General features: G+C 67.9%; 54 protein-coding genes and 10 tRNA genes (1 of these 64 running past the window's edge). 37 read left to right on the top strand and 27 right to left on the bottom strand.

Features of this window, described 5'->3' with window-relative positions:
* The 6 genes from ACFPJ1_RS10180 to ACFPJ1_RS10155 form a co-directional block, all read left to right on the top strand.
* On the top strand, window positions 1–240 hold the 3' end of the coding sequence (locus ACFPJ1_RS10180; RefSeq protein ID WP_380103220.1) for a hypothetical protein. Its footprint begins 3,600 nt before the window's first position; 240 of the gene's 3,840 nt are visible here — the last part of the coding sequence; its start codon lies off the left edge, out of view; the stop codon is at window positions 238–240.
* A gap of 73 nt (window positions 241–313) precedes the next feature.
* Window positions 314–1,945, top strand: coding sequence for an alkaline phosphatase D family protein (locus ACFPJ1_RS10175; protein ID WP_380103218.1), 1,632 nt, complete (start codon window positions 314–316; stop codon window positions 1,943–1,945).
* Window positions 1,942–2,805, top strand: a complete 864-nt coding sequence (locus ACFPJ1_RS10170) for a discoidin domain-containing protein (protein ID WP_380103216.1) — start codon at window positions 1,942–1,944, stop codon at window positions 2,803–2,805. The genes ACFPJ1_RS10175 and ACFPJ1_RS10170 overlap by 4 nt, the downstream gene beginning before the upstream one ends.
* Before the next feature lie 40 nt (window positions 2,806–2,845).
* Window positions 2,846–3,391: a GNAT family N-acetyltransferase gene (locus ACFPJ1_RS10165; protein WP_380103215.1), complete on the top strand. Its 546-nt coding sequence runs from the start codon at window positions 2,846–2,848 to the stop codon at window positions 3,389–3,391.
* 105 nt (window positions 3,392–3,496) lie between these two features.
* Complete coding sequence (locus ACFPJ1_RS10160) at window positions 3,497–4,420, top strand: NAD-dependent epimerase/dehydratase family protein (RefSeq protein WP_380103214.1); 924 nt, start codon at window positions 3,497–3,499, stop codon at window positions 4,418–4,420.
* A gap of 188 nt (window positions 4,421–4,608) precedes the next feature.
* A complete protein-coding gene (locus ACFPJ1_RS10155) occupies window positions 4,609–4,788 on the top strand; it encodes a hypothetical protein (RefSeq protein WP_380103212.1) in 180 nt (59 codons plus the stop codon).
* Window positions 4,789–4,797: 9 nt separating this feature from the next.
* Here ACFPJ1_RS10155 and ACFPJ1_RS10150 read toward each other — a convergent pair whose 3' ends face one another.
* The 4 genes from ACFPJ1_RS10150 to ACFPJ1_RS10135 form a co-directional block, all read right to left on the bottom strand.
* Window positions 4,798–5,118: an NIPSNAP family protein gene (locus ACFPJ1_RS10150; protein WP_380103211.1), complete on the bottom strand. Its 321-nt coding sequence runs from the start codon at window positions 5,116–5,118 to the stop codon at window positions 4,798–4,800.
* A gap of 37 nt (window positions 5,119–5,155) precedes the next feature.
* On the bottom strand, window positions 5,156–5,833 hold the full coding sequence (locus ACFPJ1_RS10145) for a hypothetical protein (protein WP_380103210.1): 678 nt from the start codon (window positions 5,831–5,833) through the stop codon (window positions 5,156–5,158).
* Window positions 5,834–5,897: 64 nt separating this feature from the next.
* Window positions 5,898–6,599 carry a phosphatase PAP2 family protein gene (locus ACFPJ1_RS10140; protein WP_380103209.1) on the bottom strand — a complete coding sequence of 234 codons (702 nt, stop codon included), beginning with the start codon at window positions 6,597–6,599 and terminating at the stop codon, window positions 5,898–5,900.
* Window positions 6,536–7,240, bottom strand: a complete 705-nt coding sequence (locus tag ACFPJ1_RS10135; protein WP_380103208.1) for a phosphatase PAP2 family protein — start codon at window positions 7,238–7,240, stop codon at window positions 6,536–6,538. The genes ACFPJ1_RS10140 and ACFPJ1_RS10135 overlap by 64 nt, the downstream gene beginning before the upstream one ends.
* A gap of 114 nt (window positions 7,241–7,354) precedes the next feature.
* Between ACFPJ1_RS10135 and ACFPJ1_RS10130 the strand changes: the two genes are divergently transcribed.
* The 15 genes from ACFPJ1_RS10130 to ACFPJ1_RS10060 all read left to right on the top strand — a co-directional run bounded on the left by ACFPJ1_RS10130 (window position 7,355) and on the right by ACFPJ1_RS10060 (window position 22,436).
* Window positions 7,355–7,972, top strand: coding sequence for an excalibur calcium-binding domain-containing protein (locus ACFPJ1_RS10130; RefSeq protein ID WP_380103207.1), 618 nt, complete (start codon window positions 7,355–7,357; stop codon window positions 7,970–7,972).
* A gap of 579 nt (window positions 7,973–8,551) precedes the next feature.
* The gene (locus ACFPJ1_RS10125) at window positions 8,552–9,973 is read left to right on the top strand and encodes an FGGY-family carbohydrate kinase (RefSeq protein WP_380103205.1); all 1,422 of its coding nucleotides are present in this window, start codon (window positions 8,552–8,554) and stop codon (window positions 9,971–9,973) included.
* Complete coding sequence (locus ACFPJ1_RS10120) at window positions 9,970–10,587, top strand: histidine phosphatase family protein (protein ID WP_380103203.1); 618 nt, start codon at window positions 9,970–9,972, stop codon at window positions 10,585–10,587. Before ACFPJ1_RS10125 ends, ACFPJ1_RS10120 begins: the two co-directional genes overlap by 4 nt.
* Entirely contained in the window at window positions 10,584–11,423 is an 840-nt protein-coding gene (locus ACFPJ1_RS10115) for a DeoR/GlpR family DNA-binding transcription regulator (protein ID WP_380103202.1), read from the top strand. The genes ACFPJ1_RS10120 and ACFPJ1_RS10115 overlap by 4 nt, the downstream gene beginning before the upstream one ends.
* Window positions 11,424–11,446: 23 nt before the next feature.
* On the top strand, window positions 11,447–12,919 hold the full coding sequence (locus ACFPJ1_RS10110; RefSeq protein WP_380103201.1) for an FGGY family carbohydrate kinase: 1,473 nt from the start codon (window positions 11,447–11,449) through the stop codon (window positions 12,917–12,919).
* Window positions 12,916–13,938: a 2-hydroxyacid dehydrogenase gene (locus ACFPJ1_RS10105; RefSeq protein ID WP_380103200.1), complete on the top strand. Its 1,023-nt coding sequence runs from the start codon at window positions 12,916–12,918 to the stop codon at window positions 13,936–13,938. Before ACFPJ1_RS10110 ends, ACFPJ1_RS10105 begins: the two co-directional genes overlap by 4 nt.
* 19 nt (window positions 13,939–13,957) lie before the next feature.
* Window positions 13,958–14,656: an MgtC/SapB family protein gene (locus ACFPJ1_RS10100; RefSeq protein WP_380103199.1), complete on the top strand. Its 699-nt coding sequence runs from the start codon at window positions 13,958–13,960 to the stop codon at window positions 14,654–14,656.
* A 23-nt stretch (window positions 14,657–14,679) separates the two neighbouring features.
* Window positions 14,680–15,108, top strand: coding sequence for a MarR family winged helix-turn-helix transcriptional regulator (locus ACFPJ1_RS10095; RefSeq protein WP_380103198.1), 429 nt, complete (start codon window positions 14,680–14,682; stop codon window positions 15,106–15,108).
* Window positions 15,105–16,514, top strand: a complete 1,410-nt coding sequence (locus tag ACFPJ1_RS10090; protein WP_380103196.1) for an MFS transporter — start codon at window positions 15,105–15,107, stop codon at window positions 16,512–16,514. Before ACFPJ1_RS10095 ends, ACFPJ1_RS10090 begins: the two co-directional genes overlap by 4 nt.
* A 50-nt stretch (window positions 16,515–16,564) precedes the next feature.
* Window positions 16,565–17,407: an inositol monophosphatase family protein gene (locus ACFPJ1_RS10085; protein WP_380103195.1), complete on the top strand. Its 843-nt coding sequence runs from the start codon at window positions 16,565–16,567 to the stop codon at window positions 17,405–17,407.
* On the top strand, window positions 17,404–17,568 hold the full coding sequence (locus ACFPJ1_RS10080) for a hypothetical protein (RefSeq protein ID WP_380103194.1): 165 nt from the start codon (window positions 17,404–17,406) through the stop codon (window positions 17,566–17,568). The genes ACFPJ1_RS10085 and ACFPJ1_RS10080 overlap by 4 nt, the downstream gene beginning before the upstream one ends.
* Complete coding sequence (locus ACFPJ1_RS10075) at window positions 17,565–18,251, top strand: glycerophosphodiester phosphodiesterase (protein WP_380103193.1); 687 nt, start codon at window positions 17,565–17,567, stop codon at window positions 18,249–18,251. Before ACFPJ1_RS10080 ends, ACFPJ1_RS10075 begins: the two co-directional genes overlap by 4 nt.
* A 193-nt stretch (window positions 18,252–18,444) precedes the next feature.
* Window positions 18,445–19,641, top strand: coding sequence for a Gfo/Idh/MocA family protein (locus ACFPJ1_RS10070; RefSeq protein ID WP_380103191.1), 1,197 nt, complete (start codon window positions 18,445–18,447; stop codon window positions 19,639–19,641).
* A 119-nt stretch (window positions 19,642–19,760) separates the two neighbouring features.
* Window positions 19,761–21,416 carry a phosphodiester glycosidase family protein gene (locus ACFPJ1_RS10065; protein ID WP_380103190.1) on the top strand — a complete coding sequence of 552 codons (1,656 nt, stop codon included), beginning with the start codon at window positions 19,761–19,763 and terminating at the stop codon, window positions 21,414–21,416.
* Window positions 21,417–21,578: 162 nt separating this feature from the next.
* Window positions 21,579–22,436, top strand: a complete 858-nt coding sequence (locus tag ACFPJ1_RS10060) for a DUF559 domain-containing protein (protein WP_380103188.1) — start codon at window positions 21,579–21,581, stop codon at window positions 22,434–22,436.
* 132 nt (window positions 22,437–22,568) lie between these two features.
* Here the strand turns inward: ACFPJ1_RS10060 and ACFPJ1_RS10055 are convergent, their stop codons facing one another.
* Window positions 22,569–23,249 (bottom strand): GntR family transcriptional regulator, encoded by a 681-nt coding sequence (locus tag ACFPJ1_RS10055; RefSeq protein ID WP_380103187.1) that lies wholly within the window; start codon window positions 23,247–23,249, stop codon window positions 22,569–22,571.
* Between the two features lie 125 nt (window positions 23,250–23,374).
* Between ACFPJ1_RS10055 and ACFPJ1_RS10050 the strand changes: the two genes are divergently transcribed.
* The 9 genes from ACFPJ1_RS10050 to ACFPJ1_RS10010 are packed head-to-tail and all read left to right on the top strand — an operon-like array spanning window position 23,375 to window position 35,350.
* Window positions 23,375–26,110 (top strand): UxaA family hydrolase, encoded by a 2,736-nt coding sequence (locus tag ACFPJ1_RS10050; protein WP_380103186.1) that lies wholly within the window; start codon window positions 23,375–23,377, stop codon window positions 26,108–26,110.
* Window positions 26,111–26,155: 45 nt separating this feature from the next.
* A complete protein-coding gene (locus ACFPJ1_RS10045) occupies window positions 26,156–27,046 on the top strand; it encodes a fumarylacetoacetate hydrolase family protein (RefSeq protein WP_380103185.1) in 891 nt (296 codons plus the stop codon).
* Window positions 27,043–28,497 carry an aldehyde dehydrogenase (NADP(+)) gene (locus tag ACFPJ1_RS10040; RefSeq protein WP_380103184.1) on the top strand — a complete coding sequence of 485 codons (1,455 nt, stop codon included), beginning with the start codon at window positions 27,043–27,045 and terminating at the stop codon, window positions 28,495–28,497. The genes ACFPJ1_RS10045 and ACFPJ1_RS10040 overlap by 4 nt, the downstream gene beginning before the upstream one ends.
* Complete coding sequence (locus tag ACFPJ1_RS10035) at window positions 28,494–30,353, top strand: IlvD/Edd family dehydratase (protein ID WP_380103183.1); 1,860 nt, start codon at window positions 28,494–28,496, stop codon at window positions 30,351–30,353. Before ACFPJ1_RS10040 ends, ACFPJ1_RS10035 begins: the two co-directional genes overlap by 4 nt.
* Window positions 30,353–31,696: a nickel pincer cofactor-dependent isomerase, group 22 gene (locus ACFPJ1_RS10030; protein WP_380103181.1), complete on the top strand. Its 1,344-nt coding sequence runs from the start codon at window positions 30,353–30,355 to the stop codon at window positions 31,694–31,696. Before ACFPJ1_RS10035 ends, ACFPJ1_RS10030 begins: the two co-directional genes overlap by 1 nt.
* On the top strand, window positions 31,693–32,568 hold the full coding sequence (locus tag ACFPJ1_RS10025; protein WP_380103180.1) for a hypothetical protein: 876 nt from the start codon (window positions 31,693–31,695) through the stop codon (window positions 32,566–32,568). Before ACFPJ1_RS10030 ends, ACFPJ1_RS10025 begins: the two co-directional genes overlap by 4 nt.
* Entirely contained in the window at window positions 32,565–33,953 is a 1,389-nt protein-coding gene (locus ACFPJ1_RS10020; RefSeq protein WP_380103178.1) for an FAD-binding oxidoreductase, read from the top strand. The genes ACFPJ1_RS10025 and ACFPJ1_RS10020 overlap by 4 nt, the downstream gene beginning before the upstream one ends.
* 3 nt (window positions 33,954–33,956) lie before the next feature.
* Entirely contained in the window at window positions 33,957–34,532 is a 576-nt protein-coding gene (locus ACFPJ1_RS10015; protein WP_380103177.1) for an alpha-L-fucosidase, read from the top strand.
* A complete protein-coding gene (locus ACFPJ1_RS10010) occupies window positions 34,529–35,350 on the top strand; it encodes an alpha-L-fucosidase (protein WP_380103176.1) in 822 nt (273 codons plus the stop codon). The genes ACFPJ1_RS10015 and ACFPJ1_RS10010 overlap by 4 nt, the downstream gene beginning before the upstream one ends.
* 360 nt (window positions 35,351–35,710) lie before the next feature.
* On the opposite strand, the gene ACFPJ1_RS10005 is transcribed toward ACFPJ1_RS10010, so the two are convergent.
* From ACFPJ1_RS10005 to ACFPJ1_RS09950, 12 genes are all read right to left on the bottom strand, one after another.
* Window positions 35,711–35,781, bottom strand: a tRNA-Cys gene (locus tag ACFPJ1_RS10005).
* Window positions 35,782–35,786: 5 nt separating this feature from the next.
* Window positions 35,787–35,869 (bottom strand) — tRNA-Tyr (locus ACFPJ1_RS10000).
* 13 nt (window positions 35,870–35,882) lie between these two features.
* Window positions 35,883–35,972, bottom strand: a tRNA-Ser gene (locus ACFPJ1_RS09995).
* Window positions 35,973–36,085: 113 nt separating this feature from the next.
* Window positions 36,086–37,279 carry an RtcB family protein gene (locus tag ACFPJ1_RS09990; protein ID WP_380103175.1) on the bottom strand — a complete coding sequence of 398 codons (1,194 nt, stop codon included), beginning with the start codon at window positions 37,277–37,279 and terminating at the stop codon, window positions 36,086–36,088.
* 28 nt (window positions 37,280–37,307) lie between these two features.
* A tRNA-Ser gene (locus tag ACFPJ1_RS09985) sits at window positions 37,308–37,399 on the bottom strand.
* 219 nt (window positions 37,400–37,618) lie between these two features.
* Window positions 37,619–38,065 (bottom strand): HNH endonuclease, encoded by a 447-nt coding sequence (locus ACFPJ1_RS09980; RefSeq protein WP_132191862.1) that lies wholly within the window; start codon window positions 38,063–38,065, stop codon window positions 37,619–37,621.
* Between the two features lie 60 nt (window positions 38,066–38,125).
* A tRNA-Leu gene (locus ACFPJ1_RS09975) sits at window positions 38,126–38,199 on the bottom strand.
* Between the two features lie 49 nt (window positions 38,200–38,248).
* A tRNA-His gene (locus ACFPJ1_RS09970) sits at window positions 38,249–38,325 on the bottom strand.
* 2 nt (window positions 38,326–38,327) lie between these two features.
* A tRNA-Arg gene (locus ACFPJ1_RS09965) sits at window positions 38,328–38,401 on the bottom strand.
* A gap of 174 nt (window positions 38,402–38,575) precedes the next feature.
* Window positions 38,576–38,651 (bottom strand) — tRNA-Pro (locus tag ACFPJ1_RS09960).
* Between the two features lie 93 nt (window positions 38,652–38,744).
* A tRNA-Trp gene (locus ACFPJ1_RS09955) sits at window positions 38,745–38,813 on the bottom strand.
* A gap of 76 nt (window positions 38,814–38,889) precedes the next feature.
* Window positions 38,890–39,033, bottom strand: coding sequence for a hypothetical protein (locus ACFPJ1_RS09950; RefSeq protein WP_158292939.1), 144 nt, complete (start codon window positions 39,031–39,033; stop codon window positions 38,890–38,892).
* A 181-nt stretch (window positions 39,034–39,214) separates the two neighbouring features.
* On the opposite strand from ACFPJ1_RS09950, the gene ACFPJ1_RS09945 reads away from it, so the two are divergent.
* Both ACFPJ1_RS09945 and ACFPJ1_RS09940 read left to right on the top strand, forming a co-directional pair.
* A complete protein-coding gene (locus ACFPJ1_RS09945) occupies window positions 39,215–39,475 on the top strand; it encodes a hypothetical protein (protein WP_380103174.1) in 261 nt (86 codons plus the stop codon).
* 276 nt (window positions 39,476–39,751) lie between these two features.
* Window positions 39,752–39,827, top strand: a tRNA-Thr gene (locus tag ACFPJ1_RS09940).
* A gap of 45 nt (window positions 39,828–39,872) precedes the next feature.
* Here the strand turns inward: ACFPJ1_RS09940 and ACFPJ1_RS09935 are convergent.
* Window positions 39,873–40,064 (bottom strand): tyrosine-type recombinase/integrase, encoded by a 192-nt coding sequence (locus tag ACFPJ1_RS09935; RefSeq protein WP_380103429.1) that lies wholly within the window; start codon window positions 40,062–40,064, stop codon window positions 39,873–39,875.
* Window positions 40,065–40,092: 28 nt separating this feature from the next.
* Between ACFPJ1_RS09935 and ACFPJ1_RS09930 the strand changes: the two genes are divergently transcribed.
* Both ACFPJ1_RS09930 and ACFPJ1_RS09925 read left to right on the top strand, forming a co-directional pair.
* Window positions 40,093–40,314 carry a hypothetical protein gene (locus ACFPJ1_RS09930; RefSeq protein ID WP_380103173.1) on the top strand — a complete coding sequence of 74 codons (222 nt, stop codon included), beginning with the start codon at window positions 40,093–40,095 and terminating at the stop codon, window positions 40,312–40,314.
* Window positions 40,315–40,652: 338 nt separating this feature from the next.
* A complete protein-coding gene (locus ACFPJ1_RS09925; protein ID WP_380103172.1) occupies window positions 40,653–41,810 on the top strand; it encodes a GAF domain-containing sensor histidine kinase in 1,158 nt (385 codons plus the stop codon).
* A gap of 307 nt (window positions 41,811–42,117) precedes the next feature.
* Here ACFPJ1_RS09925 and ACFPJ1_RS09920 read toward each other — a convergent pair whose 3' ends face one another.
* The 3 genes from ACFPJ1_RS09920 to ACFPJ1_RS09910 form a co-directional block, all read right to left on the bottom strand.
* Complete coding sequence (locus tag ACFPJ1_RS09920; protein ID WP_380103171.1) at window positions 42,118–43,041, bottom strand: alpha/beta fold hydrolase; 924 nt, start codon at window positions 43,039–43,041, stop codon at window positions 42,118–42,120.
* A 976-nt stretch (window positions 43,042–44,017) separates the two neighbouring features.
* Window positions 44,018–45,073, bottom strand: coding sequence for an alpha/beta fold hydrolase (locus ACFPJ1_RS09915; RefSeq protein ID WP_380103170.1), 1,056 nt, complete (start codon window positions 45,071–45,073; stop codon window positions 44,018–44,020).
* Window positions 45,074–45,482: 409 nt separating this feature from the next.
* Window positions 45,483–46,949 (bottom strand): MFS transporter, encoded by a 1,467-nt coding sequence (locus tag ACFPJ1_RS09910; RefSeq protein ID WP_380103169.1) that lies wholly within the window; start codon window positions 46,947–46,949, stop codon window positions 45,483–45,485.
* 86 nt (window positions 46,950–47,035) lie between these two features.
* Here ACFPJ1_RS09910 and ACFPJ1_RS09905 point away from each other — a divergent pair, with 86 nt between their 5' ends.
* Entirely contained in the window at window positions 47,036–47,551 is a 516-nt protein-coding gene (locus tag ACFPJ1_RS09905) for a MarR family winged helix-turn-helix transcriptional regulator (RefSeq protein ID WP_380103168.1), read from the top strand.
* 730 nt (window positions 47,552–48,281) lie between these two features.
* Here ACFPJ1_RS09905 and ACFPJ1_RS09900 read toward each other — a convergent pair.
* From ACFPJ1_RS09900 to ACFPJ1_RS09890, 3 genes are all read right to left on the bottom strand, one after another.
* Entirely contained in the window at window positions 48,282–49,886 is a 1,605-nt protein-coding gene (locus ACFPJ1_RS09900; RefSeq protein ID WP_380103167.1) for an FAD-dependent oxidoreductase, read from the bottom strand.
* A 319-nt stretch (window positions 49,887–50,205) separates the two neighbouring features.
* A complete protein-coding gene (locus ACFPJ1_RS09895; protein WP_380103165.1) occupies window positions 50,206–50,820 on the bottom strand; it encodes a TetR/AcrR family transcriptional regulator in 615 nt (204 codons plus the stop codon).
* Complete coding sequence (locus ACFPJ1_RS09890) at window positions 50,821–51,525, bottom strand: SDR family oxidoreductase (protein WP_380103164.1); 705 nt, start codon at window positions 51,523–51,525, stop codon at window positions 50,821–50,823.
* Window positions 51,526–51,640: 115 nt separating this feature from the next.
* Here ACFPJ1_RS09890 and ACFPJ1_RS09885 point away from each other — a divergent pair, with 115 nt between their 5' ends.
* Window positions 51,641–52,255, top strand: coding sequence for a CGNR zinc finger domain-containing protein (locus ACFPJ1_RS09885; protein ID WP_380103163.1), 615 nt, complete (start codon window positions 51,641–51,643; stop codon window positions 52,253–52,255).
* A gap of 141 nt (window positions 52,256–52,396) precedes the next feature.
* Here the strand turns inward: ACFPJ1_RS09885 and ACFPJ1_RS09880 are convergent, their stop codons facing one another.
* The 3 genes from ACFPJ1_RS09880 to ACFPJ1_RS09870 all read right to left on the bottom strand — a co-directional run bounded on the left by ACFPJ1_RS09880 (window position 52,397) and on the right by ACFPJ1_RS09870 (window position 54,584).
* Entirely contained in the window at window positions 52,397–52,978 is a 582-nt protein-coding gene (locus ACFPJ1_RS09880) for a TetR/AcrR family transcriptional regulator (protein WP_380103162.1), read from the bottom strand.
* A 97-nt stretch (window positions 52,979–53,075) separates the two neighbouring features.
* Window positions 53,076–53,591 carry a cupin domain-containing protein gene (locus tag ACFPJ1_RS09875; RefSeq protein ID WP_380103161.1) on the bottom strand — a complete coding sequence of 172 codons (516 nt, stop codon included), beginning with the start codon at window positions 53,589–53,591 and terminating at the stop codon, window positions 53,076–53,078.
* A gap of 150 nt (window positions 53,592–53,741) precedes the next feature.
* Window positions 53,742–54,584 carry an alpha/beta fold hydrolase gene (locus ACFPJ1_RS09870; protein WP_380103160.1) on the bottom strand — a complete coding sequence of 281 codons (843 nt, stop codon included), beginning with the start codon at window positions 54,582–54,584 and terminating at the stop codon, window positions 53,742–53,744.
* 127 nt (window positions 54,585–54,711) lie between these two features.
* Between ACFPJ1_RS09870 and ACFPJ1_RS09865 the strand changes: the two genes are divergently transcribed.
* A complete protein-coding gene (locus tag ACFPJ1_RS09865) occupies window positions 54,712–55,140 on the top strand; it encodes a TetR/AcrR family transcriptional regulator (RefSeq protein WP_380103158.1) in 429 nt (142 codons plus the stop codon).
* The last annotated feature ends 482 nt before the right edge of the window (window positions 55,141–55,622 follow it).

The following is a 55,622-nucleotide window of genomic DNA, read 5'->3' as shown; positions in this document are numbered from 1 at the left end:
GGTACTGCGGAGGTGCTGGTGGACGGGCGGAGCGCGGGGGTCCGGTTCTGTTCGCCGTACGTCTTCGAGCTCACCGGGTCAGTGGGTGAGGTCACTGTCGACGTCGAGGTCTTCGGCACGGCCGCGCCCTACCTGGACGCGGTGAGCCCGACCCATTTCGTGTTCGGGGGACAGCGGACGTCAGGCCTGTTCGGGCCGGTCCGGCTGCGGTCCCTGGCAAGCCCGCCCAAGCACCAGTGATCCAAGCCCCAGTGATCCAAGCCCCAGTGATCCAAGCCTCTGTGATTCGAGCCCTAGTGAGGAGCCTGATCAAGTGACCGAAGATCTCAGACCAGCGGTGAGGATGGCCCGGCGCCGATTCCTCACCCTCACGGGCGCCGCGACCGCGGTGGCGTTCGGTACCAACCTGCCGGGCAGCGCGCTCGGTACCGGCGGGACCGGCGGTCTCACCAGCAACCCGTTCAATCTCGGAGTCGCCTCAGGTGATCCGTTGCCCGACGGCGTGGTGATCTGGACTCGCCTGGCGCCCAAGCCGTTCGAGCCGCTCGGCGGTGCTCCCTACAAGGAGGTCCGCGTCGACTGGCAGGTGGCGACCGACGAGCGCTTCCACCGGGTGATCCGCTCAGGCCGGGCCACCGCCCGGCCGGAGTACGCGCACAGCGTGCACGTCGACGTACGAGGGCTACAGCCCGGCCGCCACTACTGGTACCGCTTCCGCTGCGACGGTTACCTCAGCCAGACGGGCCGCACCCGTACCGCGCCCGCGCCCGGTGCTCGTGGCGGTCAGTTGACGCTTGGCGTGAGTTCCTGCCAGTCGTGGCCAGACGGGTACTACACCGCACAGCGGCACCTGGCGTCCGAGGACGTGGACGCGGTGGTCTTCCTCGGCGACTACATCTACGAGTACGGCATCGCTGCTGCCGGTGGACTGCGCAACGTGGCCGACCCGGTACCCAGCCAGTTCCGTACCGAGGCGGACACGCTGGACCGGTACCGGCTGCAGTACGCGCTCTACAAGGCGGACCCGGATCTCCAGGCGGCTCACCTCAACGCGCCCTGGATCACCACCTGGGACGACCACGAGGTCCAGGACAACTACGCAGGCACGGTCTCCAGGACCAACGCTCCCGTCGAAGACTTCCTGGTACGCCGTGCCAACGCGTACCGCGCGTACTGGGAGCACCTGCCGCTGCGGGGTCTTGCTCCGCAGGGGCCGAACTACCAGCTCTACAGGCGATTCGGCTTCGGGCGGCTGGCCGAGTTGAGTGTGCTCGACACCCGTCAGTACAGGTCCGACCAGGCGGCAGGCGACGGCTGGAAGGCCGACTCGGAAGCACGACGCGACCCGGCGCGCGTACTGGCCGGGCAGCAGCAGACGCAGTGGTACTTGAACGGCCTGAACCGCTCACGGGCCACCTGGAACGTGCTGGCCAACCAGGTGATCCTGAGCCGGATGGACCTCGACCCGACCGCGGCAGACCTCTACAACATGGACGCGTGGGACGGATACGGCGCCGAGCAGAAGGTGATGCTCGACGGCATCGCCGCGAACCGCCACCGCAACCCGGTGGTGCTGACCGGTGACGTGCACGCCGGCTACGCGATGGAGCTGAAGCGCGACTTCGCCGATCCGTCTTCGCAGACGTACGGAGTGGAGATCGTGCCCACCTCGTTCAGCAGCGGCGGCAACGGCGTCGACGTGTCGGCGAACGGCCAGAAGTTCCTGGACGGCAACCCGCACCTGAAGCTGGTCAACGAGAAGCGCGGTTACTCCGTACTCCGGTTCGACGAGCGCGAGCTCCGGGTCGACTTCCGCGCGGTGCCGTACATCGACAAGCCGGGCGCCCCGATCTCCACGATCCACTCGTTCGTGGTCGAGGCCGGCAACCCGGGTCTGAACTCCGTTGCAGGCAGCACTGTCGAAGACGAAAGGGCGGTCCGATGAGAATCCGTGGCTGGAAACCGTTGGTGCTGCTGGGTGCGGTCCTGATCGGGGTAGTTGCCGCAGGCATCACCGGGCCGGCCGTTGCCGACCGCCCCACTCAACGCGGCCTGACGCTCGCGGCCGACGTGGCGGAGGTCTCCGCCGTACCGGTGCCGTGCGCCAAGCAGGGCTTCGAGCTGCGCTTCGGCAACACCGGCAAGACCGCCGTGTACGCCGACGCGTTCCTGGAGGCGGGTGCACCACTGACCCTGTCGCGCAAGCTGGTCTCGAGCTACCTGCCGCCTGGCTACACGCTGAAGGTGCCGATCGACGTAGGCGCGCCCCGCGGTACAGCGCCTGGCACTTACGCGATCGAGGTCAAGGCCGGTGACCAGAAGCTCAGCGTGCCGGTGAAGGTCGGGGAGCCGCCTGTTGACAACAGTGGCAACCTCGCGCGCTTCGTGCCGGTGACGGCGTCCAGCGAGCACCTGCCGGTCTACCCGGCCTGCGGCGCGGTGGACGGCGACCGGGACTCGGAGCACTGGGGGAAGACCACCGGGTGGAACGACGCCACCAAGGGCAACTTCCCCGACTGGCTGCAGGTCACCTTCGACAAGCCGGAGACCGTGGGCCGGGTCGACCTGTACACGCTGAACTCGAAGCAGTACCCCGCCGCGGGGTACGGCCTGAAGGACTGGGATGTGCTTGCTCAGGTCAACGGAGCTTGGCAGACGGTCGCGTCGGTCCGCGACAACACCGCCGGGCTGAACAGTTCTACCTTCACCCCCGTCACCGCCACCGCGGTACGGGTCCTCGCCCTGGCTTCCAACGAAGGGCCTACCTACTCGCGGATCGTCGAGCTGGAGGTCTTCGCGGAATAATCGCGAGCGGCGTGCGGGGTGGCGCGACTACAGTTCCAGCGTGTTCGCGATCGAGCTGGATGAAGCTGCCGAGTTGCGCTTGCTGGAGCCGTGGCAGGCCGAGGAGTTCCTCGCCCACATGGACCGGGCTCGTGAGGTGGTGGACCCTTGGATCCCGTGGGCGAAACGCAGTACGGACCTGGACTCGGCTCGCGCCACCCTGCAACGCTACGCGGACCTCGCGGCCCGCGACGCCGGCCGCCTCTACGGCATCTGGCTCGACGGCACCCTGGTCGGTGGCACCATGTTCGTCTCCTTCGACGCCACCGCGGGCAACTGCGAGATCGGCTGCTGGCTGGAGCCGGCCGGCCAGGGGCGCGGCCTGATCACCAAGGCCGCAACGCACCTGATCGACTGGGCGGTGCGCGTCCGGGGTCTCCACCGGATCGAGTGGATCACCCGCCCCGACAACACCGCCAGCAGCAACGTCGCCCGCCGCCTCGGCATGCAGCTGGACGGCACCCTCCGAGCCGACTACCTCCACGATGGCGTGCGCCACGATTCCCAGGTCTGGTCGCTCCTAGCCCCCGAATGGCTCGCCCGCTAGCCCAATGTGATCCCGGCCTCGTCTGGCGTCTGCATGTCACAGACGGTTGGGGAGCCGTGTCCCTGGTCTCAGAAACAGTTTTCTGGAATCAGGAAGGTGATGGTCATGCGGGTGTTCGTGGCAGGCGGTACCGGGGTGGTGGGGCGGCGGCTGGTGCCGCAGCTCGTGGCTCGGGGCCACCAAGTGACGGCTACGACGACGGCCTCGGGCAAGCTGGGCTTTCTGCGGGATCTGGGCGCGCAGGCGGTCGTGATGGACGGGCTCGATGCGAGGTCGGTCCGTGAGGCGGTGGCCGCGGCTCGGCCGGACGCGGTCGTGCACCAGATGACCGCAATCTCTGAGGGCAAACCGGACATGAAACACATGGACCGGTGGTTCGCCACCACCAACCGGCTGCGCACCGAGGGCACGGATCACCTGCTCGCTGCTGTCGAGGCGACCGGCGTACCCCACTTCGTCGCGCAGAGCTACGCGAGCTGGAACGGGATCCGTGAGGGCGGCTGGGTGAAGACCGAGGAGGACCCGCTGGATCTGCTCGAGGGAACGGTGGCGAACCCCGGGATGAAGGCGATCCGCCACGTCGAGGAGGCGGTCGCCAAGGTTGGCGGCGCGGCTCTCCGGTACGGCGGGCTCTACGGACCCGGCGCCACCGACGACCAGGTCGAGCTCGTGCGCAAACGACAGTTCCCGGTCGTCGGGGACGGCGCCGGCTATTCCTCGTGGGTCCACTTGGACGACGCGGCGAGCGCCACCGTCCTGGCGGTGGAGCAGAAGGCAACAGGCGTCTTCAACATCGTCGACGACGAACCTGCGCCGGCTGGCGACTGGCTGCCCTACCTGGCAGCATGCGCGGGCGCGAAGCCCCCGATGCGAGTCCCCAAGTGGCTGGCCCGCCTGCTGGCCGGCGAAGTGGCCGTCACGATGATGACCGAAGGCCGCGGTTTCTCCAACGCCAAAGCCAAACGAGAACTCGGCTGGCAACTCCGCTACCCCTCGTGGCGCCAGGGATTCAAGGAAGCATTGTCCTGAAGTACTGCGGTACTGCCGCACCCCTCACCCGCATCGTCAAGACACACCGAGCCCACGAACTACCGACCGATAGTCGGAGAACTCTGAAAGTGGAGGCGAATGCCCGGCAGTTGCTGAGGACGGGTGAGTGGCGTACGCAACGACAGGTAGTACCGCGTTCTCTGTGCGCCTCAACCGCCTCGGTAGGTGTGGAGGTTGACGTCCCGAGCGACGTCTTCCTGTCGTTCGGTACAGCCGCGCCGGAGCAGTGCCGCACGCAGGCGGAAGCCCTCACCGCCGCTTGCACCCGACTCGCCACCCTCGACCAGTCCGTCAGTGCAGGCGCGCACCCCACCCGCGTCAGCGGGACCACGTCGTACGCCGCCTAGCGCCTCGCACTAGTCCGGCAGGTCGCTCGGCAGCATCGGTCGCATGAAGGTGCGGTCATACCGCAGCACGCACCCGCTCTCCTCGCGGATCTGGTCGGCCTCGATGAACTCGGGATCGACCCCGAACCCCTGCCGGTACTGCTCGTAGGCGGCCAGGCTCTCGAAACTGAACAACGCCAACGCACGGTCACTCGCCCCCTCCGACGGCAGGAAATAGCCGTGATGCGTCCCACCGTGCCGCTCCACCAGTTCCATCCAGCGCCGGCCGAACCTTTCGAATGCCTCGATCTTCGCCGGATCGATGACGTAATCCACCACGCAAGTAATCACCGCACCACCTTGTCATCCCCGGGTGGCAGCGGCGGGATCAACCGGTCAGCAACCGGTCCGGCTGGAATCTGTTGCGCAGGGCAAGGAATGACTCGATCAGCGCACCGACCCGCGGGCTGACCAACTCGTCGTCGAGCAAGCAGGTGTCGCCGGACAGCTCGAACTCGCGGGCGCTGTCGGACACAAGGTTCAGCAGCTCGGTGTTGCTCCGCAAGGTCAACCTCTGCAGGGCGATCCGATGCGCAGCCACGCCGGTCATGCCGAGCAACATCCGTTCGCCCATCATCACCTCCAGCCATGCCTCGGCCAGCGGCGCGGACAACCTGCTCAGCCACGGCTGTACTGCGGGTGCCACCCGTTCGCGGAACGACGCCACCCAGGGCGAGCACTCACCGACCAAGGGGTTGACGGTGAACCTCGCCGTGGTGGTCCCGTCGGCCACGATCGCGCGCAGCATTGCGACGTTGTCCCGCACGGTCGCGAATCTCGGCGAGCCGCCGAACAGGTCGAGGTCGTACTCCACCATGCAGCCCTTGCGTCGCAGCAGTTGTACCGCGACCAGGAGTTCGCTCAGGCGTGTGGCATCACCGGCGATCCCCGACAACTCCAAGCGGACAAGGGAAACTCCGTCGCCGCGCGATCCGTCGTACGCCCCCGACAGCACGTCGCGAGGCGTCCAGGAGGCGCCCGCCACCATGCTCTGATCAGTATCCATGGTCCCCCCACGACGCCGATCGAATAGTTCAAGGTCCGCCCGCGCCGGGCCTATGTCAAGGGGGTCACCCGGTGTGGCCGGCCGACCTCGCGCTGGCAGCGCGGGCTCCTCGTCGCCGGCGGGTGCAGTGTTGGTACCAGCCGTACGCGAGCAGGGCGCAGATGGCGCCGTTGATCACCGCCGCGCCGATGTCCGTGAGGTGATGCATCCCGCGGTACAGCCGCGCGAATGCCACGAGCAGCGGCATCGCGAGGCAGAGGATCACTGTCGTCCACCGCAGCCACGCGCGTTCGATGCCCAGCGCGAGCAGTGTGAACGCGAGGTAGAGGCCGGTCGACGCACCCACGTGCCCACTGGGGAAACTCGCTGTCGGTGGTGACGCGTCGAGTTTCTCGACCGGTGGGCGGTCGCGGTCCACGACCCTGGCGGCGATGAGGAAGATCAAACCCTGCATGGCGATCGCGATCGGTGGGACGAGCGCCAGGCGCAGGTCCCGGGTCCGCCACAGGAGCAAGGAGGAGACGATGATGCAGACACCGATCACGGCCGCGGTGTTGCCGATCTGCGACCACACCGCCGTGATCGTGTTCCAGGTGCCGGTCCGGTCCGCGGCGAGATCCTTGTTGACCGCCTCTTCGGCGTGGAACCCGTCGAGTGGTCCTTTCAGTGTGAGCCCGATGCCGATGATGAGGCCACCGAGCGCTATGCCGGGTGCGACGGCCCTGGTGAGGAGGTCGCTGCCGTCTTGCCGATGAATCCGATCCATGAAGCGAACATAATGCCCAGACCGAGTACGTGCCCGGCGAGAATGTCGGACGGGAAGTGCGCACCGATGAAAAGCCGGTCCAGGCCGACGATGACAGGCACCACGATCGCGAGCGCGACCGCGATGCGGCGTTGGGTGGCGGAGAGCAGCGGCCAGAGCAGGAAGACCATGACGCCGGCCGCCAGGGTGATGTTCAGGGCGTGGCCGGAGGGGAAGGAGTAGCCCTGCGCGTGCGGCACCGACTCGTCGTCGACGATCGGCCGGGAGCGCTGGGCGATGAGCTTGGAGACGACCCCGATCACCCAGCCGACCATCATCGTGACGAACGCCCACAGCGCCCGCCCCTTGAGGTTCTTCGACCTCCAGACCCAGACCACGACTGCGGTCGCGATCAGGTACACGAAGATCGGCTGGCTGACGAGCTGGATCACGGTCAGGGCCGGCACCAATCCATGACGAACGCTGAACCCGGTGGCAGCCCGGATGGCCGCTTCATCGGCCCTGATCAACGGATCGAACTGCTGCCGCACCGCAAACCCCAGCAGCACCACGGGCAGCGCGAACACCGTCATCGCCAGGACAGCCCGGAGCAACCGCCAACGCCGCGCCCGGACGACAGCAGTCGCACCTACCCGCCGCATCGCCATAACCAACCTGTACCCATCCACCCACCTACCGGACGCTCAACACTTCTCCGGGGATTCCGTTGTAACGCAGAGTCATCATCCGCGATGTAGTCCCCGAGGGGGACTCACATGCATCACTTCAACTCGCCACCAACCTGGCCCGCACCACCATCATCCGACTGGCAACCACCACCCGGCTGGCGCCCAGACCCGACCTGGCCACCCGCGCCACCCGGCTGGCGCTTCTGGCTGAACGAACGAGGCGGCCGCAGCATCGGCCCTCGCGGTCTGTACGGCTCGGTCGGCCGAGGTCGCCTGGCAGCGGCGGGTATTGGTGGCGGTCTCATTCTCCTGTTCGTGTTGGGAGCGATCGGCGGCGGCAACACCGGACAAGCGGCGCAGGCGGGTCGGCCTGGTCCAGCGCCGACCGTCACCGCGACCGCCACGGCGACGGCGACTGTGACGGTTCGCGAGACTGTGCCGGGGCCGACCGCAACGGTTACTCAGCCGCCACTTCCTGCACGGACGGTGACCGTCAAAGCGCCCACGGCAACCACTACTGTGACGAAGCCCGTCCCGCTGGCGCAGTCGAGCAAGAGTGTCCAGCCGCGGAAGACGACGGCGCCGCAGGTGTACTACGCGAACTGCACGGAAGCGCGGGCCGCCGGGGACACGCCTTTGTATGTAGGGGATCCGGGATACGCCTCGCACCTGGACCGCGATCACGACGGAGTCGCGTGCGAGTAAGCCGGCAGAAATTGCCTCTGTGTAATTAGTTGCTTACTGTCCGTCGAGCTGGTCAACGCGCCGAGAGGGCCCATATTCTTTACCAAGATTTAGGCGTGACGTTCGAGGTTGCCGGTCGTTGAGCTGTCAGACAGTTACTGATCATCGGGGTCCTGGGGGACCCGGGAGGGCCACCCGTGCATCGATTCAATCCACCGCCCAGCTGGCCTGAGCCGCCGACCGCCACGTGGCGTCCGCCGCCCGGGTGGGAACCCGACCCCGCGTGGCCTGACGCACCCGCGGGCTGGGGATTCTGGATCAACCGTCATGGCCGCAAGGCCAGTGGTCCGATCGGGGCGTACGGCGCCCTCGACGCGGGCCGCCTCGAGCTAGCCATCGCCGATCCTTCGCTTCTCCTCATGCACAGCTGACGGAGTTTGCGCAGACTGCCACCTAGCGTGAAACGGGTCCGGCCTCGATGGCCGGGCCTGTTGCTGTTCTACCGGGGGACTGTTTCAGCGGACGAGACCAGCGCTTCTTATCGCGATCTGATGTTATGTTATCAATGTGGCTAACATCCGCGGGAGGGGAGAGCGGCCAGTGCGCGAACCGGCCTGGATCGGCGTGGACCTGGGAACGCAGAGCGTCCGGTCCGTCCTCGTCGACGCGACCGGGACGGTACTCGCCCGCGCGGCCCGCCCACTCACCAGCCGCCGCGACGGCAGCCGGCATGAACAGGACCCGCGCGAGTGGTTCGACACCGTCGAAGCCACCCTTGCCGAGGTCAGTACCCCGGACGTCCAGGGCCTCACCATCTGTTCCACCTCCGGTACCGTCCTCCTCACCGACGCCGACGGCAACCCCACCACCGCAGCGCTTATGTACGACGACGCGCGCGCGGCCGGGTACCTCGAGCGCATCGTGGCGGCGGATCCCGCTCGCTGGGCTGGAGCGATGCAGCCGACCTGGGCACTCCCCAAGATCCTCTGGCTCCTCGAACAGCAGGACACCGAGCGGACCAGCACCCACGTAAGCGGCAGCCTGCGGATCGCGCACAGTGCCGACGTGGTCGCGAGCCGCCTGGCAGGTCATCCCGTCGCCACCGACACCAGCCACGCGCTCAAGACCGGCTACGACCTGGTCGCAGACCGCTGGCCACTCGAAGCCTTCGACGCCCTCAACCTCGAGCCCGGCCTCTTCCCCGAAGTAGTCCTGCCCGGCAATGAGCTCGGCCAGGTCTCCAAGGCAAAAGCCCAGGTCACCGGGGTCCCCGAAGGCACTCCCATTTACGCCGGCATGACCGACGGCTGCGCGGCCCAGATTGCGGCCGGCGCCCTCGCTCCAGGCGCTTGGAACTCCGTCCTCGGGACCACCCTCGTCCTCAAAGGCGTCAGCAAGGAGCTCCTCCAAGACCCGACCGGCGCCGTCTACAGCCACCGCTACCCGGATGGCGGGTGGCTCCCCGGCGGCGCGTCCAACACCGGAGCCGGCGCACTCACAGCGATGCTCCCCGGCGCCGACCTGGACGCCCTCGGCCGGCAAGCCCGCGAGCTCGGCCCGATCAACGCCGCGATCTACCCGATCACCGGCAGAGGCGAGCGATTTCCCTTCGTCGCCCCGAAGGCCGAACGCTTCCAGCTAGGCGATCTACCGGATGACCTGCACTCGTATGCCGCAGTACTGCAGGGTGTCGCGTTCATCGAGAAGCTCGCGTTCGAGCATCTGGCGAGCCTCGGCGCCGAGCCGGTCCGATCCGTCTCGCTCACCGGTGGCGCCGTCCGCAGCGGCTACTGGAACCAGCTCCGCGCCGACGTCCTCGGCGTACCGGTGGAGCTGCCCGCCTCGCCCGACCCGGCGTACGGGATGGCGGTGCTCGCGGCGTCGGCCGGTACGTCGGTGACGCGGACCGCCGAGCGGATGGTCCGGATCGACCGGGTGCTCGAACCGCGACCGCAGGAACGGCTGACCACCTTGTACGGCCAGTTCGTGGCCGAGCTGGATCGACGGGGGTACCGGGGATGAGGACGACCGTCGTACTGGCGCGGCACGGGCGGACCGAGTGGCACCACGGCAACAGGTACACCGGTTCCACGGATCTGCCGATCGACGAGGTCGGTCACCGGCAGGCGGAGCAGCTGAAGGAGTGGGCGGCGGACTTCGCGCCGGACGCACTCTGGTCGTCGCCGATGCTGCGAGCCCGGCAGACCGTCCAGCCGATAGCGGATGCGCTCGGGCTCCCACTGACGCTGGACGATCGCCTGCGCGAGGTCGACTTCGGTTCGGCCGAGGGGCGCATGCTGAGCGAATTGCCGCCCGCCGTGGCCAAGGCGTTCGAGCTGGATCCGGTCGGCTGGCACTTCCCGGGCGGTGAGGATCCAGCGGAGGCGGCGGATCGGGTGCACGAGGCGTTCCACCAGATCGGACGACAGCACCAGGGCAAGAAGGTGCTCGTGGTCGCGCACAACACGTTGCTCCGGCTGCTGGTCTGCCGGGTGCTGGGACTGGAGCTGAAGGAGTACCGCAGACTTCTACCGGCCCTCGGTCCCGCGGCGCTGGTGCGTTTGCGCTGGGAGGACGGCACAGTGGGTCTCGAGGCGTTCAACACCCCGGCTGTCCGAATGGAGACCCTGGCATGAGTTCTGACACCGTCGACGGCGACACCCGGCCGGCACCCGCTGATCCTGGCCGCCCCGACACGGCCGAGCTCAGTCGCCCGGCCCGCCGCCAGGCCGAGATCGCCGCGTACGTCGTCGAGCACGGTTCGGTGTCCGCGAACGACCTGGTCGAGGCGTTCGGGGTCAGCGTGATGACGGTCCACCGCGACCTGGACGAGCTCGAGCGGCAGGGTGTCGTCCGCAAGTACCGCGGCGGCGTGACCGCTCAGCCGACCAGCGTGTTCGAGAGCAACGTCGCGTACCGGCTGAACACCGCGCAGGCGGAGAAGTCGGCGCTGGCCCGGCACGCCCGGGCGATGATCGAGCCCGGTATGTCCGTGATGCTCGACGACTCGACCAGCGCGCTGGCCCTGGTCGACCTGTTCGAGGACATCACTCCGTTGACCGTGGCAACCAACTTCCTGCCGGCGATCAGCAAGCTGACCGGACTGCGCGACATCACCCTGCTCGCCCTCGGTGGCATCTACTCCGCCACCCACGACTCGTTCGGCGGGATGCCTTGTGCCGAGGCGGTCGAAGCACTGCACACCGACTTCCTCTTCTGCAGCGTCTCGGCGGTCTCGCCGACGCACGCGTTCCACCAGGAGGAGGAGATCGTGCTGGTCAAGCGGGCCATGCTGCGGTCCGCGCGGACGAAGGTGCTGCTCGTCGACCACGGCAAGCTGCGGCGGACCGCGCTGCACCGGCTCGCGCCGCTGACCGATTTCGACGTCGTGGTGGTGGACGAGAAGACCCCGGCCGACCTGGTTCAGGCCTTGCGTGACAACGGCGCGACCGTGGAGGTCGCACCGCTCTAGCAACACTAGGAGGGGAGTACCGCGTGGACGTGGGAGTGGACGTCGGCACCACCGTCACGAAGGCCGTGGCCTTCGACGAGGCGGGCCGCCAACTGGCCGAGACCTCCCGCCCGACCCGGCTGGTCCGGCCGGGGCCCGGCCGGTTCGAGCACGACACCGACGAGATTGTTGCCTCGGTCAACGAGGTGGTCGCCGAGCTGGCGGCGGACGTCGGCACCGAGCCGGGCGTGCTCGCGATCACCGCGCAGGGCGACGGTCTCTGGCTGCTCGACTCCGACGGCAACCCGGTCCGCCCGGCGATCTCCTGGCTCGATGCGCGCAGCGGCGCGATCCTCGAGCGGTGGACCTCCGAAGGTGTTGCCGAGCAGGTCTTCCGGCGATCTGGCAACCGGATGTTCCCCGGCGCGTCCGGCCCGCTGCTGGCCGCAGTACTGGCTGAGGAGCCTGAGGTTCTCGCGCGCGCCGGCACAGCGGCGTACTGCAAGGACGTCGTGATGCAACGCCTAACCGGAGTCCGGGCGACGGATATCTCGGACGGCTCGGCGCCTTTCCTCGACCCTCGTACGAACGAGTACGACGCTGACGCCTTGAGTGCGTGCGGTCTCTCCGATTGGCAACACCTGCTGGCTCCGGTCGAGCCAGGCGGTCCCGTCGGCGAGCTGCGCGACTCGGCCACCGGGCTGGCTCTGGGGACACGCGTCTCGGCCGGCCCCTACGATCTCCCGGCCGCCGCGATGGGTGCGGGAGTCAGCGAAGTCGGCGACGCCCTACTGACCGTCGGTACTACGCTCGCCTGCCAGGTGGTCACGCGAGAACTGCCGGTGGACGACGAGCCGGCCGGGTTGTTCCTCGGTACGTGGACGCCCGGAGTGTGGTTGCGCGCGATGCCCGCGATGGTCGGCACGGCTGCTCTCGATCGAGTGCTGTCCTTGGTGGGGCTGGGAACCGATGCGCTCCCGGCACTGCTGGCCGACAGTCCGGCGGGTGCTCACGGCGTCACAGCGCTGCCTTATCTGTCGGAGGCCGGTGAGCGTGCGCCGTTCGTCGAGACCGGCGCGCGCGGCACGATCGACGGGATCTCGTTGTCGACCACCCAGGCCGATGTGGTCCGCGCGACCTGCGAAGGAATCGCCTACGCCGCGCGGCACTGCCTCGACGCGGCCGGCTGGACCGGCCGGGTGACGGTGTGCGGCGGCGGTGCGAAGAGTCGCGAGTGGACCCAAATCCTCGCCGATGTGCTGAACAGTCCGCTGCACACGACCGACGCGTCCCAGGTCGCCGCGCGGGGTGCCGTGATCGGCGCGCGGCTCGCTGCCGATCCGGCCGGCGCCGGCCCGGAGTGGGTCGCCGTTAGCCGTCAGGTCGACCCCGATCCGGCCCGTGCCGCCTTCTACGACGAGGGATACGTCCACTACTTGCGCCGCGTCGAAGCCGCGCGTCCCCGCTGGTCCGACCCGGCGCCAACCGTCCTTGCGCAAACCTCTGGAGCTCGATGAGAACCGTCAGTACTCTGCTCGCCGGCGACCACTTCGTCCGCAACGATCTGCTCGCCGCCTCCCTGTCGAAGCTGGAAGGTGTCACCTTCGACTTCCAGGAGGTGACCTTGCCGTGGCCGCTGACGCCGTACGGGCGGGTCGCCGAGGTGGATGAGGCGAGCGATGCCGAGGACCAGTTGGTCGCGGCGTTGCCCGGGGTGGAGGTGGCGGTCACCCAGATGGGGCCGTTCACGGAGAGGGTGCTGGAGGCGGCGCCGGACCTGCGGTTCCTGGTCTGTTGCCGGGGCGGTCCCGTCAACGTGAACGTGCCTGCGGCGACCAAGCGCGGCGTCATCGTCTCCTCGACTCCGGGACGCAATGCCACCGCCGCCGCCGAGCACGCGGTTGCCCTGATGCTGGGTGCATTACGCAAGCTTCCGCAGTTGCAGCGCACTCTGGAACAGGAGCAGTGGCGCAGCGACCTCTACGCGTACGACGAATGTGGCTCCGAACTGGACGGCGCGACCGTCGGCCTGATCGGGTACGGCGCGATCGGCCGCCGGGTTGCCCGGGTGATGCTTGCCTTCGGCGCCCGGGTGCTCGTAGTGGATCCGGCGACAGACCCGTCCTCGGCGCCGGAAGGGACCGAGGTGGTCGAGCTGGACGAGTTGCTCAGGCGGTCCGACGTGGTCAGCCTGCATGCACGCCTGACCGAACAGACCCGCGGCATGATCGGGGCGAAGCAACTCGCTCTGATGCCCCGGGGCGGAGTACTGGTGAACACTGCGCGTGGCGGCCTGCTCGACTACGAGGCGGCCGTCGACGCGCTGGAGTCGGGGCAGTTGGGGGCGGCGGCGTTCGACGTGTTCCCGGCCGAGCCGGTGCCGGCTGGTTCTCGGCTGCTGACCGCGCCGAACGTCGTGATGACCCCGCACCTGGCCGGCGCGACCCGGCAGACCGCGGAGCGGGCCGGTTCGATCGCCGCCGAGGCGGTCGCGGCGTACCTGGCGGGTCGTGATCCGATCGGACTAGTTTCCTGACTGTGGGGAACCGACAGCCATGAATCTGGCGAGCTCCAGCACCGGGACTGAGCTCCTCCTGCTGCTGTTCGCGTTCGTGTTGTCGATGGTGATCGGCGTCGAACGGCAGATACGACAGAAGAGCGCCGGGGTGCGTACTCACACGCTGGTCGGCACCGGTGCCGCGGTCTTCACCCTGATCTCCGCGTTCGGTTTCCCCAGCGTCCTCTTCGGCACCGACGTCAACGTCGACCCGTCCCGGATCGCGGCCCAGATCGTCTCGGGGGTCGGCTTCCTCGGCGCCGGGGTGATCTTCATGCACCGCGACATGGTGCGCGGGCTGACCACCGCGGCGACGATCTGGATGACCGCCGCGGTGGGGATGGCCTGCGGTGCGGGCATGCCGGTGCTGGCCGTGGCGGCGACCGCGCTGCACCTGATCACGGTCGGACCGTTGGCCCGGCTGACGAAGTACCTGCCGTCACCGGACCGTCGCAAGCTCATCACCGTGCGATACGTCGACGGGGCCGGGGTGCTGCGGGCGATCCTGGCGACGGCGACCTCGATGGGGTTCGAGGCGTCGGTGCTCCGCACGGAGGTGCACCGCGAGGACGGAAGGCAGCAGGTCAGGGCCTCGATGCGGTTCACCGGCCGGACTCCGCTGCAGAGCCTGGTGATCGCGCTCGACGATCTGGAGGGCGTCACCGGGGTGCAGTTGGCGGACGATGACTACGATTGAAAGTCATCAGCTATGCTGATGGTATGGCGAGCGATGCGGGGGCACACGAAGTACGGCAGAGCGTCTTCCGGCTGGTCCGGCGGCTGCGGCAGGAGCGGCCCGACGCGGGGCTGAGTTATTCGCAACTCGGGGCGCTGGGCTGGTTGGAGCGCGACGGGTCGATGACGAACGCCGATCTGGCTGCGGCGGAGGGTGTGGCGCCGCAGACGATGATGCGGACGACGGCGGAACTGGTCGCCGGTGGATTGATCAGCCGTGCTGATAATCCCGAGGATCGCCGTCAGGTGCTGCTGACGATCACCGAAGCAGGCCGGGAACTGATCCTGGAGGATCGGCGGCAGCGTGACAGCTTCCTCGCCGAGGCGATGGAGACCACCCTGACCCCGACCGAACGCGAACTCCTCCGCCTCGCCGCCGGCCTCCTCGACCGCCTCTCCGAGTACCAGCAATGACAGCTACCGCAGTCTCGGCAGACGCCGAGGTGGTCGTCCAGCAGCCCGAGTTGCCGCGGCGGTTTGCGGGGGCGATCGGGCTCGGGACGTTGTTGCAGCCCTTGAACTCGTCGATGATCGCGGTCGCGCTGGTCCAGATCGGCCTCGACTTCCACGCCGGCACGGAGACGCAATGGCTGGTGTCGGGCCTCTATCTCGCGACCGCGATCGCGGCCCCGACCGCCGGTCGCCTGGCGGACCTGCTCGGCGCCCGGCGAGTGTTCCTCTCCGGCCTCGTCCTCGTCGCTCTCGTCTCCGCCCTCGCCCCCTTCGCGCCGACCCTCGGCTGGCTGATCGCCGCCCGCGTCCTGCTCGGCATCGGGACGGGCGCGCAGTTCCCGTCGGGCGTCGCGATGATCCGCCGGATGGCCGACCGGCGAAAGGCCTCCGCGGTCGGCGCCCTCGGACTCCTCGCGATCTTCGCCCAGACCTCGGCCGCCCTCGGCCCCAGCATCGGTGGATTCCTGGTCGGCACCTTCGACTGGCAGGCGATCTTCATCTTCAACCTGCCGGTGGCCGCGATCGCCGGCATCTGCGTCCTGGTGCTCGTGCCGCGCGACCCGCCGCGCCAGCGGGACAAGAGCAGATCCATCTGGCGTGAGATCGACCTCGCCGGACTCGTCCTGTTCAGCGCGGCGATGACAGCAGTGATGCTGATCCTGCTCTCTCTGGCCGACCAGCCGCTCTGGTGGCTGCTGGCTGTGGCGATTCCCGTCGGAGTGATCTTCGTGGTCTGGGAACGCCGCGCCGCGACTCCCTTCGTCGACGTCCGGCTGCTCGCCACCAGCGCGACGCTCTCGATGAGCTATCTGCGCACAATGCTCACGTACGTGGCGTTCTACGCGATCTTCTACGGCCTGCCGGGCTGGCTTGAGCAGAGCCGCAAGCTCGACCCGTCAAAGGTCGGTCTGGTGGTGCTGCCGATCGCCGCCATCGGCGCGCTCACCGTCATCGGTGCGACCAGGCTCGCGCGGAGCCGCGGCCCGGGCCCGCTGCTGCTGATCGGCTCGGCAGGCCTGCTGGTCGGTGGGGCGGCCCTCGCCTTCGGGGTGCACTCGGGGACGCCGATCGTCGTACTGGTCGTGATCAGCGCGGTACTGGGTATCCCCAACGGCTTCAACGGCCTCGGCAACCAACTCGCCGTCTACAGTGCGGCGCCGGCCGAAGAGACTGGCGCCGCCGCCGGCCTCTTCAGAACCTCCCAGTACGTCGGTGCGAACCTGGCCGCCGCGGCCATCGCCCTCGTGTACTCCGGCCCCGCAACCGACGCGGGCCTCCACAGACTCGGCTATCTCGTGGCCGGGATCGCCGTCCTACTCCTGGTGGACGCCCTGCGTCAGTCCCGCTCTGGACCGGCCTCTGCGTGAAACGATGTGATTTCGCTGAGCAAATCACATCGATTATCTATACGTCACCATTGATCGGTGATAATTTCACGGCGTGCCAACCACTCCGCCCCCTGAGACTGCCGCGCTGCGCGACCTGGCCGTGTGCCTGGCCCACGCTGCCGGGGAAGAGTTGCTGGACCGCCAATCAGGTTTATCGATCGACGCGGCCCGGTGTCGAGACCAAATCCTCCGCCACTGATCCTGTCAGTGCCGCGGACCGCGCCTCCGAGAAGCTCATCACCGATGGGCTCACGGCGAGCCGCCCGGACGACGGTCTGCTCGGTGAAGAAGGCGCGGCCAAGACGTCGACGACGGGCCTGACCTGGGTGTTCGACCCGCTCGACGGCACGGTGAACTACCTCTACGGCCGCCTCGACTGGTGCGTCAGCATCGCCGTCGAAGACGATGCCGGCGCCCTGGCCGGAGTGGTCCACCAACCCCGCACCGGCATGACCTGGTCCGCGATCCGGGGCCACGGCGCCCACCGCGATGGCAGACTCCTCGGCCCGCTGCGTGACGTGATCCCCGCGGCTGCCTTGGTGAGCACCGGCTTCTCCTACCTGGCGGATCAGCGCGCCGAGCAAGCGGAGTACGTCCGCCGCCTGCTGCCCGTAGTACGGGATCTGCGGCGGGGTGGGTCGGCGGCGCTGGACCTGTGTGCGGTGGCGGACGGTACTGCGGACGCGTACTACGAGCACCTGATCCAGCCCTGGGACATCGCGGCCGGCGCGTTGATCGCGCGGGAGGCCGGGGCAACGACCATCGGCGGACCGGGTACTGCGCTGCCGCGCGGCGTGCTGGCGGCTCCACCGGAACTGGCGACGGCGCTCGTCGAACTGCTCGCCCCACTGAAACCGAGGAGGCTGGAGTGACCGCCCTCGACGGCCGCAACTCCAAAGTCGCGATCTACACCGGCCTGCAGCAGATCTACGCCGACAACGCGGCGCCGAAGAAGGTGTTCAGCTCGGTCGCCCGCCGGCTCGAGGCGATCGGTGACGAGGTTCGCCGCCAGTACGAGGAGAAGGTGCTTTGATCATCACCGGCCACCGAGGCGCACTCGGGTCCGAACCGGAGAACACCCTGCGCTCGTTCCGCCGAGCCGTCGCGGACGGGTGCGACGAGATCGAGCTCGATCTGCGGGTGACGTCGGACGACCACCTCGTGGTGATGCACGACGCCACGGTCGGCCGGACGACGAACGGGTCGGGCGCGGTCGAGGACCTGACCTTCGAGGAACTCCGGTCCCTCGACGCCGGCCTCGGCGAGGTAGTGCCGACCTGGGCCGAGACAGTCGAGGCCGTCTCCGTGCGCTTCCAGGCGGAGGTGAAGGCCGCGCGGGCGGTCCCACTACTGGTGGAGTCGCTGCAAGCCGATCCCGCTCTGGCCGCCCGGACTCTCGTCACCTCCTCCCACGCGGACATCCTGCTAGCCGTCCGCCAGGCGATGCCGACGGCCGAGACCGGCCTGATCTTCGGCCGTACGCCGGACGTGGCAGACGTCCTCGCCCTGACCAAGGCAGCCCAAGCCGGTACTGCGCTGTGCGGCATCGCAGGCCTCACCGTCGAAGCCGTCGAGAAACTCCACAAGGAAGGCTTCGCCGTAACGGCCTGGCCAGTCCCCGACGCCGCCACCTACTCCCAAGCAGTAGCCCTAGCCGTAGACGGCATAACCACAGACCACCCCAACCACCTCCCCATCTCAACCCCCACCCACTAACTGCCAGCCGAGTGTCGGTGCGCCGGCCCACAGCTTCCCGTGGAGGGCTGCTCGTTGCTCAGTCCGCTTTCCGTCACCTCAGCCATTCAGCCGACCTCAGCCGGGGGCGTTCGTAGTACAGGTGGTCTGGGTCACATCTTGATGTGCGGAATTGTTCTTACATGAGCGGGAAATGTGTGATTGCCTTTGGTTCATGAGCATCAGCATCGGTGTGGTCGGAGCCGGCCAGTTCGCCCCCTCGTTCCTGCGGTTGTGGTCCGCGCATCCCGACGTCTCGGCCGTCCGGCTGACCGACGTCCTGCCGGACCGGCTGGCCGAGCTGTCGGAGAAGCAGGGCGTGACCATCACGTACCAGTCGTTCGAGGAGATGCTCGCGTCCGACGTCGACGCGGTCGCGATCTTCACCCAGCGCTGGCTGCACGGCGAGATGGCGATCCAGGCGCTGGAGGCCGGCAAGCACGTGTACTCGACCGTGCCGATGGCGATCGAGGCGGACCAGATCGCCCGCATCATCGAGCTGGTCCAGGAGACCGGCCTGACCTACATGATGGGCGAGACGAGCTTCTACTACCCGTCGTCGGTCTACTGCCGCCAGAGGCTCGCCGCCGGTGACTTCGGCCGGGTCTTCTACTCCGAGGGCGACTACGTCCACGACATGGACCTCGGCTTCTACGCCGCCTACCAGTACAGCGGCGGCGAGGACTGGAAGAAGACCGCCTCGTTCCCGCCCATGCTCTACCCGACGCATGCCGTCGGCAACGTTCTCTCGGTGACCGGGCAGCACGCCACGCATGTGTCCTGCATCGGTGTCAAGGACGACCGGGGCGACGGCGTCTTCGACAAGGAGATCAGCCAGTTCGACAACGACTTCAGCAACGCGACCGCGCTGTTCAAGCTCGCGGACGGCGGCGTGATGCGGACCAACGAGATGCGCCGCGTCGGCTACCCGTCGCACATCCGTGAGTCGCGGCTGCGAGTCTTCGGCACCGAGGGCAGTTTCGAGCAACTGGCCACGACCACGCTCTGGCAGACCAAGGAAGGCGTCGAGGACGTCAGCCACCTGATGGAGACCGCGCCGAGCGGTTCGCTGGAGGACGACGACCTGGCGAACGTCGACCCGGCCCTGCGCGACGCGTTCATGTCGGGGCTGTCGCCCGTGCACGACCGCGACCGGCTGCCGGCCGCGTTCGCCGGCCTACACAACGGCCACGAGGGCTCGCACCACTTCCTCGCCGACGACTTCGTCCGCGCGGTCGCCGACAAGACCCTGCCGCCGATCAACGCCTGGGTCTCCGCCCGATACACGCTGCCCGGCATCTTCGCCCACCAGTCCGCGCTGCAGGGCGGCGTCCAGCTGGAGATCCCCGACCACGGCGACGCCCCCGCCTGAGCCTCACCTGCCAGTGCCGCACCTCTTATCCGGAAGGGGTGCGGCACTTTCGTCCGCCGGTCGTTGGTAATTCACGTGGAAGCCTTGCAGGTGGTCGGCGACTGACATAGGACAGAGTCATGATCATCCGCCACCCTGCCTCCCCCCGCTCAGCCCTGGCCGGTACTGCGCTCGCAGCCGCGCTGGTGGCCGGCTCAGTAGCCGCCAGTACTGCGGTCGCGCAGCCCCCCGCCGCTGAAACCGCCTCGGTCTCCAAGTCGCTGCCACTAGGCCCGGCCAATCTTGCCGAGACCCGCAACACCAGCACCCTCCAGCCGGGGGTGACGCTGACGACGATCGTCCGCGGACAAGCCGGGCCCGAGTCCTTCTGGACCGTCGAGGTCGCGATCCCGTCGAGCTCGCCCGACCCCGATGCCCCGGCGACCGCGCTGTCCGACCAGGCGACCGCCGACGCCACTGCCGGGCGTCTTCGCACCGCGGGCCTTGACCCGAGGGTGGAGAACGTCCCGACTCCCAAGCTCGCTGACGCGGGCGGGGGGTCGCTCGGCTATCGCGTCCGCCTCGGCTCCTTCGCCACGAAGGCCGAGGCCGATGCCCTCCGGACGAAGGTGATCGCCGCCGGACTGGGCGGATCCAGCCTCTACACCGGCTGGGACGGCGAACCCGACGACGTCAGCGGTTCCACCGGCCCCTGGCACGTCCAGGTGCTGACAATCGACCCGAAGAAGTTCCACGGCGGCCTCGACGCGACGTACGGGCCTGACATCGAAGCGCGCGAGACCACGAGCGCGCTGGCGACCCTGACCGGTGCCACCGCCGCGGTCAACGCCGGGTTCTTCGTGCTCGACCCGAAGGCCGGCGCTCCTGGCGACCCCGCGGGTGTCGCGGTGTACGACGGGCGACTGGTGAGCGAGCCGACCGCTGGACGGCCCGCGCTGGTGATCGGCGACAACGCCCGCGGTACTGCGGTCGAGCGGTTCCGCTGGCGCGGCGAGGTCCGTGGCGTGGGACGACCGCTTCCGCTGGACGGACTGAACCGAGTGCCCGGCCTGATCCGCAACTGCGGCGGTACCGCGGACGACCTGCCGACCGCGATGCCCTTGCACGACGTCACGTGTACCGACGCGGACGAGTTGATCGCCTTCGACGCGTCGTACGCGACCGCGACGCCGAGCGGTCCGGGCGCCGAGGTGATCGTCGACCGGCACGGCGTGGTCACGGCGATCCGTACGACGGCCCGCGGCGGCGCGATCCCCGAGGGCGGCCGGACCGTCCAGGCGACCGGCACCCAGGTGGCGCCCCTTCTAGCCGCGGCCAAGATCGGCAAGCGACTCGAGATCAGCGCGTCCCTCGTCGACACGCGGGGGCACGATGTACGCCTGTCGCCGCGGACCACGATCGTCAACGGCGGACCTGAACTGGTCCGCGACGGCCGCCTGCTGGCGACCCCGAAGGCAGACGGCATGGCCCCGGCCGACAACCCGAGCTTCTACTACGGCTGGGTCCACAAGCGGAACCCCCGCACGATCGCCGGCGTAGACGCCCAGGGTCGTACGGTCCTGATCACCGCCGACGGCCGCAACGTCGACAGCCTCGGCCTCGGAATCGGCGAAGCCGCCGCAGTAGCCAAGTCCTTCGGCCTCCGCAGCGCCATCAACCTAGACGGCGGCGGCTCCACCACCATGGTCGCCAACAACAAGGTCCTCAACACCCCCTCAGACGCAACAGGCGAACGCCCGGTCGGCGACGCCCTGGTCATCACCCCGCAGAGGTAGATCAACCCCCGTGCCGACCGACAGGAAGTGCCCCTCGTACTCCGCCTCAGGCTGCCGGCACCCACCGTGAACCGCAGCCGCTGAAGGAAGTACTACCTGTCGGTCGGTACGCCTGTGGACAACTCCAGAGGCGACCGGCCGTTCTCCGGCAGGCTTGTGCGGATGGAATCCGTGCCCAAGGTGGTGGCCCGCAATCGCGGCAACGCCACCTTCGCCGAGCTGGTCGAGGCGACCTCGCGCCGAGCGCTCGCGCAAGGGGTCAAGGCGGGGCAGGTGGAGCGCCTGGCCCGCGGGATCTACGTCCTTCCCGGCGATGACCGTGATCGCCGGACAGCCTTGGCGTACGACGGAGTCGTCTCGCACCTGAGTGCGGCGGTCGCCTGGGATCTGCCGCTGCTTTCCCCTCCGCCGAAGCCGCACATCACAGTCCCGACAAAGCGCCGTCCGCGGCGAGGGCCGCCTGCTGTGCTGCACTGGGCGCCGATCGATCCCGGCGACCGGCCGAGTCGGCTGACCTCAATGGTCCGGACGGTGGCCGACTGCGCGCGGATCCTGCCGTACGGCGAGACGCTCGCGGTGGCCGACGCCGCCTTGGCGAGTGGGTTGATGCACCACCGCCAGTTGGTCGCGGCGACCGACGCGATGCGTGGACCTGGGCGGACGAATGCCCGTCGGGTCGCCGCAACCGCGACCGGCGCCGTGGACAGCTTCCTCGAGTCGATGCTCCGGGCGTTGCTGATCACCGCTGGCATCGAGGGATTCGTTCCGCAGTACTTGGTGGAAGATGGGCGCTTCCGTGCTCAGGTAGACCTCGGCCACGGCGTGGCTCGGATCGCTCTGGAGGCCGACGGATACCAATTCCATGGATCGAGCAGTGACTTCGCGGTCGACTGCCGCCGGTACGACGAACTGGTGGCCGCGGGATGGCTCGTGCTGAGGTTCACCTACCAGCAGGTGATCTCCGACCCGGAATGGGTGGTGGCCACAGTCCGCCGAGCGTTGTCGCACCGGTTCAGCTGACGTCGGCGTACGGACCGACAGGACGTACTGCCTGTACTCCGGCCCGCCGCGCCGTGGGTGAGGCGGGGGGACGGCCGCGGCGGGATGTACTTCCTGTCCGTGGGTACGCCGGACCCCACGGGGCAGCAGTACCTAGTCGTAGATTCGGCGGAGTCTTACCGACATCGAGTTCTCGATGTGTTGGGTCATGGCGGCTTCGGCGGTGGTGGGGGTGCCGGAGGTGATGGCTTCGACTATCTGGCGGTGTTCTACCAGGACTTCTGGGCCGATGTCTCGGTCGAAGTGGAGGCGGAAGATGTGGAGGTGGCAGTGGGTGCGCTGGAAGGCGAGGCGGACCTGTTCGCTGCCTGACAACCCGGCGATCAGCGAGTGGAAGCGGTTGTCGTGCGCGGTGAGTGACTTGTAGCCGGCGTAGTCCACCGAGGTCGGTTCCACCGCCGTCGAGAGCTCGGCGGACAGCCGTTCCCGGCCCTCGTCATCGATCAGCTCTGCGGCCCGCCGGGCCGCCCAGGGCTCGAGCAGCAGCCGGAACCGGTACAGATCGTCGAACTCTTCCCGGCTCAACAGCGGCGTCGCCCGGTAGCCCTTGAGCGGCTCCTTGTCCGCCAGCCCCTCCGACTCCAGCCGCGCGAGCGCCTCGCGGACCGGTGTCGACGACACCTGGAACTCGCGCGCCAGCCCGTCGATCGAGATCCGCGCGCCCGGCCGGACGACGTGGTCCATCAGCATCGTCTTGATCGCCTCGTACACGTCGTCGGCGAGCATCTGCCGCCGCAGCAGGCGGCGGTCGCGCGGCTCCACTGTCTCAGTCATCGAGGCCCATCCTCCGGGGACTGGTCACGGCCTTGACCCCAGCCGTGTTGTTCGGCAGGGTGGCACTGTAATCATGCATCATGCACGATTCCAGGTCCGCCAGCTACCCGGAGGCGTAGAAAACGATGCTCAGGTTCGACGAGATCGGCGTGCTACCCGAGCCGGGGGACAACGTCGCCATCTCCTCGCGCCGCCTCGAAGCCGGCACCGTGATCGACTTCGACGGTACTGCGGTGACGCTGCCGCACACCGTGCTCGAAGGCCACCGGTTCGTGGCTCGCCCGGTCGCCATCGGCGAACCGCTGCTCTCCTGGCACACCCCCTTCGCCCGAGCCCTCCGCGACCTCGACAAAGGCGACTACGTCTGTACTCCGACCAGCCTGGCCGCCGTGTCCGCCCGAGGGGTAGAGGGTCTTCCGCAGGAGCCCAGCGCCCGCAACGAGCCACTCGACCCCTACGAGTTCGACGAGTCCGCCCTGAACCTCGGCCAACAGGTCACCTCGATCGAGCAGCCCGGCACCTTCCTCGGTTATCCCCGCGAGCAAGGACCAGCTGGCACCCGCAACCACGTCGTACTACTGGCGACGAGTTCGCTGAGCAGCGGGTTCGTGACGGAGTTGGCTCGTCGGTTCGATGGAGCCGAGGGGTTCGACGGCGTCGTACCGGTGGCCCATACCGAGGGTGGCGAGAGCGGTACTCCGAACAACCTGCACGTGCTCCTGGCCACGCTGGCCGGCTTCGCGCTGAACCCGAACGTCGGAGCCGTACTGATCGTCGACACCGAGGACGAACTCGTCTCCGGCCAGGCGATCAAGGACTTCATGGCGGAGAAGGGCTATCCGCCGATCCGCGTGCCGCACGCGTTCTTCACCCGGCACGGCGGCTTCGAGGCGGACCTCACCGCGGCTGGGCGACTGGTCGAGCCGTGGTTGCCGGTCGTCGCGGCGCAGCGTCGCGAGGAGGTGCCTCTCGCTGATCTGTGGATCGGCCTGCAGTGTGGTGGTTCCGACGCATTCTCCGGCGTCAGCGCGAACCCGTTGTCGGGAGCCGTCGCGCGCGAGGTGATCCGACACGGGGGCATCGCAGTACTGGCTGAGACCGATGAGTTGATCGGTGCCGAGGGCTACGTTCTCGAGAACGTCCGGGACTTGCCGACGGCAAGGAGATTCCTCAAGACGGTGCAGTCGTTCAAGGAACGCGTCGGCTGGCACGGGCACACCGCCGAGGGGAATCCGTCCGGGGGCAACGTCTACCGGGGTCTGTACAACATCGTGCTCAAGTCGGTCGGCGCCGCGCGAAAGCTCGACCGCGATGTCCGGCTCGACCACGTGATCGACTACGCCGAACCGATGCCCGGCCACGGGTTCGTCTTCATGGACAGCCCGGGCAACGACCTGGAGTCCGTCGCGGGCCAGGTCGCGAGCGGCTGCAACCTGATCTTCTTCACCACCGGCAACGGGTCCATCACCAACTTCCCGTTCGTGCCGACGATCAAGTTCGTCACCACCACGACGAGGTACGAGTTGCTGCACGCCGAGATGGACGTGGACGCCGGCCGCTACCTGACCGGTACGCCGATGGATGACCTGACGGGTGAGACCTTCGACCTCACCGTGCGCGTGGCGTCGGGTGAGCCGAGCGCGGGCGAACGCGCCGGCCACAGCCAGGTGTCGATCTGGCGGAACTGGCGGCAGAGCGGACCGCGCGAAGGCATCTCCATCACCACCGACGGCCGCACCAGCCGCAGCCTCGCCGACCTCCCCGCCGAGGACCGCGACGCACCTCTGCCCGGCTTGCCGCTGGAGGTCGAAACCCCAACTACCACCGGAACCTCCAGCACCACTGGCTTTCCGGTCACACTGCTGGCGGCGGACGGCCGGCGGGCTCCCGAGCAGGTCGGGCTGATCCTCCCGACGAGCCTCTGCTCCGGCCAGATCGCCCTCCGGCTCGCAGCCCAGGCCGAGGCCGACCGGTGGGCGGGCGACGCGGTGAGCCGGATGGTCGCGCTCCCGCACACCGAGGGCTGCGGTTCCAGCGGCGGCGCCTCCGAGGAGACCTTCGCGCGCACGATGCTCGGCTACCTGCTGCACCCGAACACGCGAATGGCGCTGCTGCTCGAGCACGGCTGCGAGAAGACGCACAACGACTACTTCCGGTCCCGCCTGGTCGAGGCCGGCGCCGATCCGTCCCGCTTCGGCTGGGCGAGCATCCAGGCCGATGGCGGTCTCGACGCAGTCACCGTCCGGGTGCGGGACTGGTTCGGCAGCTTCAACCTGCCGTCGCCGGAAGAGGTCCGCGGGACGGTCGGCGAGCTGACCGTGGCCCTCGAAGCCCGCGGCACGTTGACCTCCGAGACAGCCGAGGCGATGGCATTGATCGGCCGCGAGATCGTCGGCGCGGGCGGCTCGGTCGTGCTCTCTTCGCGCGGCGCCCTCCTCACCGACGAAGGATTCCGGTACGCCGCCTTCGGCTCTCCCGCCGCGGTTGAGCCGACGATCGCGCACGGCCAGCGGTTCGCAGTACCGGGGTGGCACGTGATGCGGATGCCCGGTACCGACTGGATGGAGACGGCGACCGGGTTCGGCGCCGGTGGCGTTCAGCAGGTGCTCGCGCATGTTGCCGGTGGCACCTTGTCGGCGCAGCGGTTCGTCCCGGTGGTGGAGTTCAGCAACGACCCTGAGACGGTGGCGAAGTACGGGGACGATCTGGATGCCGTTGCCTCGGGCAACCCACGGGAGCAGGCGCAGGTCGGACTGGAGGCCATTGCGGATGTTGCCAGCCGCCGGCACGTGCCGAGGGCGGTTGCTTCCGGCAATGTCGGCTTCCAGATCACTCGCGGTCTGCTCGGCACCTCCATGTGACCCCAACGCCCCTGCAGAGCTTCAAAAGTGAAAGGTGGACACCCGATGCACTTGGTCCGGTACCAGCTCCCAGGACAACGGCCCCAGGCCGGCGTCCTCAGCGGTGACACAGTGGCGCCGGTCGATGGGGTCGCCGGGATGGCGGAGCTCCTGCGCCTGACCGCCGACGAGCTGCGCACGGCGGTCGGCAAGACCGGCGACGAGGTGGCGGTGGCCGACGTGAAGCTGCTCCCGCCGCTCGACGGACTCGGCGAGGTCTGGTGCGCGGGTGTCACCTACGAGCGCTCCCGTGGCGCGCGGATGGAGGAGAGCACCGAGCAGTCCGTCTACGACCGCGTGTACTCCGCGCCGCGGCCCGAGCTGTTCCCGAAGTCACCGGCCTGGCGGCTCGTCACGGACGGCGAGGCGATCGGGATCCGCCACGACTCCAGGCACGACGTACCGGAGCCCGAGCTGGCGGTGGTCGCGAACAGCCGCGGCGAGATCGTCGGGTTCACCATCTGCAACGACGTCAGCTCCCGCTCGATCGAGGGCGAGAACCCGCTCTACATCCCGCAGGCGAAGGTGTTCGCGGGCGGTTGCGCGCTGGCGACCGGGATCCGGCCGGCCTGGGAGGTCGCCGACCCGAAGAACCTCACCATCGACCTGGTGATCCGCCGGGACGGCGCCGAGGTCTTCACCGGCACCACCTCGACGAAGCAACTGGTCCGCGAGCTGCACGACCTGGTGGACGTGCTGTTCGTGCCGAACGAGTTCCCCGACGGCGTCATCCTCGCGACCGGCACGGGCATCGTGCCCGAGCTGGACTTCGCGCTGCGGGCCGGTGACGTGGTCGAGATCTCGATCAGCGAGGTCGGCACGCTGACGAATACGGTGGCAGTCGGCCGGGAGCCGTTCGCCTACCTGGCCGCCCAGACCTTGGAGGAGACGCGATGATTCCGGACACCACCCCCGCCGAGCTCGAGCAGGCTCTCGCCGACGCGACGGAGGCCGCCAAGCCGCTGGCCGCGTCGGAGCCCGCCGTCCGGGCGGGCTGGATCCGTGCCGTCGCCGATGCGCTCGACGCGGCCGCGGACGAGCTGGTACCGATCGCGATGCGCGAGTCGTTCCTGCCGGAGGCGCGGCTGCGGGGCGAGGTGGCCCGCAGCAGCGGCCAGCTCCGGATGTTCGCGGACGTGCTCGAGGAGGGTTCGCTGCTCGAGGTCGTCATCGACACCTCCGACCCCAACGCCAAGCCGGTACCGCGACCGGACCTCCGCCGCGTCCTGGTTCCGCTTGGGCCGGCACTGGTGTTCGCCGCCAGCAACTTCCCGTTCGCGTTCAGCGTCTGCGGCGGTGATACCGCGTCCGCGCTGGCGGCCGGCTGCCCGGTGATCGTCAAGGCGCACCCGGGTCACCCGGAGCTGTCGGTGAAGACGGCCGAGGTGATGATCGAGGCGCTGCGGGCAGCGGGCGCACCAGCGGGCACCCTGGGTCTGGTCCAGGGCTACGACGTCGGCGTCACCGCACTGAAGGACCCGCGCATCACCGCGGCTGGGTTCACCGGATCGGTGCCGGCGGGCAAGGCGCTCCACGAGATCGCCGTCACCCGCCCCGAGCCGATCCCCTTCTACGGCGAACTCGGCAGCCTTAACCCGGTCTTCGTCACCCAGGCGGCGATCGATGCTCGCGGCAACGACATTGCCACCGGGTACGTCGGGTCGTTCACGCTGGGCGTCGGCCAGTTCTGCACCAAGCCCGGGTTGCTCTTCTTGCCCGTCGGCCACGGGCTCCAGGACACCCTGGCCGAGGCTGTGGGTGGAGTCGCCGAGGGGAAGATGCTCAACGACCGGATCGCCGAAGGCTTCTCATCCGGACTCGACCGGCTGCAGAAGGTCGAGGGTATCCGGGTGATCGCATCCGGTGGAGCGACCCTGCTGCAGACCACTGTCGGCGAACTCCTGGAGCGGCGCGACGAGATCCTCGAGGAGTGCTTCGGTCCGGTCTCCATCCTGGTGGAGTACGCCTCCGAGGACGAGTTGGTCAGCGCGGTCGAGGCCTTCGAAGGCAACCTGACCGCGACCCTGCACGCTGAGGAGGCCGCCGACGCCGAACTGGCGCGCAAGCTGCTTCCACTGCTGACGGAGCGCGCCGGGCGAGTGCTGTGGAACGGCTGGCCGACGGGTGTCGCCGTGTCGTGGGCGCAGCACCACGGTGGCCCGTTCCCCTCGACCGTCGGATCGATCCACACCAGCGTCGGCGTGACCGCCGCACGCCGGTTCCAGCGGCCCGTGGCCTATCAGGACACCCCGGACACGGTGCTGCCCGCAGTACTGCAGGACGCTAATCCGGCTGGGATCAGCCGCCGGGTGAACGGCGAAGTGACGACCGCGGAGGTAACTCGATGACTGACCTTCCCCCCACCAACGATCCCAACCAGACCGTCGGCTCCGAGGCCGACGAGCTGACCAACGACCCGACGGGCGAGCCGACCCCGGAGAAGACCGGGCGGGTCGCCGGCGACGCCCCTGGCCGCCCTGAGGGGCACATCGGCCGGCGGAGCTTCGACCACTGGTTCGGCGAGAAGGACCGGAACGGCTTCATCCACCGGTCCTGGATGCGCGCGCAGGGCTTCTCGGACGAGGTGTTCGACGGCCGTCCGGTGATCGGCATCTGCAACACGTGGTCCGAGTTGACGCCGTGCAACGCGCACCTGCGCCGGCTCGCGGAGTCCGTCAAGCGGGGTGTCTGGCAGGCCGGTGGATTCCCGCTGGAGTTCCCGGTGATGTCGCTCGGCGAGACGATGCTGCGGCCGACCGCGATGCTGTTCCGCAACCTGCTGAGCATGGACGTCGAGGAGTCGCTGCGCGGCAACCCGATCGACGGCGCGATCCTGCTGACCGGCTGCGACAAGACGACGCCGGGCTCGATCATGGGCGCGGCGTCGGTCGACCTGCCGACGCTCGTGGTGACCGGCGGTCCGATGCTGAACGGCAAGTTCCGCGGCTGCGACATCGGCTCCGGTACGGCGGTGTGGCGGTTCACCCAGGACGTCAACGCCGGGCGGATGACCCAGGAGGACTACGCCGCGGCCGAGTCCGGCATGTCCCGCAGCAACGGTCACTGCATGACCATGGGCACGGCGTCCACGATGGCCTGCATGGCCGAGGCGCTCGGGCTGCAGCTGACCGGTTCGGCGGCGATCCCCGCGGTGGACTCCCGGCGCTATGCGATCGCGCAGCAGGCCGGCCAGCGGATCGTGCAGATGGTCGAGGAAGACCTCAAGCCGAGCGACATCCTCACCCGGGACGCGTTCGCGAACGCAGTACGGGCGAACGCGGCGATCGGCGGTTCTACCAACGCGGTGATCCACCTGCTCGCGATCGCGGGCCGGGTGGGCGTGGACCTGACTCTGGACGACATGGACGAGTGGGCTCGCGGCGTGCCGTGGCTGGTCGACCTGCAGCCGTCCGGGAAGTACCTGATGGAGGACTTCTACTACGCGGGCGGGCTGCCTGCCGTGATGCGGGAGATCCTGCCGCTGCTGAAGGCCGACGCGATCACCGTGACCGGCAAGAGCATTGGCGAGAATGTCGCCAACTCCGAACGGACTGTCGACACGGACGTGATCCGGGCCGTGGGCAACCCCCTCGGTAGCGGCGCGGGAACCGCAGTACTGAAGGGGAATCTGGCTCCGGACGGTGCCGTGGTCAAGCAGTCCGCGGCGTCCGAGAGGTTTTTGCAGCATCGCGGCAAGGCGCTGGTGTTCAGCAGCATCGAGGAGTACGACAAGGCCGTCGACGACCCGGATCTCGACGTTGACGAGGACACCGTTCTCGTGCTCCAGAACGCGGGGCCGCGCGGCTATCCGGGCATGCCCGAGGTCGGCAACCTGACGATCCCGCGCAAGCTCGCCGAGCAGGGTGTGGACGACATGGTGCGCATCTCCGACGCGCGGATGAGCGGTACGGCGTACGGGACCGTGGTGCTGCATGTCGCGCCCGAGGCGGCTGTCGGTGGTCCGCTGGCACTGGTTCGTACCGGTGACTGGATCGAGCTCGACGTGCCGGCGCGGACGCTGCACCTGGACGTGTCCGAGGAGGAGTTGGCCAAGCGGCGGGCCGACTGGCAGGCGCCGTCGGCACCGACCGATCGCGGCTGGGCGCGGCTCTACGTCGACCACGTCACCCAAGCCAACCAGGGCTGCGATCTCGACTTCCTGGTAGGACGCACCGGGTCGGCCGTCGGCCGGCAGAGCCACTGATGTCCGGCGGACCGGCTGACCCGTCCGCCGGGACCGGGGCCTGGGGTCCTTTCGAGGCGATCCGCGGGTTGCGTCCTGACGGTGTCATCCCGCAGGTCACCACGATCCGCCGGCTGCTGCCGGACGTCCCCACCGAGCACGATCCGTACGCCGCTGCGCAGGCAGCCCTGGCTCCACTGGCTGGTTCGGTGGCTCCAGGTGCCCGGATCGCGGTGACGGCCGGGAGTCGCGGGATCCACGATCTGGTGGTGGTCGTGCGCGCGGCTGTCGACTGGCTCCGCTCGGTCGGCGCGGAGCCGTTCGTCGTACCGGCGATGGGGTCGCACGCTGGAGCGACCGCCGAGGGACAGCGGGAGATGCTGGCCGGTCTCGGCGTGACACCTGAATCGGTGGGGTGCCCGATCGAGGCGACCATGGAGACGGTTGTCGTGGGCACTTTGCCGGACGGCACTCCTGTTCACCACGATGCTGTGGTGGCCAAGGCTGATGGAGTGCTGCTGGTCAATCGGGTGAAGCCCCACACCGACTTCCATGGGCCGGTGGAGAGCGGGCTCGCCAAGATCCTGGCGATCGGGCTCGGCAATCGTCAGGGCGCCGCTGCGCTGCATGCCGGTGGGATTCCGTTACTGGGCACATCCATCGAGGCGGCTGCCCGGATGATCGTTGACGCCGGCAAGGTTCTTGGTGGTCTGGCGATCCTGGAGAACGCACACGAGAAGACCGCTGCCGTCGAACTTGTGGTTGCCGAGGGCATCGGTCGAGCGGCGGAGACCGTGTTGCTGCAGCGGGCCGGGAGCCTGATGGCGCGGTTGCCGTTCGACTCCCTCGACGTCCTGGTCGTGGACGAGATGGGCAAGGACAAGTCGGGCGCCGGGATGGATACGAACGTGCTCGGGCGGTGCTGGGTGCACGGGATCCCCGAGTTCGAGTCGCCTTCCATCGCGACGGTGACCGTGCATCGGTTGTCGGAGGCGTCGCATGGGAACGCGTCCGGCCTGGGCCTGGCAGATGTGATGCCGGCGCGTCTGCTCGAGCAGATCGACCTCCGCACGAGTTATGTGAACGCGCTGACCTCGGGAGCCGGGGGAGCACGAAGGTCCCGGCTGCCGATGGTGATGGAGGACGACGCGGCCGCAGTATTGGCCGCGGTGACCATGAGTGGGCGGCGGGACTGGTCATCGTTGCGGTTGGCCCGGATTCGGGACACGCTGTCGCCGAACGAGCTGATGGTGACGCCGGCGCTACTGACCGAGGCGGCGGACCGATTCGATCTGGAGATCGCCGGGACCGCCCGGGACCTGACCGACGCGACGGGATCGCTGACGAGCTGGGGAGAACGATGAACCTGCGGGAAGCCCGTGCACTGCTCGCCGACCGGGGCCTGGCCACGCCGGCGCCGGACTTCGCCTCGACGCGGCGGTTCGGCGACGGAGCGCAGTACAAGGTGGAGATTCCGAGCTGCGAGGGACCCGCGGTGATGCGAACCGTGCTCGACGAGGCGTCGGCGCGCGGCGTCACCGTCCACCGGGTCTCGCAGGGCAGCGGCGTGATGATGCTGACCGACGGCGAGATCGACGAGATGCTCACCCTCGGCGCCGACCACGATGTCGAGGTCTGCCTCTTCCTCGGACCGCGCGGCGCCTGGGACATCGGCGGCCAGGCCAAGGTCTCTGCGGCCGTCGGCGGAGTTGCTCGCGGCAACGAGATGGTCGCCGCCTCGCTGTGTGACGCGTACCGCGCGGTCGAGCTCGGCGTTCGCAGTCTGCTGGTCGGCGATCTCGGTGTGCTGGAACTGCTCGGTCTGCTGAAGAAGGAAGGCGAGCTGCCGACCGACCTGGTGCTGAAGACATCCGTACTGATGCCGTTGCCCAACGCATCGACCGCGGCACTGTACGAGCGGCTCGGCGCGACCAGCCTGAATGTGTCGACCGACCTGCCGATCGGTGTGCTGGCCGAGATCCGGGCCGTGACGACGGTACCGATCGACATGTACATCGAGGTGCCGGACGACCAGGGTGGTCACGTGCGGTTCTACGACGTACCTGATGTGGTGCGCGTGGCGGCGCCGGTTTACCTGAAGATGGGTTTACGGAACTCCCCGAACATCTACCCGGTCGGTGCACATCTGGCCGCGACGGCCGAGGCGCTCGGGCGGGAACGGGTTCGCCGGGCCGAGCTGATCCTCCGGCTGCTCGCCGAACAGGAGGAGGAGTGACCTCCGACCCGCTGATCGCGCGGCTGCGCTCTTCTCTGGGAGAGAAGGCTGTCGTCACCGATCCCGACGTACTGGACAGCCATCGCAACGACCACGCGACCTTTTGCTCGGCGGGAGTACCGCGGCTGCTGGTGCGGCCCTCGTCCACCTCGGAGGTCCAGGAGGTACTGCGGGCCGCGGGGGAGTACGGCGTACCGGTGGTCACGCAGGGCGCGCGGACCGGGTTGTCTGGAGCGGCGAATGCGCTCGACGGGTGCCTGCTGCTGTCGACCGCTCGGCTGAACAAGATCCTGGAGATCTCGGTCGAGGACCAAGTCGCCGTGGTGCAGCCGGGAGTGGTGAACTCCGAACTCTCGCGAGCCGTTCTGGCCCAGGGGTTGTTCTACCCGCCGGATCCGTCGTCGTGGGAGATGTCGACGATCGGCGGCAACATCGCGACCAACGCAGGCGGGTTGTGCTGCGTGAAGTACGGCGTGACTGGTGACTTCATCCGCGGTCTCGAGGTCGTGCTCGCCTCCGGTGAGGTTGTGCGGACCGGGCGGCGGACGGTGAAGGGTGTCGCGGGGTACGACCTGACTTCGTTGATCGTCGGCTCGGAGGGGACGCTCGGTGTTGTCACCGAGGCGACTCTTGCGCTGCGTCCTGAGCCCGAGGCGGCACTGACCGCGGCGGCCACGTTCATGTCGATCGAGGACGGGATCGCGGCCGCGGCTGCGATCATGGCTTCAGGGCTGCGTCCTTCGCTGTTGGAGTTCCTGGACGGGCCGACGGCCCGGGCGATCCAGGACTACCGCGACATGGGGTTGCCGGCGGATGTCGGCTCGTTGCTGATCGCCCAGTCGGACCGCGGTCCGCGGGCCGCTGAGGATGTTGCCGCGATCGCTCGCATTTGTACATCTTTTGGCGCGGTGGAGGTTGCCGAGGCGTCTGATGCCGAGGAGTCGCGGATGTTGCTGGAGGCCCGGCGGCTGGTGAATCCGGCGCTGGAGCCCCTCGGGGTGACGTTGGTGGACGACGTCGCGGTGCCGCGGAGCAAGCTCGTCGCGTTGCTCGACGGGATCGCCGCCATCGGCACGAAGTACGACGTACTGATCTGTTGCCCTGGGCATGTAGGTGACGGGAACATGCATCCCACCGTCGTGTTCGACCGCGACGATCAGGCGGCCGAGGCGCGGGCGTTGGAGGCCTTCGGCGCGGTGATGGAGCTCGGGCTCTCGCTGGGCGGCACCATCACCGGCGAGCACGGCATCGGCACGCTCAAGGCTCAGTGGCTGGAACAGGAGCTCGGCCCGGTCGGGCTCGGCCTGCAACGCAAGATCAAAGAGGTCTTCGACCCGGGGAATCTGCTCAATCCAGGCAAGGTACTGCGGCCGGTCCGGGCCTGACCGATGTGGGTTGAGATCACGCCGGACGACGGTCCGTCCGAGCTGCGCCGAAAAGCGTCGACGGTCCGGCCGTCGCCGCGTCAGGTGAGTTGGCAGCGCCAGGAGCTGACCGCGTTCGTGCACTTCGGGCCGAACACCTTCACTGGCTTGGAGTGGGGTACCGGGCTTGACGATCCGGCGGTGTTCGACCCGTCGGGTCTCGACTGCGGCCAGTGGGCGAAGGCCTTGGCGGGCGCTGAGTTCAGGAGCGTGATCCTGACCGCCAAGCACCACGACGGCTTCTGTCTTTGGCCGAGCAGGTATTTGGAGCACACTGTCGCGGCGAGCCAGTTCCGGGGCGATGTCGTGGCTGAGCTGGCGACGGCGGCCGGGGCGCACGGTCTTGCGATGGGGTTCTACCTGTCGCCCGCAGATCTGCATCAGGAGAAGGCGCCCGGTGGGTACTACGGCAACGGCAGCCCGGTGGTCGAGTCGGTCATTCCCACTCTGGTGGAGGGCGATGATCGGGCCTCGCTGGTCGCGTCTGGGGAGCTGCCAGTCTTCATTATGTCGTTGACGACTACAACCGGTTCTATTTGAACCAGCTGTACGAGCTGCTCACGCAGTACGGGCCGATCGCGGAGGTTTGGCTGGACGGAGCGAACCCGACGGGAACGGCTCAGGCTTATGACTACGGCGCGTGGTTTGACCTGATCCGCCGACTGGCCCCCGAGGCAACGATCGCGGTCGGCGGGCCGGACGTTCGCTGGGTCGGGAACGAGAGTGGGTACGCGCGCGACAGCGAATGGAGCGTGGTGCCCTTCACTGGTGTACCGAGCGATCTCGGACGGTCGATGGTTGCCGGTGAGGTGGCGGAGGAGGTGGCAGCGCCTTCGCAGCTGCTGGAGGCGGACTACCTCAGGTGGTATCCGGCTGAGGTCGACGTCTCCATCCGGCCGGGGTGGTTCTATCACGCCGAAGAGGATGACGAGGTGAAGTCGGTTCCTGAGCTGCTGGACATCTATCGCAGGTCGGTCGGACGGAATGCTGTCCTGCTGCTGAACATCCCGCCCGACCGACGCGGGTTGTTCGCCGAGACGGATGTGGCTCGCCTGACCGAGTTCGGTGCGGCGGTGCGGGCGGCGTATGGCACCGACCTATCCGGCTCCTTGCCTGCGGCAATCAACGTGGTGGGCTTGAGTGAGGACATCACCCAGGGGCAGCAGGTCGAGTCGTTCGCCGTCGACGCGGCCGTCGAGGGGGAGTGGGTGGAGATCGCCACCGGCACGACCATTGGTCACCGCCGGCTGCTTGCCTTGCCCAAGCCCATCGAGCCGACGGCCGTGCGCCTCCGGATCCTGTCGTCACGGGCCGACGCAACCGTCACCCTGTCCCTCCACTTCGACCCGACCTTGTAACCGGGCTGTCGTTGTCTCCCTGCCTGGAGTCGAACCAGGGACCCAGCCTTCGGAGGGCCAGGCGTGCATCCGTCACCAAGGAGTTCGCGGTACGCCGGCCGCGCGGGCCGGCGTACCGAGGGCTTTACTCCTCGACGGAGACCACACGGACCCAGTCGGAGCAGTCGCCTTCACACCACACGTGATCGCCAGAGTGGGCGATCCGATCGCGCTGGACATGCCCACAGGCAAGCTGCACACGGCGCAAGGCGTGACCTTGCTGGACCGGAGCACCGGTCCTACCGCCAGGAATCTTCCCACGCTTGTTTCTGAGATCGGCCATAGCCGGTCCTCCTTCCCAACTGATTGTTGATTGATACGAAGCGGAACTCGGATTCGAACCGAGGTAACCGGGGCTGCAACCCGGCGCCTGACCACTCAGCCACACCGCCTTGTGTGCAGGAGACAGGATTCGAACCTGCTCAGCGCGAAGCAACGGGGCTACAACCCGCCCCACCTCTCCCACGGTGGCGCTCCTGCTCGCTGTCCTACGCGGTGAGGGCGAGATTCGAACTCGCGAACCGGCCCGAAGCCGATCGACGGTTTAGCAAACCGCTGCCCCTGCCATCAGGCGGACCTCACCCGACCCGGCCGCCGTGCCCCCACGGCGGCCGGGTTCTCCATGTCACCGGCGATTCCGGTGACCAGTCGATCGGTCCGTCGTGTCCCCTGAGCACGACGGACCGCAGTACGGTTTCAGCCCTTGACGCAGATGACCTGCTTCAGGTGGGCGACTACCTCGACCAGGTCGGACTGGGCGGCGATGACGGACTCGATGTCCTTGTACGCAGCCGGCAGTTCGTCCAGCACACCGGCGTCCTTGCGCGACTCGACGCCGGCCGTCTGGGCGATCAGGTCGTCGACCGTGTAGCGGCGCTTCGCCTCGTTGCGGCTCATCCGCCGGCCTGCCCCGTGCGAGGCCGAGTAGAAGGACTGCTCCGAACCGAGACCGCGGACGACGTACGACCCGGTCCCCATGGAGCCCGGGATCAGACCGAGATCGCCCTTGCCCGCCCGGATCGCGCCCTTGCGGGTGACGAGCAGGTCGAGGTCGTCGATCGTCTCCTCCGCCACGTAGTTGTGGTGGCACGAGATCGGCTGCTCGAAGGTGATGTCCTGGACGAACGACTCCCGGACCGCCTGCATCACCAGGGCGAGCATCACCGCGCGGTTCCGCGAGGCGTACTCCTGCGCCCAGGTGAGGTCCCGCCGGTACGCCTCCATCTCCGGCGTACCGGTCAGGAACACGGCGAGGTCGCGGTCCGGCAGGTCGGCGTTGTGCGGCAGCGCCTTGGCGATCCGCATGTGCCGCTCGGCCAGTTCCTTGCCGATGTTGCGCGAACCCGAGTGCAGCATCAGCCAGACCCGGTCCTCGTCGTCCAGACAGACCTCGATGAAGTGGTTGCCGCCACCCAGCGAGCCCAGCTGCTGCTGGGCCTTCTTCTCCCGGTCCTGCACCCCGTCGTGCAGACTCGAGAACGAACCCCAGAAGCGGTCCCAGCCCCGGTCGAGCCCGAGCTTGCGAACGCTGACCGGGTACGCGTGCGCCCGGAAACCGACCGGTACTGCGGCCTCGATGCGCGAGCGGATCCCCGACAGGTCGTCCGGGAGGTCCGCCGCGGTCAGCGAGGTGAGCACGCCCTCCATGCCACAGCCGATGTCGACCCCGACGGCTGCCGGCGAAACGGCCTGGTACATCGCGATCACCGAGCCGACCGTCGCGCCCTTGCCCAGGTGTACATCCGGCATCACCCGCACACCGTGGACCCACGGCAGCGCCGCGATGTTCCGCAGTTGCTGCAGCGCCTGCGCCCCGACCTCATGCTCCTGAGCCCACATCAGAGTGGAGCTCTTGGCCCCACTCAGCGGGACCGGGTACTGAACGTTCATCTCCCCACTCCTCTGTCTGGTTCGTGTGCGGCAGAGCAGGGTCTTGAACCCTGACGCCCGTTGAGGGACAGACCGTTTTCGAGACGGCTGCCGGTAGGCCGAAACTCGGCTTACTCTGCCCGGCTGGCGTGGAGATCCCGGGTGTCGAACCCGGTAAAGCGACCTTGCAAGGGTCACCCGCGTGCCGACGCGATCCCCGCACGGCGTAGTCAGGAACTCTTTACGCTGTACAGAGCTGCCAGGGCAGGGCTCGAACCTGCGGGACCTCGGGTCAGAACCGAGGGTGGGACACCGACGCCCACCTGGCACCGCTCTGACGCGGCACCGGTGGGCGGCGCGTCAGAGTGCTAGCTCCGCACGGGAAGGGATCCACGGTTGCCACAACAGCGGCATCCCGGCTTCCTCGGGCGTGCGGCAGCCCTTCTTCTCGTTGCAGGACGCGTGTGCCGCGACAGCGTTCAGCCACTCACCACGCCCGCCCCGGGACCGGGGTACGACGTGGTCCATCGTGGTGGCGCCCGCCTGACCGCAGTACGCGCAACGGAACTTGTCGCGCTTGAGGACGCCTGCCCGGGTGTACTGGAGCCGGCCGGACGCGTACCGCCACTTCGTCACGACGTACCGGACCAGTCGCAGCACACGGGGGAGGGGGAACGGGCCGATGCTGGCGCCGTCATGCGCCTCCTCGACCACGGCGACCTCCCGGACGAGCATCCGGATGGCGTGCTGGATCGACACGACGTGGAGCTGCTCATATGAGGCGTTGAGCACTATGACACCGCTCATGCTTGGTTCCTCCTCTCATCCAGTGTGCCCGACAGTTACTCGCGGGGTCAGGTATCTCGGTGCGGCTCCAGGGACTCGAACCCTGAACCTCCTGGTCCTAAGCCAGGCGCCTCTTCCAATTGGGCCAGAGCCGCTCAGCCCGTACTGCGGCCCGCCGGTGCGGCGGCTTCGCAGTACAGGTGCTGGGGTGTCCGGCGGGGCTCGAACCCGCTTCCTCCGGGTCCACATCCCGGCGCATCGCCCGCTTCTGCTTCGGACACAGCACGCCCGGCAGGACTCGAACCTGCAACCTCCTGCTTCGTAGGCAGGTGCTCTCTCCAGTTGAGCCACGGGCGTTCACCGCACCCTGCGCCGGATGGACAGCGGATTTCCGGCGCAGGGTGCGTCTGTCGACCGGCGTCGGGCGGGCGCGGGGCGAGCCGCCGGTACCGATCAGGTTGGTCCGGCCTGAGTCGGCCGGCGCCGTTTGGGGCGCCCGCTCGGCCGGTAGCTGAGCATGCTGCGGGCGCCTGGTCGAGCTGGGGAGACTCGAACTCCCGATGACCTCAACCCAAATGAGGTGGCCTAGCCGCTGGCCTACAGCTCGCTCTCCCCGATGCCTTCAGCCGGCATCGGGGAATTGCAATGGCATATCCAGTTGTCAATTGATCAATTCGCCGCTCGTAAGCGTCGACAAAAGCATCGGTGGAGGGAATCGAACCCTCGCGGCGCGGGTTTGGAATCCGGCCTGCTTCCACAGCTCACCGACGATGACAGGCAAAAAGAAAGAGCCGCCTCGGTCGGGGTTTCCCGACTCAGGCGGCTCCTGATGATCCTTGTGGAGATCACACAGGCGGACCGCCGTGACTCGGGCTCGGGCTCGCGTCGGGGCGCTGGGTGTAGAGGTATTCGTGCAGGGATCGCAGACACACCGGCATGGCGACGCGCTCGAGGCGCCACGCCCTGGTGAGGTTCTGCTTGCCGAACACGGTGGTCTCCTTGATCTGTTGTCCTTGCGGGCATTAGTTTCACCCGCAACCGTTGCCTGAGTCAATGCATTTCTCGGACTTCTTATTCCCGGGTATTTCTTCCGGGGTCGGACGGCCGGTACGACGCGCCTGCCGCCGCGGTGGTTCCGGGATTGTCGGTGAGGTCTGTTGTGATGGAGCGATGACTGTTCTGGTTCTCGGTTGCACCGGCTCGACCGGCGTCGAGCGGCTGGTCCTGCTTTCCACCATGCACCCCGAAGAGATCGGCGACGAACGCCTGCTGGCCGCCGAACGCACGGTCCGCGACTCCGGTACTGGGTGGACCGTCGTCCGCGCGCACTGGTTCAACCAGAACTTCGACGAGGGCTTCTTCCGCCCGGCGATCCTGGCCGGCGAACTCGTCGTACCGCTCGCAGACAGCCGCCAACCCCGGCGCCACTGACCCAGAAATCGCCTACTTCACCGACCAACTGAAACTAGGCGACGCCACCCCCACCCCCGCAGGTCAGGACGTCACCGGGCGCTCACCCACCCCCTTCACCGACTACGCCACCACGGCCGCCGCCACAGGCGCCTGGGACGACCAACCTCCGAACTAGCCTCAAGCCCACGGACGCCTCCGGCTGAGCGGCTCCAAGGCCGCGGACTCCGACCGGAGTATCCGATTCGGAATCCTCCCGCCGTCCCGCTACACTCTTGCATCGGCCCTAGGGCCACCGCCGCCTTAGCTCAGTCGGCAGAGCGTCTCACTCGTAATGAGAAGGTCGTCGGTTCGATTCCGACAGGCGGCTCCACAAGAACCCCCAGGTCAGAGGCCAGTTTCCTTGCCCGGGGGTTTGTCATTCCCGCCTCAAGTTCCCTCCGTGCCCCGTGGTGCCCCAGATCTTCTGTGCGGCGTCCCAGAGGTTCTGGTCGATCAGGTGCCCATAGAGGTCCATCGTCATGGCCGCTGAGGCGTGCCCCAAGACCCTCTGAACGACCTTCGGGTCAGCTCCCGATCCGAACCAGGCCGATGCGGCAGTGTGGCGCAGCTCGTGGACCCGCAGAGCCGGGACACCGATGGCCTTGATAGCAGCCGACCAGCGCGCCTTCCGCCACGTCCGAACGCTCGACCTCAGCGACTACCCGTCCGGCGCTCTGTTCCAGCGGCATGCCATCGATCGGCGTCAGATCCAGCCCGACTCGGTCATCACCGAATTGACGCACGATCTGCCAACCCCGAGCCAGCCAGAGACCTCAGCTCGCCGGGCACGCAGCACGCTCGTCCTGTCCATCGCCTGACCCACTCCCGCCGATGCTGTGGTCCGCCAGTAGATCCGCGACCCCTGTCGGCCAACTGATCCGCGACGGGCTAGATACCTGGCGACCGCCGAGCCACGGATCTGCCGATGAGCGCTCGTTCTTGCGCGCGCTTGTGGGAGTCGGTGATGCCTGCTGAACTGTGCTTGTGGAGGCCGGGACGGGTCGGCGAACAGCAGGTGAACCGCGTTGGGCCGGGCACGACGGCGGCACTCTGCCGGTTCTCGCCGACTTGCCGCGGATGACGCCGCGACGCTTGCGGGAGCCGGCGGTGGCGCTTTTGCGTGTGGCGTGCGGTCGCGAGGGGATGGCGAGCGCGGTTGAGCGGTGAACAGTTGCGCGTGCTGGCCGAGGAGCAGGCGGCGTTGCGGCGGGTCGCGACGCTGGTGGCGCGCGGGGTGCCGCCGGAGGAGTTGTTCGCGGCCGTTGTCGAGGAGACCGGTAGGCTGTTTTCGGTCGAATACGTAGCCATGGGTCGCTATGAGCCCGATGGCACGTTGACCATCGTGGCCGGCTCGGCCCGGGCAGGCGACAGCTTCCCCGTCGGCAGCGCGTGGGGCCTTGGCGGGAAGAACCTCGGCACGCTCGTTTTCGAGACCGGCCGTCCGGCCCGGCTCAGCCTTGCCGATGTCTCCGGCCCGATTGGTACAGTCCGGCCGGAGGGGATCGGCTCAGGCGTCGGGGCGCCGGTCATCGTCGAGGGGCGCCTCTGGGGTCTGCTGATTGCGGGTGGGACGCCGGAGCAGCCGCTGCCGGCGGACATCGAGGCGCGCCTGGCCAACTTCACCGAGCTGATGGCGACCGCGATCGCGAACGCGCAGAACCGCGCCGAGCTGATGGCCTCGCGGGCGCGGATCGTCGCCACCGCCGATCAGACGCGTAGGCGGATCGAGCGCGATCTGCACGACGGCATTCAACAGCAGCTCGTCTCGCTCGGCCTGGAGCTGCGCACGGCGCAGGCGACGGTGCCCCCGCAGTTCGGCGAGCTCGAAGGTGCGTTGGCGCGCGTCGCCGACGGGCTCAGCAGCGTGTTCGACGAGTTGCGCGAGATCTCCCACGGCATTCACCCCGCGATCCTGTCCGAGGGCGGGTTGAAGCCGGCACTCGAAGCGCTACGGCGCCGTTCGCCGGTACCGGTCGAGCTCGACCTGCACACCGACCGACGGCTGGCAGAGCCAGTCGAGGTCGCCGCGTACTACGTGGTGTCAGAAGCGTTGACCAACGCCGCCAAACACGCGCACGCATCCGTCGTGCAGGTCGAAGTCGACACCCAGGACGCGACCTTGCAACTGGCGATCCGCGACGACGGCATCGGCGGAGCCGACCTCGGCCAGGGGTCCGGACTGCTCGGGCTCAGCGATCGAATCGAAGCGCTCGGCGGCACTCTGCAGGTCACCAGCCCCGCCGGCAACGGCACCACGGTGCTGGTCAAGATCCCACTCGAAGGCCCGGCCAGCATAGTGTCGCCCGAGCCGTAACGCCGGTTCCATCACCCACCACGCAACGCAGTTCGACGATGGCGCCTCGCTCCGCGCGGGGCTGGCCGGCACACCTCACGGAAGGCGGAGGCCCGCCGCCTTCTGAAACTGTCTCTAAGCACGCAATGGCTGCTTCGACCACCATCGCCAACATGTAGCCGCCGCGATGTGCTCGTGCCTAGATGAGTGCGTTGATCACACCGCCGGAACGCGAGCCCTCGCGGCGGCACGCATCTCGTCCTCGACTGAAAGTCGACAGTTCGGCGAGGTGCGGAGGGTCTGGTGTTGGCGAACTCCCTGACACGCTCTACCCGACGCGCGCGTGATCGATGAACGCGGTCAACGCGTCCACAGTTGCGTCGGGCTGCTCGTCGGGAATGAAGTGCCCGGCTTCCGGGATGACGACGCCGGTCACGTTCTCTGCCCAGGGGCTGATGGAGGCGGCCATGTCGTGCATCGAGCCGTGGGAGCTGGAGATTCCGAGGACCGGGATGGTCAAGTGCCCTCGGGCGAGAGCGTCCTGGTTGTTGCGCGCTGATTCCGCGGCGTCGCGGAAGTAGGCGAGAGACGCTCGGAGCCCTCCCTCGGCTGCGATAGAGGCGGCGTAGTAGTCGATATCGGCGCTGTCGAACGTGTTCGGGGACAGTGTCTTCACCCTCAAGAACCAGCCCACGTAGTCACGCTCGCGGCCGGTGATCAGCGTCTCGGGCAGTTCGGGCACCAGGTGGAATGCCAAGTGGAAGGTCTTCCAGGCCAGTTCGGGATCCGTTGGGATGGCGTCCGGGAGGCTGATTCCGGGAATGCCGGCGTCGAGCAGGGCGACGCCGTGCAGGCGGTCTTGATACCTCACGGCGAGCGAGAAGGCGACGTTGGCCCCGATGTCGTGGCCGACGAGCCAGTACTTCGGCACGTTGAGCGCGGTCAGCGCGGCCTGGACGCGCGATGCGACCGTGTGAGTGTCGTAGCCCCCTTGGGGACGATCGGAGTTGCCCTGTCCCGGCAGGTCGATCGCGATCACGTGGAAGCGCTCGGCAAGGCGCGGCATCGCTTTGTGCCAAGCCCACCAGGTCTGCGGGAATCCGGCGAGCAGCACGACGGTGGGGCTGCTCGAGCGACCGCTTTCCACGGCGTGAAGCCGGATACCTTCCGCGTCGACCCAGCGATGGGCGAAGCCCGCGAGGTCGTGCAGCGGCGGCCCGGGGACGCGGTTCTGGTCGGGAGAGTCGGTCATCCCTCGAATCTACAAAGACTCGCTCTACCTGCGCTGCCTGGACCGCTACACCGTCCGGTATGGAGACAGGTACGAACAGGCGCTTTCCTCCGGGGCGTTTCGGGGAACCGCTGCGGGCGATACAGGCGTTTTTCGAGGTCACCCTCCAAAGCATCGCCGACCCCGACGTGCCGGACGGATGTCTGGTCGCTCAGACCGCGATGGTGACGCCAGTACTCAGCCCGCTATCGCCACGCGTGCGATCGAAGCCGTGGGCTTCAGCGTGCGCGGCTGCGGACCGCCTTGAACACCGCGAAGTTCGCCGAGAACTACGCCACTCACATCACGGCAGTCAACCAGTCGCTGGCCGTGATGAGCAGGGCCGGGGCGAGCCAGAAGCAGCTCCGCACGATCGTCGACATCAGCATGAGCGCGCTCTCGCAGGCTTGCACAGCCGGGGCTAGAGCCTGTCTCTTGGACCGTTCTCAGCGGCACACCCGGGTCAACGATCAAATGAACTGAAACGTGCGCCCTACTAGGCGTGTTCGACATGCGTGGTATCACTCGTGGCACAAAATCGCGGATACTCATGGGGAATTTCGCGTGTGGTGCGGGCGGCCGTGTGAACAAGACCGCTGGTTGCGAGCCGGTGCGACGACGAAGTTCCTCCTCGTAATGAGAAGGTCGTCGGTTCGATTCCGACCGACGGCTCAACGTCTGGCCAGTCAGCTGGTCTCAAAGGACTCTCGGGCCGCAAGGCGTATCCCAGAAGGGATGACGGCCACCCTTGACCCCGGGCGAAGGGTCGCCGTCGAGCTCGACGAGCTGCGGAGCGGCCGTCACGCGTGGACTGTACGAAAACGGCCAGCCGTCAGGCCCGGGTGACCACTGCAGTCCGTGCGGCCGGGGTGAAGTCCATGTCGTTCCAGGGCGCATTCAGCCGTGGTTCCCGACGGGCGGCTGCCGTTCGTCGCTGCGGCAGCCGCCCGAGCGCGGGTTATCGCAGGAACTGCAGGAGGATGCTGGTGAGTTCCGCGGGGTGTTCTTGGTAGAGCCAGTGCCCGGAGTTCGGGATGACCATCCCGGTCACGTTGGTGGCGTACTTGCGGACCCAGGTGGCCTCACGGGTGCCCAGGTTGGCCGAGGCGCCGATGGCGAGGACCGGCATCTTGAGCTTGGTTTTCTGGTAGATGGCGTTGTCCTTGACGTCTTGCGGCAGGGTGGCGAACCATTCGATGCTTGCCCGCAGGTGTCCGGGTTGCGCGAGGGCGTGGGCGTAGATGGCCATGTCGCATGCGGTGACGGCGCCTTTGACCACCTCGCTCGTCGGGATGAAGTCGGTCACCCACTGCTTCTCGCGGCCGGTCATCAAGTCCTCGGCCAGGCCGTTTTTCTCGGCGAACAGGCCGAACCACCACAGTCCGGGGCCGTTGGGAGTCAGCGAGGGGAATGTGTAGATGGTCGGGTCCGGGATCGGGGCTTCGCTGAGCACGAGTTTCGCGACGTCATTGGGGTGGGCGGCGGTGTAGGGATAGGCGACCGTGGTGCCGATGTCGTGGGCGACGATTCTGATGTTGCGGCTGAGGCCGAGCTTGACCATGAGCGCGTGGATGTCGTCGGCCATGGCCTTCTTTGTATAGGCGGCGGCGGGCGCGGGGGCGTCGCTCAGCCCGGCGCCGGGCAGGTCGGGCGCGACGACGGTGTAGTGGCGGGCGAGCGCGGGCAGGATGTGGTTCCACGTGTACCAGGTCTGTGGGTAGCCGTGCAGCAGGAGCAGGGTGGGCCCGTGGCCGCCGCGCACGTAGTTGATGCCGATGCCGTTGACGTTGGCTTTGCTTTCGATGAAGCCTGCCGGGGGCGATGGGTTGAGTTGGCAGGCGGGCTGGGCCGTAGGGGCGGCGCCGCCCGGGGTGGATTGGGCGTGGGCGGATCTGGTGTGGGCGGACGCTCCTGGTCCGGCCGTGATGAGCAGCCCGGCGATGCCGGCGACCGCCGCGATGACGATGGCGGGTGTGCGCACGCTTATCGGGTGTGCGGTGCGGGTGAGTTTCATTGTCCTGCCTTTCCGTGTTTGTGCCAGGTGCGGTTTGCATAGCTGGTTAGGGACAGTTGCGACGTTAGGAATGCGGGGGCTTCCCCTCGCTTGGGGCAGATGACTGGCGCGGCGCCATCCGTCGGGTGGTCTGCCACGGGCGGATCTCCTGTCCTGACTGTGTTCCTTACGGTGACGGTTCCGGCACCGTCCTGGACATTTCCGTGCCACTCGCCGCGGCCGTTTCGTGCGGTCATCTCGTCCTCTCTTTCTCGCTCTCGCTTCTTTCTCGCTCTCGTTCTCGCCCATGCACCCCTCATCGGAGGGCCATGTAGCTGCCTGTACAGCGCAGGAATCCTTCTCTTTGGCATCTCGTGGGCAATTGGCGTCAAAGGCAGGACTGCGAGCAGTGCCGTGAATGATTCGGTGCTCAGCTTGTGGTGTTGCGTCCCAGCCGCACCGTCATTGCGCAGACGATGGCGGCGATGAGCAGCAGTACGCCGTTGACGTTCAGCGCGGTGTGCAGGGCGGAGGACATGCTGGCGCCGCCCGCGATCCGGCTGGTGAGGATCACGCCGAGGACGGCGGGACCGAGGACGGCGCCGTACTGGCGCAGGGCGGTGTTGGCGGCTGCGGCCATGCCGGCGAGGCGATGCGGGACGGCGTTGATCGCGGCGACCGCGACGGCGCTGAGCATGAATGCGTCGGCGACGCCGAGGATGGCGAGCCTCCACGCGGCAGCCCCGATCGAGGTGTCGGCTTGCATCCCGGTCAGCACGAACATCGCCACTGAGCCGAGCGCGAGCCCGACGGCGAGGAGCGCGAGCGGTGGCCAGCGGGTCAACAGCCGTCCGACAAGCGGGTTCGCCACGGCAGTGACGCCGTTGATGAACAGCAGTCGCACCCCGATGGCAAGCGGTGAGAGGTGTTGCCCGGCACCGAAGAACAGGCTGAGCAGGAAGATCGTTCCGACGAGCGCGAACAATGCGATCACGGCCGAGAAGCCGGCGGCGCTGAAGGCGGGCGACCGGAACAGGGACAGGTTCAACAGGGGTGAGTTGGAGCGTGCCTCGACAGCCAGGAACGCGGCAAACGCGGCGGCGCCCCCGGCCAGTCCGATAACGGCCCGAGCCGAGCTCCAACCGGACTGGCCGCCCTCGATCACACCGAAGACGCTGGCGGCGATCGCGATCGTCGCGGTGATCTGGCCGGGCCAGTCCAGGTGGCGGCCGTCCGGCGCCTTCGATTCCGCTAGGCGCAGTGCGGCGAGGACACCGGCGACCAGGGCGAGCCCCGCGTTGGGTACGAAGACCCAGCCCCATCCGGCGTACCGGAGGATGGTCCCTGACAGCAGTGGTCCGACGGCGATGCCGAGCACGAGCCCGGTCGCCCACAGCGCGACGTAGCGCGCCCGGGCCCGCAGATCGGGTACCGCGTGGGCGATCAGCGCGAGCGTGGTCGGCAGCAGCAGACCGGCGCCGGCGCCAGTGACGGCCTGACCGGTCCACAGCAGATGAAGTGCGGACATGCCGCTCAGCGTGCCGGCGACCGCGGCGATCACCGTGCCGAGCACGGTCAGCGCCATGCCGATGAGATAGACGCGGCGGCGGCCATGAAGATCCCCGAAGACACCAGCCGAAAGAATCATCGCCGCCATCGGAAGGATGTAGCTGTCACTGACCCATTGGAGGTCAGCCGTCGATGCGCCGGTCGAGGCGCCGATCGTGGTCAGCGAATCGCTGACCGCCGTGATCGGCACATACGTCACGAACACCCCCAAAACGGCCAGCGTGATGGTCAACGCGACGGTCCGCGTGCTGGGAGCGCGAGCCTCTCCGCCGTGCCGCTGCGAGTGGGCGGGGGCGATTCGTCCCGCTCTACTTGCGTTCGTCGCCATAGTTGGTTCCCTTCGCCTTCATTATCTGAACGTGAAGATAAATTTATCACAGCGTTGAGATTCTTCAAGCTGCTATATTTGTGGGCATGGCCACAGCAAGCACTCGACGCGATCGGGTCGACTCGATGCTGGCGTTCCTCGCCACGCTTGAGCCTGAGCGTGATGCCTCCGCGAAGGCGATCGCCTGGCGACTACGGCGGGCCGCCCGCAAGTTGGACACCGAGGTACGCCGTCGGCTAGCCCCACTCGGCATGGAGCTATGGGAGCTGGAGATCCTCAGCGGACTGCGCCGCGCGGGCGGCACGCTGACCGTCGGCGAACTGCTGGACGTGGCCCAGCTAACCTCCGGCGCGATCACTAACCGCGTCGGACGCCTCGAGCGCAACGGCTACGTCCGACGCGACGTCGACCCCGCTGACCGCCGCCAGGTTCTCGTGACGCTCACCCCCAGTGGCCTCGAACGCCAGCAACAAGCGGTCGAGGCCAACGACGCCGCGGAACAGGAAGTCTTCTCCGCCATCGACCCCGCACTGCAGCAGCGGCTGTCCGGCGACCTGCGTGAACTGCTACTCGCCATCGAAGGACCAGACCCCCACGCCTGAAGCCCACAGGAGCGTCAGGGCCTGACAGCGGGGCTGGCGGCGGTCGTCTATCGCTTGGTCGCGACTGGCACCCGCGAATGGGGTTCGCTTGTCCGCGTGGTGAGGCGACCACCGACGCGAAGCCGCCACGGGCCGACGCCCGGCGTAACCGGGCACGGCTGCTCAGCAGCCCGGCGCGCCTCGTGAGCAGGTGCCCGCGGATGTCCGGTCAAGGGTTCTGGCCCTGACCCGTACGACACCGCCAACCGAGACACATGTTTGTCGCACTGGTCCAGCCGGACGATGGCGGGCTTTGTGACCCGGATCGACAAGATACCGGTCTCGCATCGTTGGGTGGCGAACTTGTGGCGTGAGCACGGCCTAAACCGCACGGGCAGAGCACCTTCAACTGGACCCGCCGGGCGGGGCGGTCGTGTTGAGCCTGGACGAGAAACCCAGGTCCAGGCGTTGGATCGCACCCATCCGTTACTACCGGTCGAGTTCGACGCAACCGAGCAACGTACCCACGACTACGTGCGTCACGGCGCCACCAACCTGTTCGCCGCTCTCAACCTCAGCACCGGTGAAGTAATCGGCGACTGCGGGCCACGCCGTAACGGGCCTGCGTTTCTGGCCTACCTGAAGAAGGCGTCGCTCCACACGCCGGCCGTGAGATCCATGTGGTGTTGGACAACCTGTCCACCCACAGCGTCGTTCCGGTGCAGCCGTGGGGGGGAAGATGCCCGGAGCTTCAACGGTTGGCCTGTTCCGTGGGGAGGAATTGGCTGAGGTACCGGAAGATCTCGGCTTCGTCCGGGTCGGCGGCACGCATGCCTACGTATCCGTCCGGTCGGATGATGAGCAGGGTGTCGCCGTTGATGCTGTAGTCCTGGTGGGTGTGGCCCTCGTTGTCGGTGAAGTGGGTCATGTCAGGTTCGGTAGTGGGTGATGCGGCCGGGAGGAGCGGGAACGACTTCAGGTGGTCGTGGAAGTGTTCGGCGAGAGCATCCGCGACCTTGGAGCTGCGTGGCCCGAAGGCGAGTGCACTCGTGTGGGGCCCGCGGAGCAGGTCGAAGAGTCGAATTGCACTCCCGTCCGGCCCTTGCAGCAGTGAGTCGGGCGCGCGGTCGCCTGCCTGAACCATCGTCTGCTCGCCTCGGCGAGAGCCGTTGAGCTCACTGACGGGGTAGTGCACCTTGAGCTGCAGGGTGTCGGAGCCCTGTCGGTCACCTGGTGCGACTCCCTTGATGCGTCCGGCGATGAGCTTGGAGGAGAGGTTCAGGACGTCGGCGGCGATCGGGAGTCGCTCCTGCTCGTAGGTGTCGAGCAACCCGGCGGGTGCGCCGCGAAGGACGTGCGCGATTTTCCAGCCGAGGTTGTAGGCATCCTGGATTCCGGTATTCATGCCCAGTCCACCTGCCGGCGAGTGGACATGGGCGGAATCGCCGGCCAGGAACACCCGTCCTGTGCGGTATCGGTCCACCATCCGCACGTTGAAGCGCCAGATGGACTGCCATTCGACGCGGCGTACGCGGATGTCGGTGCGCCCGCTGCGTTCCTGGACCAGGGCCTGGATCTGGGCGAGCGGCAGCTCGCCCGCAGTGTCAGGTGCCACGCCGACCTGGAGCTGGAAGGTGTCGGTAGCCGCCAGCGGGCACAGTGCCAGCAGTTTTCCGTCGGCGCTGGGCCACCAGTGCCAGAAGTCACGGTCGAGGCCGCTCACCTCGACATCGGCGGTCAGCATTCGGACTGTCTCGTCGGTCTCCCCCAGAAACCCGATCTCCAGCAGCTTGCGTACGGTGCTGGACGCCCCGTCACAACCGATGGCATAAGAGAACGAGTCGCTCTCGGACCCGCTCGCGGTTTGCAGGGAGGCGTGCACGCCGTCGCTGTCCTGCTTCAGGCCGGCCAGTTCCGACCCGTACTCGACCGTCACACCCAGCTCGCCCAGCCTCTCGCGGAGAATCTCCTCCACGCGCCACTGGGGAATCAGTACGGTGCGCGGGTACGGGGTTGACGCTGTGGGTTCCGGCGCGTCGGGGACCACGTCACTCGTTCCCAGGACCGCCCGACCCCGGTACTTTCGGATGGCCAGCCGAGAACGGCTCATGGCCACAATGCGACCAGCAACCCCCAGGTCGTCGAAGACCTCGATGCTGCGAGGTTGCAGCCCCTTCCCCCGAGAGCCCGAGGAAGGGCCCCCAGATTTGTCAACAAGACGGACGTCTACACCTCGGCGCGCCAGCTCGACAGCGGCGACCAGCCCGACCGGGCCAGCCCCCACGACGAGCACCCGCCCTCCAGAACTCGGCCTGCGCGCACCCGCCAGGCCACCATTGACCTCACGCAGAGTCATTGGCCAACCTTTCTATAAGAGATAAATACGAAAAGGAACCTATTCTCAACTTCCTGCATGGAAGCGTCTGACCTGCCACGAAGGCCCATCGCGGCGGGCAGACAAGCACAGCGCGCGGTCGGCGCGGGTGAGTCAAGCAGCTCCGGGGAGAAGGCCACGGCGGTCTGCGGCGTCCAGGCGATTTCCGCTGCCCTTGTCGAAGTCGTTCCAGAGCGGCACACGACAGAGACGTACCAGTGATGACCAGCAGGGGATCGCCCCCGGTCTTGCTGTAGACGTGGTGGTCATGGGCAAGGTCGTTGTCCAGCTTGGCCAGCATTCAGTGTCCTTGGTGTGGATCGGAATCCGATGGTTTGCGGCCGCAACGCGCGTTCCGGTGGGCCAAGACGGCGGCTGCTGCGTGACGGGCCACCGCTGCGACCGAGGGGTCGCGGTCCGCACGCGCTGCCACGCCGGCGGCGTCATACAGCAGGTGCAGTTCGCGTCCGGCCGCCTCGTGATCCGGGACGTCGGCCTCGGCGGCCAGTTCGGTGAGCAGAGCGCGAGCCCAAGCGCGGTAGTCGGCGTGGGCACGCTCCACGAGACTTCCGCGCGCCGCTTCCGCGCTGGCGGCGAGGAAGGGACAGCCGTTGTAGTCCGGTGCGGCGAAGAAGTCGCCCTGGACATCGGAGACCCCGAGCAGTCGCTCGCGGGGGGTGTCGAAGCGGGCCAGCCCCTGGGCGATGGACACCTCGATGGAGGTCCGGCGTGCCTCGAGGTAGGCGAGGACGAGCGCTTCCTTGCTGCCGAAGACCAGGTAGAGGGACTTCTTGGAGGTGCGGGCTCGCTTGGCGATGCGGTCGACGCCGACTGTCTGCACGCCTTCGCTGTAGAAGAGTTCGTCAGCAGCTGCCAGCAGGCGCTCTCGCGCCCGTGTCCCACTCGTGCTGTCCATTCAGCGGGAGACGCTGAGGGCTTCGACCGGGCCGGACAGCGCTGCCTTGAAGTGATCGCTGGAGTCGTCGGCGATCAGTTCGGAGGCCCCCTCCTGCAGGGCTGCGACGATGTCTGCGGCTACTGCGCGCGGGTCGTTCTTGGCGCCGTCGATGTGGCTGACCAGGTCGGTGTCGGTCAGGGAGAGTTGGACGCCGAGTACCTGGGTGCCCTGCGCGGCCAGTTCGGCCCGCGGCGTGTTGGTGATCGAGATCAGGGCGGCCTTCGCGGCGCCGTAGGTGCCGGAGCCGGGGAATCCGGCGATCCACGCGGTGACCGAGTGCAGGTTGACCAGCGCGCCGCCGCCGTTGGCCGCCAGCACTGGTGCCAAGGCCTTCGCTACGCGCACTGGTCCAAAGGCCACGATTCCGAAGACGCGCTCGACCTCCTGCTGGTCGTCCCGCAGGAGGGGGCCGAAGGTCATGATGCCGGCGTTGTTGACGACGATGCTGACGTCACCGGCGGTCCGCGCGAGATCGGCGGCGGCGTTCGGGTCGGCCAGCTCGAACGCGAGCGGAACGATCCTCGGGTCGGTCTCCGGTTCCGGCGTACGCGAGGTGACGTACACCTTCGCGGCCCCCGCCCGCAGCAGCTCCTGCGTGATCTGCCGGCCGAGCCCTCGCTGTCCGCCGGTGACCAGGACGGTCGCTCCGCTGACGGTTGTCATCTCGTACTCCGTTCGACGCTGAGAAACGCCCAAATCTTGTGCGACTGAAGCGTAAGGCGGTTTGTCTCTGTCAAGCGTGCTCGCTTCGATGACCGAAGTCAAGTAGACTTTGCCTATGTCATGGATCGCGACCGCGAGATTCGAGGCCCGCACCGCTCCGGACGGGCTGGCGCTGGTGCAGGATCTGGTCAACACGCACGCCATCGAGCGCGACGGAGCTGACCTGCTGGCTGGCCGCGCGTCTGCACAGCAGTGGCTGCAGGAGGCCACTCGTCAGTGGGCTGGCGACCGCGGGCTGGATCCTCCCGACTCGACCCTGCCCGAGAAGGACCTGGAGGCGCTGCGCGAGCTTCGGGCGGGTGTTCAGGAGATGCTCGCGATCTCACCGGACCAGCGGCCCGCGGACCCGGATGGCACACCGTCCACGGTCACCCAGCGCGCCCAGGTCAACCTGGTCACCGACGAGCTCCGGCGGGTCGCCATGGTCCCGGTCGGTACAGGTGCCGGCTGGCTCGCCTCAGCCATCTGGTCGGAGATCCTGCTGGCCCAGCGCGTCGGCACCTGGTCCCGGCTCAAGCTGTGCCGTGAGCCCGGGTGCCGGTCCGCCTTCTACGATGCCTCCCGCAACGGCAGCGGCGTCTGGCACAACGTCCGCAGTTGCGGCAACATCGCGAACCTGCGCGCCTCCCGCATCCGCAAGAAAACACACACCACCAGCCGACCACACTGACAACAGCGCGGGGCCAGAGTCGCAGTCGCTACTCTGACCGTCCCACCCGCCAGGCCGCAGTGACGGCGCTTGTGCCACACCGGCTCCGGGGCTCGCTCACCGTAGGGCAGATCGCGGGGCACCGCTCAAGTTCGAAGCCCGTCAGGGTTCGTCCGGGATCGACTGCAGGGCTGTTGTGAGGACGGCGTCGAGTATGGCCTGGGCCTGGTCGCCTGAGGGGAGGGCTCGCGCGATCGTGACGGCGCCCACGATCGAGGCGACGAGTGTCCAGGCCAGCTGCTCCTGTTCCTCCTGGGTGCCGGGCATGGCGGGGGCCAGGGTGGCGATCACATCGACCATCCGGCGCCGGTACGCCTCACGGACGGAGTCGCCTGCCCGTGCCACGTCCGCGCTCAGTGACGGCATCACGCAGCCGTGCCCGGGGTCCTCGCGGTGCAGGTCACTGAGGTAGACGCGGAGCACCTCGCCGAGCAGGCGTCGTCGTTCGGCCGGCTCCTTGTCGGCGAGGCCGGCGAACTCGATGCCCAGTTGTGAGGCCACGACCTCCTCGAGGACGGCTTCCTTGTTGGCGAAGTTGGAGTAGAGGGCGCCAGAGGTGACCTGGGCCGATGCGGCCAGTCCGTCGACCCCGACGCCGTGGAAGCCGTTCTCCTTGAGCGTACGGCCCGCCTCCCGCACGATCGCGGCCTTGGCCTGCGCTCTGTGCTCCTTCGAGTACCTCATCCCGGCCTCCTTTCAGATCTCCGGGCTCGCCGGCCACTTTAGGGTAGCGCTCGTTATATAACGAGCGCTACCCTAGGCGTCGACCACGGGCGCCTCGCTACTGCGGCGGCAGAACGGTGTCGTTCTTCGCGAGCAACTCGAGCATGCGCTCGTCAATGCGCTCGGGTCCCCAGGGCAGTACCTGGACGCCGGGCTGTGGCTCGTCGCCGCCCTCCACGAACATTGCCTCCGCGCCACCGGGCGTGTAGATGAACACGAGCGTGGCGGGCCGGATGCCCGGGTTGTGGAAGCGGTGGACGTTGCCGCGCGGCAGGAACACCACGTCACCGGTCGACGCGGTGAAGGTCTTGTCACCGCTCAGGAACTCCAACTCGCCGTGGGCCACGTAGAACGTCTCGTCGGTCCGCTCGTGGATGTGCGGCGGCGGCCCGCCGCCTGGCGGCACCATTGCCTCGATCAGACCGAGCTGGCCACCGGTCTGCTCACCGGAGAGCATGACCGCGTAGAGGTCTCCGTTGAACCACGTCGTCGCCCCGTCCTTGTTCGGGACGTAGACACCGCCCTTCTTCGCGTACTCCAGGTCAGCGCTGCCCTCCGGCACGTTGAAGGTCATCTCAAATCCAATCAATCGTTGATGCGTCGCCGGGTTGCAGTACCGTCGACGCGCTCGGAAAGGGGGGAATCACCCGCCGACCCTGCTCCTGCCGGACAGCTCGCGTTTCCGAAGCCAGGTTGGAGAGGGTCGCGGATGACTTCCGGGTGTTCAGTGGCGCAGGAATCCCAACGTCTGCTGCACGAAGAGGTCGTGGTGCTGGAAGATGCCGCCGTGCCCGGAATCGGGGTAGATGCTCAGCTGGGCGTTAGGTAGCAGCTGTGCCAGCTCGAAGGAGTTGATCGTCGGCAGCATGATGTCCTCGTCGCCGTTCACGACCAGGGCGGGCTGCGTGACGGTCGCCAGGCCGGCGGGTGACGTGCCCTGCTCCCACTTGGCGAGCGCGATGAGTTGGGCGCCGATTGACTCGTTCGTCACTGGCGTATCCCGGTCTTGCAGGGTGCGTCCGTCGAGGCGGCCCAGAAAGGCGTCCGCAGCTGCCTGACTGGTCGGCGTAGGCGAGAAGAACAGGAAGTGCTTGGGGTGCTTCCCCTGGGCCGACGCCTGCTGAATGGCGTTTTGGAGCACGGCTCCGGCGCTCGCCCCTCCCTTGCCGCCGGCGGGGCCAGTGCCGGCCAGAATGAGGCGCCGGACGAGGTCCGGGCGCTGCTGGGCGACCACCTGGGCGACCATGCCACCCAGGGAGAAGCCCACCAGGTCGACTGTGCCCAGCCCGAGGGCTTCCAGGAACGCGACGGTGTCGTCGGCCATGGCCTCGACGCTGTCGGGGGTCTTGCCTCCGGATCCGCCGACGCCACGGTTGTCGAAGACGATGACATGCCGCTCGGAGGCGACGCCATCGATCACTGCGGGGTCCCAGTCGTCCAGCACGGCCGTCAGGTGGTGCAGGAATACGACCGGGACACCGCCTTTGGTGCCCACCTGCCGATAGGCGAAGGGGATTCCGCCGATGTCTACCGTCGTGGTCAGCGTGTCCTTGTAGCTCACTGTCATTTCCTTCACTCTCCGAACTCGCGCCGCTTCGGGGCGGCATGCCCAGCATCGTTGGATAACGATCGCTATATAACGAACGCTATCCTATGCGAGTGGCGTACACCAGCCGGGGGGCGAAAGGTCACATATGCGGTACACCAAGGAGCACAGAGTCAAGGCGAAGCAGGCGATCCTGCGTAGCGCCTCACGAGTCCTGAAGCGGGACGGCTTCAACGGCGTCGGCGGTCTTGCCGCGTCGGCGAATTTCACCTCCGGCGGGTTCTGCTCGAACTTCGCCACCAAGAAGGCGCTGCTGGAGGAAGTGATCAGCGCGGAACTGGGAGCGATGTTCGCCGGCATCGCCGACGCCGACTCGTCGGATCGCGGTCAGCGTCTTCGGGAACTGATCGCGAACCGAGGCCTCGGATTGGGCCTACTTGATCCGAGCGAGGACCCGGACGACGTGATAACTCGGGTCGCTGGTCATCTGAGCCGGGCGGACTTCCTCATCCGAAGTGCTGTCACATCACTAGACGAGGCGTGTACGGAGATCACGGAGCGGCAGCCGTTCCCGTGAGCAGGCGGTCCGCCGAGCTTGTGCCCCACTGCAAGCCGTGGTGCTGTTCGTGGTGCGAAATCCTCGGCGCCGAGGAGGAAATTCGCGTGTGGTGCGGCGAGAGCAGTACGCAAATCCGCTGGTATAGGCTCAATCACACGCTGTCGTTCCTTCTCGTACTGAGGAGGTCGTCGGTTCGGTTCCGACAGTCGGCTCCACCTCGCCCGGCTGCGGGCCGGACTCAACACGCGGGGCGAGACAGCGTTTGGCTGGCGTGAAGCGCTTGCCTAGGGCAACACTGGCAGGGTGGGCGAGCTGACACCCGACCTGCTCGGGCCTCATTGGCCATCCTGCGAGGCTAGTCCCAAAGCCGGTTAGTTAGGCGGGTTGGGGTGCTGTCAAGGGCGTGTTGAACATGGAGCAGCGGAGCTCCTTGGGTAGACAGGTTTGTCCTCGCGAGACAACCAGCTACCAGAGGGGCTCCGCTGTCTGATCAGTCTGTC

The sequence above is a fragment of the Kribbella qitaiheensis genome, assembly GCF_042657745.1.
In the GTDB taxonomy this organism is placed as follows: Bacteria; Actinomycetota; Actinomycetes; order Propionibacteriales; family Kribbellaceae; genus Kribbella; species Kribbella qitaiheensis.
Note: the sequence above shows the minus strand (reverse complement) of the source record. Positions and strands in the feature narration are given on the sequence as shown.

Coding starts and splice junctions, on each gene's coding strand:
- ACFPJ1_RS10115 (WP_380103202.1), top strand. CDS start 10,584: ATGAGTTCTGACACCGTCGACGGCGACACCCGGCCGGCACCCGCTGAT.
- ACFPJ1_RS09945 (WP_380103174.1), top strand. CDS start 39,215: ATGACTGTTCTGGTTCTCGGTTGCACCGGCTCGACCGGCGTCGAGCGG.
- ACFPJ1_RS10045 (WP_380103185.1), top strand. CDS start 26,156: ATGCACTTGGTCCGGTACCAGCTCCCAGGACAACGGCCCCAGGCCGGC.
- ACFPJ1_RS09890 (WP_380103164.1), bottom strand. CDS start 51,525: ATGACAACCGTCAGCGGAGCGACCGTCCTGGTCACCGGCGGACAGCGA.
- ACFPJ1_RS10105 (WP_380103200.1), top strand. CDS start 12,916: ATGAGAACCGTCAGTACTCTGCTCGCCGGCGACCACTTCGTCCGCAAC.
- ACFPJ1_RS09920 (WP_380103171.1), bottom strand. CDS start 43,041: ATGACCGACTCTCCCGACCAGAACCGCGTCCCCGGGCCGCCGCTGCAC.
- ACFPJ1_RS10100 (WP_380103199.1), top strand. CDS start 13,958: ATGAATCTGGCGAGCTCCAGCACCGGGACTGAGCTCCTCCTGCTGCTG.
- ACFPJ1_RS10120 (WP_380103203.1), top strand. CDS start 9,970: ATGAGGACGACCGTCGTACTGGCGCGGCACGGGCGGACCGAGTGGCAC.
- ACFPJ1_RS09865 (WP_380103158.1), top strand. CDS start 54,712: ATGCGGTACACCAAGGAGCACAGAGTCAAGGCGAAGCAGGCGATCCTG.
- ACFPJ1_RS09910 (WP_380103169.1), bottom strand. CDS start 46,949: ATGGCGACGAACGCAAGTAGAGCGGGACGAATCGCCCCCGCCCACTCG.
- ACFPJ1_RS10090 (WP_380103196.1), top strand. CDS start 15,105: ATGACAGCTACCGCAGTCTCGGCAGACGCCGAGGTGGTCGTCCAGCAG.
- ACFPJ1_RS09880 (WP_380103162.1), bottom strand. CDS start 52,978: ATGAGGTACTCGAAGGAGCACAGAGCGCAGGCCAAGGCCGCGATCGTG.
- ACFPJ1_RS10040 (WP_380103184.1), top strand. CDS start 27,043: ATGATTCCGGACACCACCCCCGCCGAGCTCGAGCAGGCTCTCGCCGAC.
- ACFPJ1_RS09930 (WP_380103173.1), top strand. CDS start 40,093: ATGGCCTTGATAGCAGCCGACCAGCGCGCCTTCCGCCACGTCCGAACG.
- ACFPJ1_RS10130 (WP_380103207.1), top strand. CDS start 7,355: ATGCATCACTTCAACTCGCCACCAACCTGGCCCGCACCACCATCATCC.
- ACFPJ1_RS10160 (WP_380103214.1), top strand. CDS start 3,497: ATGCGGGTGTTCGTGGCAGGCGGTACCGGGGTGGTGGGGCGGCGGCTG.
- ACFPJ1_RS10035 (WP_380103183.1), top strand. CDS start 28,494: ATGACTGACCTTCCCCCCACCAACGATCCCAACCAGACCGTCGGCTCC.
- ACFPJ1_RS10145 (WP_380103210.1), bottom strand. CDS start 5,833: ATGGATACTGATCAGAGCATGGTGGCGGGCGCCTCCTGGACGCCTCGC.
- ACFPJ1_RS09895 (WP_380103165.1), bottom strand. CDS start 50,820: ATGGACAGCACGAGTGGGACACGGGCGCGAGAGCGCCTGCTGGCAGCT.
- ACFPJ1_RS09900 (WP_380103167.1), bottom strand. CDS start 49,886: ATGACTCTGCGTGAGGTCAATGGTGGCCTGGCGGGTGCGCGCAGGCCG.
- ACFPJ1_RS10025 (WP_380103180.1), top strand. CDS start 31,693: ATGAACCTGCGGGAAGCCCGTGCACTGCTCGCCGACCGGGGCCTGGCC.
- ACFPJ1_RS09990 (WP_380103175.1), bottom strand. CDS start 37,279: ATGAACGTTCAGTACCCGGTCCCGCTGAGTGGGGCCAAGAGCTCCACT.
- ACFPJ1_RS09870 (WP_380103160.1), bottom strand. CDS start 54,584: ATGACAGTGAGCTACAAGGACACGCTGACCACGACGGTAGACATCGGC.
- ACFPJ1_RS09915 (WP_380103170.1), bottom strand. CDS start 45,073: ATGAAACTCACCCGCACCGCACACCCGATAAGCGTGCGCACACCCGCC.
- ACFPJ1_RS10030 (WP_380103181.1), top strand. CDS start 30,353: ATGTCCGGCGGACCGGCTGACCCGTCCGCCGGGACCGGGGCCTGGGGT.
- ACFPJ1_RS10065 (WP_380103190.1), top strand. CDS start 19,761: ATGATCATCCGCCACCCTGCCTCCCCCCGCTCAGCCCTGGCCGGTACT.
- ACFPJ1_RS09875 (WP_380103161.1), bottom strand. CDS start 53,591: ATGACCTTCAACGTGCCGGAGGGCAGCGCTGACCTGGAGTACGCGAAG.
- ACFPJ1_RS10050 (WP_380103186.1), top strand. CDS start 23,375: ATGCTCAGGTTCGACGAGATCGGCGTGCTACCCGAGCCGGGGGACAAC.
- ACFPJ1_RS10170 (WP_380103216.1), top strand. CDS start 1,942: ATGAGAATCCGTGGCTGGAAACCGTTGGTGCTGCTGGGTGCGGTCCTG.
- ACFPJ1_RS09905 (WP_380103168.1), top strand. CDS start 47,036: ATGGCCACAGCAAGCACTCGACGCGATCGGGTCGACTCGATGCTGGCG.
- ACFPJ1_RS10060 (WP_380103188.1), top strand. CDS start 21,579: ATGGAATCCGTGCCCAAGGTGGTGGCCCGCAATCGCGGCAACGCCACC.
- ACFPJ1_RS10015 (WP_380103177.1), top strand. CDS start 33,957: ATGTGGGTTGAGATCACGCCGGACGACGGTCCGTCCGAGCTGCGCCGA.
- ACFPJ1_RS10140 (WP_380103209.1), bottom strand. CDS start 6,599: ATGGATCGGATTCATCGGCAAGACGGCAGCGACCTCCTCACCAGGGCC.
- ACFPJ1_RS10070 (WP_380103191.1), top strand. CDS start 18,445: ATGAGCATCAGCATCGGTGTGGTCGGAGCCGGCCAGTTCGCCCCCTCG.
- ACFPJ1_RS10135 (WP_380103208.1), bottom strand. CDS start 7,240: ATGCGGCGGGTAGGTGCGACTGCTGTCGTCCGGGCGCGGCGTTGGCGG.
- ACFPJ1_RS09980 (WP_132191862.1), bottom strand. CDS start 38,065: ATGAGCGGTGTCATAGTGCTCAACGCCTCATATGAGCAGCTCCACGTC.
- ACFPJ1_RS10055 (WP_380103187.1), bottom strand. CDS start 23,249: ATGACTGAGACAGTGGAGCCGCGCGACCGCCGCCTGCTGCGGCGGCAG.
- ACFPJ1_RS10095 (WP_380103198.1), top strand. CDS start 14,680: ATGGCGAGCGATGCGGGGGCACACGAAGTACGGCAGAGCGTCTTCCGG.
- ACFPJ1_RS09885 (WP_380103163.1), top strand. CDS start 51,641: ATGTCATGGATCGCGACCGCGAGATTCGAGGCCCGCACCGCTCCGGAC.